The sequence below is a fragment of the Enterococcus raffinosus genome (assembly GCF_018917525.1).
GTDB classification, from domain to species: Bacteria; Bacillota; Bacilli; order Lactobacillales; family Enterococcaceae; genus Enterococcus_A; species Enterococcus_A raffinosus_A.
Genome location: NZ_JAHLOS010000022.1, coordinates 1 through 57,671 on the forward strand (window position 1 = coordinate 1; position 57,671 = coordinate 57,671).

Annotated in this window: 58 protein-coding genes and 1 pseudogene (1 of these 59 running past the window's edge); 8 read left to right on the forward strand and 51 right to left on the reverse strand. The window is 36.5% G+C overall.

The window, feature by feature from the left end; all coding sequences use genetic code 11:
• Nucleotides 1-92 precede the first annotated feature (92 nt).
• The 13 genes from KQI58_RS13755 to KQI58_RS13815 all read right to left on the reverse strand — a co-directional run bounded on the left by KQI58_RS13755 (nt 93) and on the right by KQI58_RS13815 (nt 12,150).
• The gene (locus KQI58_RS13755) at nt 93-428 is read right to left on the reverse strand and encodes a JAB domain-containing protein (protein WP_216409652.1); all 336 of its coding nucleotides are present in this window, start codon (nt 426-428) and stop codon (nt 93-95) included.
• A 61-nt stretch (nt 429-489) separates the two neighbouring features.
• On the reverse strand, nt 490-810 hold the full coding sequence (locus KQI58_RS13760; protein WP_216409653.1) for a DUF960 family protein: 321 nt from the start codon (nt 808-810) through the stop codon (nt 490-492).
• Nucleotides 811-1,007: 197 nt separating this feature from the next.
• A complete protein-coding gene (locus tag KQI58_RS13765) occupies nt 1,008-1,181 on the reverse strand; it encodes a hypothetical protein (RefSeq protein WP_216409654.1) in 174 nt (57 codons plus the stop codon).
• 118 nt (nt 1,182-1,299) lie between these two features.
• A complete protein-coding gene (scrK, locus tag KQI58_RS13770) occupies nt 1,300-2,160 on the reverse strand; it encodes a fructokinase ScrK (RefSeq protein WP_216409655.1) in 861 nt (286 codons plus the stop codon).
• A gap of 4 nt (nt 2,161-2,164) precedes the next feature.
• Nucleotides 2,165-3,640: a glycoside hydrolase family 32 protein gene (locus KQI58_RS13775; protein WP_216409656.1), complete on the reverse strand. Its 1,476-nt coding sequence runs from the start codon at nt 3,638-3,640 to the stop codon at nt 2,165-2,167.
• Nucleotides 3,641-3,713: 73 nt separating this feature from the next.
• Nucleotides 3,714-5,060: a glycoside hydrolase family 172 protein gene (locus KQI58_RS13780; RefSeq protein WP_253295956.1), complete on the reverse strand. Its 1,347-nt coding sequence runs from the start codon at nt 5,058-5,060 to the stop codon at nt 3,714-3,716.
• Nucleotides 5,061-5,084: 24 nt separating this feature from the next.
• Nucleotides 5,085-5,921 carry a carbohydrate ABC transporter permease gene (locus KQI58_RS13785; protein WP_216409657.1) on the reverse strand — a complete coding sequence of 279 codons (837 nt, stop codon included), beginning with the start codon at nt 5,919-5,921 and terminating at the stop codon, nt 5,085-5,087.
• Nucleotides 5,921-6,820, reverse strand: a complete 900-nt coding sequence (locus tag KQI58_RS13790) for a carbohydrate ABC transporter permease (RefSeq protein ID WP_216409658.1) — start codon at nt 6,818-6,820, stop codon at nt 5,921-5,923. The genes KQI58_RS13785 and KQI58_RS13790 overlap by 1 nt, the downstream gene beginning before the upstream one ends.
• Nucleotides 6,821-6,839: 19 nt before the next feature.
• Nucleotides 6,840-8,144 (reverse strand): ABC transporter substrate-binding protein, encoded by a 1,305-nt coding sequence (locus tag KQI58_RS13795; RefSeq protein WP_216409659.1) that lies wholly within the window; start codon nt 8,142-8,144, stop codon nt 6,840-6,842.
• Nucleotides 8,145-8,154: 10 nt separating this feature from the next.
• The gene (locus KQI58_RS13800) at nt 8,155-9,177 is read right to left on the reverse strand and encodes a LacI family DNA-binding transcriptional regulator (protein WP_216409660.1); all 1,023 of its coding nucleotides are present in this window, start codon (nt 9,175-9,177) and stop codon (nt 8,155-8,157) included.
• Nucleotides 9,178-9,383: 206 nt separating this feature from the next.
• Complete coding sequence (locus tag KQI58_RS13805) at nt 9,384-9,950, reverse strand: DUF624 domain-containing protein (RefSeq protein WP_216409661.1); 567 nt, start codon at nt 9,948-9,950, stop codon at nt 9,384-9,386.
• Nucleotides 9,951-10,056: 106 nt separating this feature from the next.
• Nucleotides 10,057-11,166, reverse strand: a complete 1,110-nt coding sequence (locus KQI58_RS13810; RefSeq protein ID WP_216409662.1) for an ABC transporter ATP-binding protein — start codon at nt 11,164-11,166, stop codon at nt 10,057-10,059.
• 120 nt (nt 11,167-11,286) lie between these two features.
• A complete protein-coding gene (locus KQI58_RS13815; protein ID WP_010740681.1) occupies nt 11,287-12,150 on the reverse strand; it encodes a helix-turn-helix domain-containing protein in 864 nt (287 codons plus the stop codon).
• A gap of 266 nt (nt 12,151-12,416) precedes the next feature.
• On the opposite strand from KQI58_RS13815, the gene KQI58_RS13820 reads away from it, so the two are divergent.
• Together KQI58_RS13820 and KQI58_RS13825 are read left to right on the forward strand one after the other, a co-directional pair.
• Nucleotides 12,417-13,100 carry a helix-turn-helix domain-containing protein gene (locus KQI58_RS13820; protein WP_216409663.1) on the forward strand — a complete coding sequence of 228 codons (684 nt, stop codon included), beginning with the start codon at nt 12,417-12,419 and terminating at the stop codon, nt 13,098-13,100.
• A gap of 32 nt (nt 13,101-13,132) precedes the next feature.
• Nucleotides 13,133-13,999 carry an IS3 family transposase gene (locus KQI58_RS13825; RefSeq protein ID WP_367397941.1) on the forward strand — a complete coding sequence of 289 codons (867 nt, stop codon included), beginning with the start codon at nt 13,133-13,135 and terminating at the stop codon, nt 13,997-13,999.
• Nucleotides 14,000-14,368: 369 nt separating this feature from the next.
• Here the strand turns inward: KQI58_RS13825 and KQI58_RS13830 are convergent, their stop codons facing one another.
• From KQI58_RS13830 to KQI58_RS13895, 14 genes are all read right to left on the reverse strand, one after another.
• Nucleotides 14,369-15,214: a mannose/fructose/sorbose PTS transporter subunit IID gene (locus KQI58_RS13830; RefSeq protein ID WP_164872413.1), complete on the reverse strand. Its 846-nt coding sequence runs from the start codon at nt 15,212-15,214 to the stop codon at nt 14,369-14,371.
• Nucleotides 15,211-16,005 carry a PTS mannose/fructose/sorbose transporter subunit IIC gene (locus KQI58_RS13835; RefSeq protein WP_016180374.1) on the reverse strand — a complete coding sequence of 265 codons (795 nt, stop codon included), beginning with the start codon at nt 16,003-16,005 and terminating at the stop codon, nt 15,211-15,213. The genes KQI58_RS13830 and KQI58_RS13835 overlap by 4 nt, the downstream gene beginning before the upstream one ends.
• Nucleotides 16,006-16,022: 17 nt before the next feature.
• Nucleotides 16,023-16,514 carry a PTS system mannose/fructose/N-acetylgalactosamine-transporter subunit IIB gene (locus KQI58_RS13840; protein WP_090409149.1) on the reverse strand — a complete coding sequence of 164 codons (492 nt, stop codon included), beginning with the start codon at nt 16,512-16,514 and terminating at the stop codon, nt 16,023-16,025.
• A complete protein-coding gene (locus tag KQI58_RS13845) occupies nt 16,511-16,948 on the reverse strand; it encodes a mannose/fructose/sorbose PTS transporter subunit IIA (RefSeq protein ID WP_016180372.1) in 438 nt (145 codons plus the stop codon). The genes KQI58_RS13840 and KQI58_RS13845 overlap by 4 nt, the downstream gene beginning before the upstream one ends.
• Nucleotides 16,949-17,131: 183 nt before the next feature.
• Nucleotides 17,132-19,936 (reverse strand): sigma 54-interacting transcriptional regulator, encoded by a 2,805-nt coding sequence (locus KQI58_RS13850; RefSeq protein ID WP_253295957.1) that lies wholly within the window; start codon nt 19,934-19,936, stop codon nt 17,132-17,134.
• A 39-nt stretch (nt 19,937-19,975) separates the two neighbouring features.
• The gene (locus KQI58_RS13855) at nt 19,976-20,791 is read right to left on the reverse strand and encodes a Cof-type HAD-IIB family hydrolase (protein ID WP_137440115.1); all 816 of its coding nucleotides are present in this window, start codon (nt 20,789-20,791) and stop codon (nt 19,976-19,978) included.
• Between the two features lie 70 nt (nt 20,792-20,861).
• The gene (locus tag KQI58_RS13860; RefSeq protein ID WP_034876364.1) at nt 20,862-21,608 is read right to left on the reverse strand and encodes a DeoR/GlpR family DNA-binding transcription regulator; all 747 of its coding nucleotides are present in this window, start codon (nt 21,606-21,608) and stop codon (nt 20,862-20,864) included.
• A 130-nt stretch (nt 21,609-21,738) separates the two neighbouring features.
• Nucleotides 21,739-22,704, reverse strand: coding sequence for a carbohydrate kinase family protein (locus KQI58_RS13865; protein WP_216409664.1), 966 nt, complete (start codon nt 22,702-22,704; stop codon nt 21,739-21,741).
• Nucleotides 22,705-22,758: 54 nt separating this feature from the next.
• The gene (locus KQI58_RS13870) at nt 22,759-24,258 is read right to left on the reverse strand and encodes a glycoside hydrolase family 32 protein (protein WP_216409665.1); all 1,500 of its coding nucleotides are present in this window, start codon (nt 24,256-24,258) and stop codon (nt 22,759-22,761) included.
• A gap of 43 nt (nt 24,259-24,301) precedes the next feature.
• Nucleotides 24,302-25,414, reverse strand: a complete 1,113-nt coding sequence (locus tag KQI58_RS13875; protein WP_216409666.1) for an ABC transporter ATP-binding protein — start codon at nt 25,412-25,414, stop codon at nt 24,302-24,304.
• A gap of 64 nt (nt 25,415-25,478) precedes the next feature.
• Nucleotides 25,479-26,843 carry a NosD domain-containing protein gene (locus tag KQI58_RS13880; RefSeq protein WP_216409667.1) on the reverse strand — a complete coding sequence of 455 codons (1,365 nt, stop codon included), beginning with the start codon at nt 26,841-26,843 and terminating at the stop codon, nt 25,479-25,481.
• A gap of 69 nt (nt 26,844-26,912) precedes the next feature.
• The gene (locus KQI58_RS13885; RefSeq protein WP_216409668.1) at nt 26,913-27,743 is read right to left on the reverse strand and encodes a carbohydrate ABC transporter permease; all 831 of its coding nucleotides are present in this window, start codon (nt 27,741-27,743) and stop codon (nt 26,913-26,915) included.
• A gap of 13 nt (nt 27,744-27,756) precedes the next feature.
• Entirely contained in the window at nt 27,757-28,644 is an 888-nt protein-coding gene (locus KQI58_RS13890) for a carbohydrate ABC transporter permease (RefSeq protein WP_010740694.1), read from the reverse strand.
• Between the two features lie 23 nt (nt 28,645-28,667).
• Complete coding sequence (locus tag KQI58_RS13895; RefSeq protein ID WP_216409669.1) at nt 28,668-29,969, reverse strand: sugar ABC transporter substrate-binding protein; 1,302 nt, start codon at nt 29,967-29,969, stop codon at nt 28,668-28,670.
• Between the two features lie 553 nt (nt 29,970-30,522).
• On the opposite strand from KQI58_RS13895, the gene KQI58_RS13900 reads away from it, so the two are divergent.
• Complete coding sequence (locus tag KQI58_RS13900) at nt 30,523-31,503, forward strand: LacI family DNA-binding transcriptional regulator (RefSeq protein WP_216409670.1); 981 nt, start codon at nt 30,523-30,525, stop codon at nt 31,501-31,503.
• 117 nt (nt 31,504-31,620) lie between these two features.
• Here the strand turns inward: KQI58_RS13900 and KQI58_RS13905 are convergent.
• The 4 genes and pseudogenes from KQI58_RS13905 to KQI58_RS13920 all read right to left on the reverse strand — a co-directional run bounded on the left by KQI58_RS13905 (nt 31,621) and on the right by KQI58_RS13920 (nt 35,019).
• A pseudogene (locus KQI58_RS13905) lies at nt 31,621-31,938 on the reverse strand (DUF960 family protein).
• A 274-nt stretch (nt 31,939-32,212) separates the two neighbouring features.
• Nucleotides 32,213-33,025 carry an AAA family ATPase gene (locus tag KQI58_RS13910; protein ID WP_216409671.1) on the reverse strand — a complete coding sequence of 271 codons (813 nt, stop codon included), beginning with the start codon at nt 33,023-33,025 and terminating at the stop codon, nt 32,213-32,215.
• On the reverse strand, nt 33,018-34,454 hold the full coding sequence (locus tag KQI58_RS13915) for a Mu transposase C-terminal domain-containing protein (protein WP_216409701.1): 1,437 nt from the start codon (nt 34,452-34,454) through the stop codon (nt 33,018-33,020). Before KQI58_RS13915 ends, KQI58_RS13910 begins: the two co-directional genes overlap by 8 nt.
• A complete protein-coding gene (locus KQI58_RS13920) occupies nt 34,426-35,019 on the reverse strand; it encodes a recombinase family protein (RefSeq protein WP_216409672.1) in 594 nt (197 codons plus the stop codon). Before KQI58_RS13920 ends, KQI58_RS13915 begins: the two co-directional genes overlap by 29 nt.
• Before the next feature lie 240 nt (nt 35,020-35,259).
• Between KQI58_RS13920 and KQI58_RS13925 the strand changes: the two genes are divergently transcribed.
• Complete coding sequence (locus tag KQI58_RS13925; protein ID WP_216409673.1) at nt 35,260-35,619, forward strand: ArsR/SmtB family transcription factor; 360 nt, start codon at nt 35,260-35,262, stop codon at nt 35,617-35,619.
• On the forward strand, nt 35,616-37,733 hold the full coding sequence (locus tag KQI58_RS13930) for a heavy metal translocating P-type ATPase (RefSeq protein WP_216409674.1): 2,118 nt from the start codon (nt 35,616-35,618) through the stop codon (nt 37,731-37,733). Before KQI58_RS13925 ends, KQI58_RS13930 begins: the two co-directional genes overlap by 4 nt.
• A gap of 124 nt (nt 37,734-37,857) precedes the next feature.
• On the opposite strand, the gene KQI58_RS13935 is transcribed toward KQI58_RS13930, so the two are convergent.
• From KQI58_RS13935 to KQI58_RS14005, 15 genes are all read right to left on the reverse strand, one after another.
• Nucleotides 37,858-38,085, reverse strand: a complete 228-nt coding sequence (locus tag KQI58_RS13935; RefSeq protein ID WP_216409675.1) for a thioredoxin family protein — start codon at nt 38,083-38,085, stop codon at nt 37,858-37,860.
• 19 nt (nt 38,086-38,104) lie between these two features.
• Complete coding sequence (locus KQI58_RS13940) at nt 38,105-39,094, reverse strand: permease (protein WP_216409676.1); 990 nt, start codon at nt 39,092-39,094, stop codon at nt 38,105-38,107.
• The gene (locus KQI58_RS13945) at nt 39,078-39,425 is read right to left on the reverse strand and encodes an ArsR/SmtB family transcription factor (protein WP_216409677.1); all 348 of its coding nucleotides are present in this window, start codon (nt 39,423-39,425) and stop codon (nt 39,078-39,080) included. The genes KQI58_RS13940 and KQI58_RS13945 overlap by 17 nt, the downstream gene beginning before the upstream one ends.
• Nucleotides 39,426-39,643: 218 nt before the next feature.
• Nucleotides 39,644-40,414 (reverse strand): ABC transporter permease, encoded by a 771-nt coding sequence (locus tag KQI58_RS13950; protein ID WP_216409678.1) that lies wholly within the window; start codon nt 40,412-40,414, stop codon nt 39,644-39,646.
• Nucleotides 40,407-41,342: an ABC transporter ATP-binding protein gene (locus KQI58_RS13955; RefSeq protein WP_216409679.1), complete on the reverse strand. Its 936-nt coding sequence runs from the start codon at nt 41,340-41,342 to the stop codon at nt 40,407-40,409. Before KQI58_RS13955 ends, KQI58_RS13950 begins: the two co-directional genes overlap by 8 nt.
• A 294-nt stretch (nt 41,343-41,636) precedes the next feature.
• Complete coding sequence (locus tag KQI58_RS13960; RefSeq protein ID WP_216409680.1) at nt 41,637-43,298, reverse strand: FAD-dependent oxidoreductase; 1,662 nt, start codon at nt 43,296-43,298, stop codon at nt 41,637-41,639.
• Nucleotides 43,299-43,312: 14 nt separating this feature from the next.
• Nucleotides 43,313-44,398 (reverse strand): ACR3 family arsenite efflux transporter, encoded by a 1,086-nt coding sequence (gene arsB, locus KQI58_RS13965; RefSeq protein ID WP_216409681.1) that lies wholly within the window; start codon nt 44,396-44,398, stop codon nt 43,313-43,315.
• Between the two features lie 10 nt (nt 44,399-44,408).
• Entirely contained in the window at nt 44,409-45,467 is a 1,059-nt protein-coding gene (gene arsB / locus KQI58_RS13970) for an ACR3 family arsenite efflux transporter (protein WP_376716704.1), read from the reverse strand.
• Nucleotides 45,468-45,672: 205 nt separating this feature from the next.
• Entirely contained in the window at nt 45,673-47,400 is a 1,728-nt protein-coding gene (gene arsA / locus KQI58_RS13975; RefSeq protein ID WP_216409683.1) for an arsenical pump-driving ATPase, read from the reverse strand.
• A 35-nt stretch (nt 47,401-47,435) separates the two neighbouring features.
• Complete coding sequence (gene arsD / locus KQI58_RS13980; RefSeq protein WP_216409684.1) at nt 47,436-47,810, reverse strand: arsenite efflux transporter metallochaperone ArsD; 375 nt, start codon at nt 47,808-47,810, stop codon at nt 47,436-47,438.
• The gene (locus KQI58_RS13985) at nt 47,788-48,135 is read right to left on the reverse strand and encodes an ArsR/SmtB family transcription factor (protein WP_216409685.1); all 348 of its coding nucleotides are present in this window, start codon (nt 48,133-48,135) and stop codon (nt 47,788-47,790) included. Before KQI58_RS13985 ends, arsD begins: the two co-directional genes overlap by 23 nt.
• A 526-nt stretch (nt 48,136-48,661) precedes the next feature.
• The gene (locus tag KQI58_RS13990) at nt 48,662-48,970 is read right to left on the reverse strand and encodes a PTS lactose/cellobiose transporter subunit IIA (protein WP_216409686.1); all 309 of its coding nucleotides are present in this window, start codon (nt 48,968-48,970) and stop codon (nt 48,662-48,664) included.
• A 4-nt stretch (nt 48,971-48,974) separates the two neighbouring features.
• Nucleotides 48,975-49,277 carry a PTS sugar transporter subunit IIB gene (locus KQI58_RS13995; protein ID WP_216409687.1) on the reverse strand — a complete coding sequence of 101 codons (303 nt, stop codon included), beginning with the start codon at nt 49,275-49,277 and terminating at the stop codon, nt 48,975-48,977.
• 13 nt (nt 49,278-49,290) lie between these two features.
• Nucleotides 49,291-50,583 carry a PTS sugar transporter subunit IIC gene (locus KQI58_RS14000; protein WP_216409688.1) on the reverse strand — a complete coding sequence of 431 codons (1,293 nt, stop codon included), beginning with the start codon at nt 50,581-50,583 and terminating at the stop codon, nt 49,291-49,293.
• 14 nt (nt 50,584-50,597) lie between these two features.
• Entirely contained in the window at nt 50,598-52,070 is a 1,473-nt protein-coding gene (locus KQI58_RS14005) for a glycoside hydrolase family 1 protein (protein ID WP_301282203.1), read from the reverse strand.
• 149 nt (nt 52,071-52,219) lie between these two features.
• Between KQI58_RS14005 and KQI58_RS14010 the strand changes: the two genes are divergently transcribed.
• Nucleotides 52,220-52,972, forward strand: a complete 753-nt coding sequence (locus tag KQI58_RS14010) for a MurR/RpiR family transcriptional regulator (RefSeq protein ID WP_216409690.1) — start codon at nt 52,220-52,222, stop codon at nt 52,970-52,972.
• Between the two features lie 225 nt (nt 52,973-53,197).
• Here KQI58_RS14010 and rlmH read toward each other — a convergent pair whose 3' ends face one another.
• Nucleotides 53,198-53,677, reverse strand: a complete 480-nt coding sequence (gene rlmH, locus KQI58_RS14015) for a 23S rRNA (pseudouridine(1915)-N(3))-methyltransferase RlmH (protein ID WP_216409691.1) — start codon at nt 53,675-53,677, stop codon at nt 53,198-53,200.
• A 414-nt stretch (nt 53,678-54,091) separates the two neighbouring features.
• Here rlmH and KQI58_RS14020 point away from each other — a divergent pair, with 414 nt between their 5' ends.
• Complete coding sequence (locus KQI58_RS14020) at nt 54,092-55,387, forward strand: S1C family serine protease (RefSeq protein ID WP_216409692.1); 1,296 nt, start codon at nt 54,092-54,094, stop codon at nt 55,385-55,387.
• A 38-nt stretch (nt 55,388-55,425) separates the two neighbouring features.
• Here KQI58_RS14020 and ytpR read toward each other — a convergent pair whose 3' ends face one another.
• The 3 genes from ytpR to KQI58_RS14035 form a co-directional block, all read right to left on the reverse strand.
• Nucleotides 55,426-56,037, reverse strand: coding sequence for a YtpR family tRNA-binding protein (ytpR, locus tag KQI58_RS14025; protein WP_216409693.1), 612 nt, complete (start codon nt 56,035-56,037; stop codon nt 55,426-55,428).
• 193 nt (nt 56,038-56,230) lie between these two features.
• Nucleotides 56,231-56,686 (reverse strand): universal stress protein, encoded by a 456-nt coding sequence (locus KQI58_RS14030; protein ID WP_016179619.1) that lies wholly within the window; start codon nt 56,684-56,686, stop codon nt 56,231-56,233.
• A gap of 9 nt (nt 56,687-56,695) precedes the next feature.
• A complete protein-coding gene (locus KQI58_RS14035; RefSeq protein ID WP_016179618.1) occupies nt 56,696-57,013 on the reverse strand; it encodes a thioredoxin family protein in 318 nt (105 codons plus the stop codon).
• A gap of 215 nt (nt 57,014-57,228) precedes the next feature.
• Here KQI58_RS14035 and KQI58_RS14040 point away from each other — a divergent pair, with 215 nt between their 5' ends.
• Nucleotides 57,229-57,564: a membrane protein gene (locus KQI58_RS14040; RefSeq protein WP_048718218.1), complete on the forward strand. Its 336-nt coding sequence runs from the start codon at nt 57,229-57,231 to the stop codon at nt 57,562-57,564.
• 61 nt (nt 57,565-57,625) lie between these two features.
• On the opposite strand, the gene KQI58_RS14045 is transcribed toward KQI58_RS14040, so the two are convergent.
• Nucleotides 57,626-57,671 carry the final stretch of a nucleoside hydrolase gene (locus KQI58_RS14045; RefSeq protein ID WP_216409694.1) on the reverse strand. 875 nt of this gene lie beyond the right edge of the window, so 46 of the gene's 921 nt are visible here — the last part of the coding sequence; the start codon falls outside the window, past its right edge — the gene reads right to left on this strand; its stop codon occupies nt 57,626-57,628.

A 57,671-nucleotide genomic window follows, 5' to 3' on the forward strand; every position in this document is an offset into this window, starting at 1 on the left:
AGGCGCTTCAGGGCGTTACTCCTTCATTTCACCTATCAAGCAAAGAGTTCACGACTCTCTTATATTTGAGAGGACGTGCGCAATCTTTTCAATTACGAACGTGTCTCACGATGATTATGTGCGATGCAAATTGACACGCTATTAGATAACAATGCAGCTTTCAAGATATCTCTTGGGGAAGCTAACGATTGATTAATCGTACCAATGTGAATCGTCTGGATAATGGTTGGTTCTAACTTTTGAGAAAGCCCCGCCATCACTAAAAATTCTCTATCTTTATGCTCTATAAAGGGAGAAAATAACTGGTACAACGCTTGAGGACTATTGCATTTTCTTCCTGCATACAATACTGATGACTCCTTTACTAACTGCAAAGAGACGATATTTACACATTTTTTTGTTTCAGATTTCACTTGTTGGTTTGTCATTGTCAAGACCTTCTTTCGATTAATTTTTGGAATTTCTTACTCTTGTACTTACTATGTGCAATCAATACTCTTCCGGTAACAACATCGTCTGATGGGTATGATCATCAATCACCCACAGCTTTTTTGCTTGGAAATGTGCTAAATCATTCGTTATTCGGCATTCGTGATAATCAATAAAGAATGGTTCTTCTTGCCGATGGATAATCGTGATCGTTCCTAGTTGGTCATCTCGATTGAATTCAAAGATTTGCAAATAGTCCAACTGAATCTCGGCTTGTTTCACCTTTTCATCAATCAATCGCCAACAACGTAGCTGTATTTCCTTTGGTACTTGTTCATTCACGCCTCTCGTGACATAGCGTCTTTCTTGTGTATCGAACATTGCTTGATCCTCCTTTAGACACAAAAATAGCCCAATCACCGATTAAGGTGATTAGGCTTCATAGTAATAATATATATTTGAAAAATTAGTTGATTCTATCAAAAATGAATAATTGTCTTTTTCATTTTTTTGGCTTTCCAAATATCATTGTGGTGAGGTGGGTATCCTTGTTACATTCAACAATTAAAAACGAATAATTATTTAGTAACTCTGTGATTCCATTTAGTTATATCCTGTTTGTTTATTAAAGCTTTTGTAATGAATAGGTCTTTTTCAATTTCTCCTATACTCTTAAAATAGTTCATTATTCTTTCATCATTAAAGATTTTTCCAATCAATCCAATAGATTTTCTGTTCTCCTTTTTTTTCATTCTTCCCTCTCCGTTTTAAACAAGTGGGCTACCTATATATATCTGTCAAAATTATTATGAAAAAGGATGTATTGTGACAATTAAATTCCACATAGACAGTCTATTTCTCAATCAGTTTTCAAATTTTTTTTGCTAATGCTAGACAGCCAATGACTCCAGCATTGTTTTTCAGAAAAGGGGTTACAATATAATTTTTCATTTCTGGAGTTCTTACATAGTTCTTCATTAATGAATGAAAGGCTACACGAACTCGTTCTACCATATGAGATTGCTGCATCACACCACCACCTAATATGATTACATCAGGAGAGAGTATCAGTGTAGTATTGTAGACGCATTGGGCAATGTAAAAAGCCTCGCTTTCCCAAACAGCATCAGTCTCAGAAATATCCTGCCCTTTTCGACCTGTTCTTGCTTCAATTGCTGGACCCGCCGCCATTCCTTCTAAACAATTTTTGTGAAATGGACAATTTCCTTGGAAAGAATCTTCGTCGTGTGGAACTACAAGCATATGCCCCATTTCAGGGTGACTAAAGCCCTCGATAAATTCTCCTTTTTGAATTGCTCCTCCACCAATACCAGTTCCAATAGTATAATACACAACACTATTTTTTCCTCGCCCTTCTCCGCAAACATACTCCCCATATGCTGCAGCATTTACGTCTGTAGTCCAAGCAATAGGAACATCAAAGTGTTTCTTCAAACTCCCTACAAAATCAAAATCTTGCCAACCTGATTTGGGAGTAGAGGTGATATAGCCATAGGTTGACGAATCTTGTTGAACATCAATTGGCCCAAAAGAGCCAACACCGATACTCTCAAGTTCTGTTTGATAATCATTAAAAAAGGCGATTACCAAATTCATCGTTTCTTCAGGAGTAGTTGTAGGAAAACTAGCTCGTTTTTCAATGTTTAGATTTTCATCTCCAATAGCACAAACAAACTTTGTCCCACCTGCTTCAATTGCACCAAAAACCATATTTTTATCCCTCCATTTTGAGTGAATAATTTTCTAGTTGCTCTATGACTAATAAATCTTCTGATTTGATAACAAATAGTTCATCGCTATTCGTTGGATATATTCGGTTTGTAACGACATATTCCCCTTCATTAATAAATAGTTCTAGCGCATTTGTATCCAGAATCAGACGAACAAGAAGCTTTCCATCATTCACACTTAATGGAGCAACAGAATTATCTTTGTTCCCCACTCCTGAAAACTCTCTATCTACCAAAACCGTCATCTGCTTCAAGTCAAAATGAATCCTTGTTTTTTCTTTCATGTCTTTTGAACATTTTACAAAAATGTCAAAGGTTTCTGCCTTAGATTTTTCCATATCGATGGTAAGTAATACGTCCGAAGCGCTCGTTATTGAAGTATTGAAACTTGATTTAGAATCTATTTGAAGATCTTCAACAAGCTCTGAATCTACACGATAATCGTTCAATTCTACGATTGGGTATTGGTAAAGTTTGTTCTTCTTAATTGTTAACTCCCGTGCAATTGTCATCGCTCCGGCCCAACCATCATTCTTTTCAGGCATTTTAGCAAACCAGATGTTCATCCAAGCAATCATTATCCTTCTGTTTTTTCCATCAGTAAATGTTTGTGGTGCATAAAAATCCTTGCCATAGTCTAAAGTGAAGAAATCTTTTTGTTCAAAATTACATGTATCGTAGTCAAAATTTCCCAATAAGTAATACGGACTACTGTTTTTAGTTCCAAACATCGGAGATACAACCAAAATATCTTGTTCATCAAGTGTAAATAGATCTGGGCATTCCCACATATCTCCTTGCTGTCCGTTACTTTCAGTCGCGATGCCTCGATACTCCCAATCTTCCAAATCTTTGGAGCTATAGATTGCAGCCTTTCCTTTTCCATCCTTCTTTGTCCCTATGATGGCATAATACATCTCATCCTTTTTCCATATCTTAGGATCGCGAAAGTCTTCGGTAGCTTCTTTTGGAAATGTAGGGATCACTGGGTTATTTGAAGATTTTGAAAAACTTCTTCCATCTTTTGAAAAAGCAATATTCTGCGTCTGACGCGGCGTTCTACCATCAACATTTCCTGTATACATTAAGACTAGTTGATCCTCTACCGAAATCGCACTACCTGAAAAACAACCATGCCCTTGTTCAACACTGGAATAGTCGTATTCTTCTGATGGAGCAAGAGCAACCGGAAGATATTCCCATTTAATTCCATCGCTACTTTTAGAATGTCCCCAATGCATCGGTCCCCACTCAACATCATAAGGATAAAATTGGAAAAACAAATGATATTCACCTTGATGGAAAACTAAACCATTCGGATCATTCATCCAACCTAGCGGTGTCATAAAGTGCATTTTCAATCTAGATTTTTTTCCCTGTACACTTGCTCCGTTCTCATTAATATAGTCATTTGCTTTTTTTAACTCATTTTCATGATTTAATGTTTTTTCGTTTTTCATCCTGTCATCCTTTCGTTGCGTTTCTAAAAAAGTTTGATAGCTACAAAAATAGCAACTATCAAACTTTCATTATTTATAGTGTATTTTTTACCCGTTGAATATCCTCTAAGTTCTCCTTCATCGCTTGGTGGGTCTTTTTATATTTTAACTTCATTTGTTTTTCTTTTTCCGACCGATAATAGTCTTCTCGAGCTTTCGCATCGGCAAAGGCTTGTTCTTGTTCCACTGTTAATGCTGGAGTCTCTTTCTGTACTGGTTTTGATAATGTTGCGACAATCGGAAGTCGCTCTTCTACTGGCAAAATATCTAGAGTTGGTGATGGAATAGTTTGATACCAATAGGCTGTAGAAGACCAGTCATCCGACAAATGATTTGCATGACCGTGTTCAATAGTTACTTTTATTTTTTCTGAAAAATGGATTGGATCAGCAATATGGAATCTATAGGCAACAGTATAGCCAGGCATATCTCCTTCATGAATAATCGTTCCATTATATAGAAAGTGATTCTTCTGCATTCCCCAAGCAAAACTAAAATAATCTTCTGTACCTGTTCCATTAATACTTGGCATTTCCTCCCCATCAATAAAAATCATGTCATCACCTTCACCCCACCAGCTACCTTGGAAATGGTTGACTGATAAGTTACACCCTACATAATGACCTTTTCCTTCGGTTTCCAATAAAACATAATTATCTTCACCAGATAAATTACTAATGGCCTGAACATCAGGACTATTGGTTTGCAGTCCATTTCCCCAGCCGTTATTCGGATTATTTCTTTTCCAATTAGCATGAAAATAAACTGTATCTTCTGGAAGCTCTTCTTTATACAACTCATAATCAACATAAAAATACAATGCAAATGGCAATTCATTTTCATTAATAATTTCGATTTTCGCTTTTTTATTAAATGGCATGGGGAAAAAGCAGTTCAAAGCACATGGAGCGCCAAACTTCCCAGCCTCTTCAGGTTTTACCGATACATTAAAAGGCATGGATTCAAAATTACCTGGCAATGAATGGCCTACACAGAAGAAATCACCTAATGGTGCTAAAACACTTGGCGTATCTTGATCATCCCAAGTAATTTTGATCAAGGCTTTTCGATAGTAAAATGGGTCTTGTTCCTCCCATGTAATTCCTAAAGCATTATGGATCTCATTTGCTGGAGCAACATTACTTCCTAAAACAGGATCAACAATACTTGGACCCATAATTTTTCTACAAAAAGAGGTCATCCAGATGTGAGTAATACATCCTGGACCATCGATTTCCCCTAATGTAATAGATTCACCTGGAGGAATCATCCAATAATCTTGATTTTTTCCACTGTGATCGTAACTAGAGACTCTTGCAGATCGTACCTCCGCTGTTTTTGTTAAAGCTTGCATGTTTCCATTTGAATAATTGTTCATCATAAATTCCTCGCTTAGTTTAAATTTTTATCCTTTAACTGCTCCAGCAGTCATTCCTTTAATAATTTTCTTCTGGAAAATTGCGTAGAAAGTCAATTGTGGGATGATTAGTAAAATACTTGCTGCGACAATTCCACCATAATCGATACTGTATCGCCCTTTAAATTCTGAAATTGCTAATGGAATGGTCATTTTTGAGCTATCACTGATTAAAGTTGCTGCAAATGGATATTCATTCCAAATGTATAGAATATTAAAAATAAAGATAGTTACAACTACTGGTTTAACTACTGGAAAAACAACTTTCCAACATAACTCAAATAAATTACAGCCGTCCAGCAACGCAGCTTCTTCCAACTCACTTGGAAACTCCTTCAAAAAACCAGTGAATAGTAACGTATTAAACCCGATTGATGTTGCGATATAAGGTAAAATCAAAGATAGATACGTATTTTCAATCCCAGCAGCTATCGTCAACCGATAAACCGGAAACAATAGAATAAAAGGCGGGATTGCTTGTCCACTTATGAATAACAGATATAAGGCTTGACTGATCTTTTTTTTCTTAAAGACAAATCTGCTTAAAGCAAATGAGCTCATATACGTGATGATCATTTCAAAAAAGATCGCTACAACGGCAATAATAAATGTATTCTTATAGATCAACTTGAAATCTAAGGTTTCAAATGCTCGATTAAAATTCGATAAATCTAATGATTTAGGTAGCGAAAGGGTGTCTGTTAAAATGGCTGAACTGTCCTTAAATGAAAGTAATATCATCCAAAGAAATGGAACCATAATAATTAATGTAATCAAATAAGTAATACCACTTAAAAAAATATTTTTATCTTTCTTGGTATCCATTAGTTACTATTCAACTCCTTTTCTCTAAATCTCTTTACTATTGTAAATATTCCGAAAATCATTCCGGCACACGCAAAGGTTACTAATAACGTCATGACTGCAATAGACATACCATATCCATATTCGCCTGATGTAAACGTCATTCCGTACATATAAGTGACGAGGACCTCAGATAAATGATTGGGTCCACCATTGGTCAGCTGTAGAACTGTCTCGAATATCTTGAAAACCAAGGTAATGACCAAGATCAAATTCATCTTGAATGTCTCATTTAGCATGGGAATTGTAATGTTTACTACTTTCTGAAACCCTGTGGCACCATCAATATCTGCTGCCTCATATAGTTCCTCGGGTATTAAAGTCAGACCAGCTAAAAAGATTGTTGCTATATACCCCAATGACTGCCAACTCTGAACGATTGCGACTGAAAATGGTGTTAGTTTATCTCCTCCAATCCATTCTAATGCAAGACTGGACAAACCAACTTTGTCTAAGAGAACATTGATAAGCCCAATTTTCGGATCTAAAATGAAGACCCAGATCAAACCGACCATGATAGGTGCTATGATCGATGGTGCATAGTTGATTGCCCGGACGAGTGTTAGCCCTTTCATATTTCGATTCATTAGCAGGGATAACAGAAAGGCTCCCGGAATTAAAATCAAAATGGTGACTAGCAAGACAATGATTGTATTTTTTAAGGCAATAATGAAGATTGGATCTTTAAATAATCTCAAATAATTTGAAATACCAACGAATTGAGGCTGACCTATACCTGAAAATTTTGTAAAACTATAATATGCAGCAATAAATATCGGTGCAATAATATAAGCTAAGTAAAGCAACAATGCAGGCAGTATCAGAATGACTTTATTACGGGTTGAACTATACCATTTCATAACAAATCACCTCTATACTTTATTTTGTATCGTCTATTCTATTCTGTACAACCTTTGCAGCTTCTTCAGGAGTATAGTTGCCTACAATAACACCGTAAATACTGTCATACATTGCATTCCCAATTGATTCAGATACAACTAAATCAGGTTGATTTTCTTGGCTTGTCCATTTAGAATCTTCCATATTATTGATAATGTCTGCAAAAACAGGAGATTCCTTTTCATCTACTTCGACAGATATGTTAGTCATTGGAGGAATTTTATTATCAACCATAATTTGAATACCTTCTTGACCATAGTAAAATGCTAAAAATTTCTCGATGGCAGCTTTTTTATCCTTATCTTCAAAAGCAGCCTTGCTCACTACCAATGGAGCGGATGGAACGATAGAACTTAAGTGTTGATTTCCAACGCCATCTTTAAAAGTAGGTCCCCACCAGAATCCAACATCGTTACCGACATCACTAGATTCAATTTTTTGTGCATCCCAAGAGCCGGAATCCAACATTGCTGATTTTCCAGTAGTAAACTGTTCAACCGCTTGAAAATAGGATTGTGTACTCACATTTTTCGGAAATGCTCCCGCATCTCGAAGCTCGGCAATCTTTTCATAATAGTGAATGAAATCTTTATTGTTGTATTTTTCTTTACCAGCTAAAATATCATCCACCTTATCTAAATACCCATAACGTGATAGCATAATGAGAAAAGCCCAAACCGAGTAACTGTCTTTTGCACCTTTAGAGATTGTCACAATATCCTTTTCATCAAGTGTTTTCGCTATTTCCATCAAATCTTCAAAAGTTTCTGGTTTTTCAAATCCATTGTCAGATAAAACTTTCTTATTGTAGTACAAACCTGTTACTAAAGGTTGATAAGGCATTCCGTATTGATTCTTACCATCCTTGAACGGGTCGATCATATTCTCACGCCCATCAAATGAATCCCTAATGTCCTTGTTATCTTTCAAAAAATCAGATAAATCAGCTAATACTCCAGCTTCCTGAAGCTCTTTAGCCGAAGCTGGTAACATCCAAAAAATATCTGGAAGCTTATCAGATTGAGACCGCATTTTCATATTTTTAACATGTTCTGATTGCTCTTTGCCCTCCAAATTGATATCAATCTCCTGATTTTCCTTTTTAAATGCTTCAACAACTGCATTAAAAGCTGGTTCTTGATCTGCTGGATTAGCAACATGGATCGCAAAATCAATGGTCGTTTTACCATCTTCTTTAGCCGAACCACCTCCCTTATTGCCGCATGCTGCTAAAGTTAATAGGACTGTTAATGCAAAACCAATACTAATCAATTTCCGTTTCATTTTTTTCACCTCATAATGATTTTCTTTCGATAATTTTTGATGGTATCTCTACTCTTTTCGTTGTATGTTCTTGATTGTTTATACTATCCAAAATTAATTTTGCTGATTCTCTTCCCATCTCAAATGCTGGTTGTCTGATTGCGGTCAAAGGTGTTTGGACTATTTCCATCCAAGAATAGTCATCGTAAACTGCTATCCCCACGTCATCGGGAATTGAAATTCCATGATCAATTAGATACTTGATAGTACCCATAGCTATCGTATTATTTCCAAATAAGATGGCAGATCTTTTTTCTTCAAATGAATCTATTACCTCCTTTCCTATTCTATATCCCGCTTCAAAAGATGAAATTGTTTCAAACCGTTTTGGTTCTTTATTTCCATTGAGTTTATAGAAAATTTTTTCATATGCCGTATTTCGTTCAATCGTAGATGAAACGTCTGTTGGGCCGGAGATAAAAATGATATCTTCATATCCACGATCCACAATACCTTCTAATAACTCCAGTGTTACTGAATAGTTATTTGTATAAACAACATCATATCGTTCTAAATCGTTTGGTTTCCTATCAACAAAAACAATTGGCAATGTCGTATTAGATGCGATTTGATCAATATTCTTTAATAGTCCTGAAGTGGGGGCAATTATTATCCCATCCACATATTCGATCATACTAGAATTGAACAATTCTAAACGACTCTGCTCCTCGGTTACTCTTTCATGAGAATTGGCAATTATTAGTTGGTAACCAGCTTTTTGTAATTCACTTTCGACTCCTGAAGCTAAAGTAGAAAATAATTCTGAAGAAGAATCCTGTTCTTGTGAAGGGATAATCAGTCCGATTACTTTTGAGCCAACACCTTTCATTGATTTCGCTAGATTGCTTGGTCGGTAATTTAATATTTCCATTGATTTCAATACTTTTTCTCTTGTATCCTGCTGTACAAATCGTGAATTATTCATGACGTTTGAGACAGTTGCAGTAGAAACTTTGGCTAATCGTGCAACGTCTTTGATAGTTGCTTTTTTCAAATTTCTCCACCTCTATTTAATCGTTTAATCAAGTTTTTATATTTTTATTCAACGTGAACAAAAACTGTATTATAGGCATTTATATTTTATTTAATCGATTAAATATAAAAGCAAAAAAATAATTATTTAATCGATTAAATGGAACTCCAAAAAAATACAATCTTTTAGATAGCGCTTTCTTGATTTCGATTCCATTCTACTACCTTTCATACTCTTAGTAAAGTCTTTTTTGCCTTTTCAAAAAAATATTGGAAAGAAGAAAAACTCAGAAATAACCATAAACCTGAAATATGGTCGTTTACATACAGAATAATACAACTCAATAGTAATAAATAGAAATTAAGTTTAGGATTGATTAAGAAAATACCGACTAGTCTTTTAAAATTATTTTTTTTATTATGGACAGGTGTGTTGATTGCATAAGCCACCAAAAGTAGTAACATTGCTCCCGTCATGATGAAGTATACTTTATTGAAAAATTGTCCAAGTAGCACAAACTGAGCAATCCAAAGAATAATCAAGAGCAACAGCATAAAACAGGACGTGTTTATCGGAAAAAAAGATTCTTTAAATCCCTTAAAAAAATCCTTCACCCTGACTTCTTCACCATTATTTATCCTATCTATTCCTTGAACAAGGTTATATCCGCTAGGTAAGATACCAAAAATAATTCCGCCAAAAAGTACCCCAATGATGAAGAGAAGGTTCAACACAATTAATTGATAAACCAATTCAAAAAGTCTATGAAATTTAGTAAACCGCTTAGTATCCATATTTTTCCACCTTACTTATATTGTCGTAACAATAAATTGCTCTTAACCTGAGGCACAATAACCAAATGAGCCTTCCCCTTCAAACAAAACGATCAACGAGTAACATTTAAGGAATCGAAATAACTTCCTCAGTTTCTATATCAAAGAAATGAGCCTTACTACCATTAAACGCTAGTTTTATTTTCTCCTTTGGTTCTAAAAAGTCGCGTGCATCTACTTTAGATACAAACTCAGTTGTTCCTACTTTTGAATACAGCATTGTTTCAGCACCCAATAATTCAGAAACAACAACTTCTGCAATCACTGTTGAGTCTGGAGTAACTTCTATTGCAATCGGTTCTGCGTGGATATCTTCTGGACGAATTCCGAAAATCAACTTCTTACCTTCATACCCTTTGGCCTTTAAAACTTTATATTTCCCTTCTGCAACACGCAAGCGCAAATCATTACCATCTGTAATATATCCATTAGCAAGAGTAACATCAAAGAAATTCATGGCTGGTGATCCGATAAAACTAGCTACAAAAACATTTTTTGGTTTATTGTAGACTTCTTGGGGTGATCCAATCTGCTGAACGATGCCATCTTTCATAATTACAATACGATCAGCCATCGTCATCGCCTCTGTTTGATCATGTGTAACATAAATAGTAGTCGTATTTAAACGTTGGTGAAGCTTAGCAATTTCTGCGCGCATGGCAACTCTCAGTTTTGCATCTAAATTTGATAAAGGTTCATCCATTAGAAAAACCTTTGCATCACGAACGATAGCTCTTCCAAGGGCTACTCGTTGTCTTTGTCCACCAGATAATGAGGCTGGCTTTTTATTCAAGTAATCGGTCAAGCCTAATATTTCTGCCGCATTCTCCACTCTCTTTTTGATCTCGTCTTTATCAAGTTTCCGTAACTTTAAGCCAAAAGCCATATTATCAAAAACTGTCATATGTGGATACAGCGCATAGTTTTGAAATACCATCGCTATATCTCGGTCCTTTGGCGCAACCTCGTTCATTCTTTCTCCATTAATGAGAAATTCGCCTTCAGAAATACTCTCGAGACCTGCAACCATCCTTAAAGTAGTAGATTTACCACATCCAGATGGTCCTACAAAAACAATAAATTCCCTATCTGCTATTTCAAGATTGAAATCAGTTACAGAATAATTGTCATTGTTCTCGTATTTTTTATAAATATGTTTCAATGATAATTCTGTCATCAATAGTCCTCCATTTCTATTTGATATAAATACCATAAATGAAAGCGCTGTATATTTCATCGTCAACTTGCCTAAAATAAAAGTTGATTACTAGGTAAAATATCCAAACGGAAAAGTCCCTCAAGAAAAAAGCGAGACGAGTAAATAGCATAAAAAAAGAGAATTATTATTTTTTAGATTGAGCATCGTTCGTTCTTGGAATTTATCAATTTTATAAAGTAACGAGTTCCGGTGCATAAACAATTCTTTTGCTGCTGAACTAAAATTACCTTGTTGTTCCCATAATACTCTAATTAAACGTCTCATTTCTTCATCATCAAACCAGTCTTGATATAATGATAATAAGAGTCCACTCTCACTAGCAATCTGGTTAGAAAAGACAGAAATGATGCAATCGGATAGTTCCAAACATTTCACGTTAAAATTCTTTTTCAAAGAATCAATGAATGCTTTCTTTTCTTCACGAAATAATTGGCTAAAATCATGTTTCCATACATGAAACGATCCTAAAAAAAGCCTTGTTGAAAAATCAAAATCCATATCTAAAGCAAGAAAAATCCCCTCTAAGTCATTCACAAATAAATTATCTAGACCTCTCTTTTCAACGATTAATAAAAATTGTTGGTAGAAAAAAAGGTCTACAGAATTCGGAAATATCTCTCGTATTTCTTTCAAGATGCTTTCTTTCTGAGAGTCTTCTAAATGTTTCATATAAACTTGGATTATCCGGTATTCACCATCCTCTGTATTTTGTTTGTTCTCAAACAAAATCTCATACCAAGGATGTCTTTTTTTGTTGATTGATTGACTTTGATTTAATCTAGAAAATAAGAGAACTTCTCGTTCAGTTAAATCCTCCCTCAAGAAACATGCATACCCATCTAAGATTGGAACGTTTATGGTTTCACTGGAGAATGGACCTTTTTTTAACAACATTGCTTCTGGATAAATAGCTTGGATTTCTTTAAAGCTCATCCTTTCCATATTCTTCACCTCCTCTTCGGTAATCAAACTCCGCATCTTCTTTTCATAATAAATAAATCTGATAATAATTTCAATATCGCTACGAAAACGAGATTGAAATTATTAATCAATACAAATAATATGAAAATCGTCGCATTTAAAGTATAAATTACTTTTATTCCAACCATTACCGAAACTTTCTGTAAAGAAAAAGCCCAATCATCAACTGATACGCTACCCCTAACTAGGACAAAAAAATAATGAAGTCCTAGTTAGGGGTATTTATTATGGGAAAAAGAAGAATGAAGCTCAGTGCTGAAGAACGAGTAATGGTTGTAGAAAAGGTTCTTAATAGAGAAATTGGATTAAAGCAAGCAGCTAAAGAAGTTGGTGTTGACCCGGTTACTATTTTGGATTGGAACGCTATTTATGAAAATGAAGGACCGACGGGCTTACTCGCTGCAAAAACGAACAAGTGCTATTCCAAAGAATTGAAACTTGAAGCTGTTCTTGATTATTTGAATGGAACAGATAGTTTAAGAACAGTAGCTAAAAGATATAAATTAAGAAGTAGAACACAACTACGAGACTGGATTAAAAGATATAATACTCATGGAGACTTCAAATCAGAAAGCGGTGGAAGTAAAGTGAGTCAAACAAAAAAATTCAGTTTAGAAGATCGTGTAGAAATGGTGCTCTATTGCATTGCCAACAACTATGATTACAGTGAAACTGCCGTCAAATATCAAGTGAAATACACCAATCTCTACAATTGGGTAAAGCGGTATGAAGAAAAAGGCAAAGCTGGTTTAGAAGATCGTCGCGGACAAAGAAAAGCCAAACAAGAAAGTCGGACGCCAGAAGAAGAAGCACAAATCAGAATCGCCCAACTCGAAGAACAAGTAAAATACCAACAGATGGAAATTGATCTATTAAAAAAAGTAAAGGAATTAGAAAGAAGGGATCGCTAGGACAAGTCAGAAAGATCGTTGCTTACGAAGCCATCAAAGAACTTCATGAAGAAAAAGGATACGCAATTCTTCCGATGTGCAAAATCATGACCGTCACTCGTTCTGCGTATCTGAGGTGGATCAAACACCCCTACAGTGAAAGAACGTTAGAAAATATGGCGTTAGCAAAAGTGATCCGGGATATTCATGATGAGCTTCCTGAAAAAGGGTATCGCAGTATCAATGATATCTTGAATCGAGAACACGATATTCATGTCAATGACAAACGCGTGTTGCGTATCTGTCGGCATGAAGGGATTCAATCGACAATCAAACATTCTGCCAACAGTATTACAAAACGAGCAGATCAACCGTACCACACTGCTGAAAACATCTTAGATAGAGAGTTTTCTGCCGAAGCGCCAAATCAAAAATGGCTAACAGATGTAACGGAATTCAAGTATTATGAGGGGGCGGAAATCCACAAAGTGTATTTAAGTGCGATTTTAGACCTCTATGATCGCCGGATTGTTTCTTACGTCATCAGTGATACGAATGACCTGAATATCGCCTTCGATACTTTCGATCAAGCAATCGAAGCAGAACCTGATGCGCACCCGCTCTTTCATAGCGATCGTGGATTCCAATATACGCATCAGAATTTTTATAACAGAATCCTTGAAGCTGAAATGACACAAAGCATGTCTCGTGTTGGAAAATGTATCGATAATGGTCCGATGGAAGGTTTTTGGGGAATGATTAAACGAGAAAAGTATTACGGCAAGAAATTCACGAGTCGTACAGAGCTAGTCACAATGATCGAGAACTATATGGACTATTACAACAATGGCCGCTATCAACGAAAATTGCATGTATTGACGCCTATGGACTATCATCATTTATATTATGAAGCAGCCTAAAGCACGACCTACCAAACGGTAGTACGTCAGTTACTGCTTGGCAAAATAAAAAAACTACTCTCCAAAGATGAAAGAGTAGTTCAAAAAAATCATTCATTATTTCATTGTCCTATTGACGGGTAGCCCACCAAACTTAAATGACTGGGCTTCATGGTAGTATAAACGTATTTAAAGATAAAACAACACTTATCATCGGTAACTGAAAAAGTAATACGCTGCAAAATCTCTTTTTTCTTATGTCATAGCTAACAGATTTTCTATCTAATCTTTGACTATTATTTTATCTCACAAAGTAATTCTTTTTCTATAAATCACGTTTGATACGATCCATAGGTATGAGCATTAAGGTTTTGTCAAAGAAAATACTAACTATCCTAAAAAGCCAAAGCCTTTTCCAAGTATTCCAACAATAAAAATTGCAATAATGATTAACAGTGGACTAACATTTTTCTTTAATAACCATGAAACAAATAAGGTCAAAAGTAATGCCAACAATCCTGGCATAATACTATCTAAAACATCCTGAACAGTTTGTGTAACTACCTTACCACTGTCATTAGTAATCTTCGTTGCAACAATTGGAATGTTAATTGTAGTCCACTTATTGACCAATGCTCCCATTACGAACAACCCAACGATCGAGGCTCCTTCAGTCAATTTCTTGATACGATCGCCAGCCATCTCTTTAATGATTTCATTACCCTTTTCATAGCCTAAGGTTAAACCAAAATATTTGGTTGCTAAACGAATAACATTGATTGCGACAAAGAATAACAACGGACCTCCCATACTACCACTCAATGCCAATGACGCACCTAATGCTGCTAGTACTGGTCGTGCCGTTCCCCAAAAAATTGGATCACCCACACCTGCTAAAGGCCCCATCAATCCAATTTTCATTGCGGCAATTGAACTTCCAGGAAGGTTTTTCTTGTTTGACTTTTCTTCCTCCATCGCGGTAACTACACCAAATATTGGAGCCGTCAGCCAAGGCTGTGTATTAAACCATTCTAAATGACGTTGTAAGGCTTCATTCCGTTCCTTTCCAGGAGCATAAAGTCTTTTTATTGCTGGAATCATCACGAAACAGAATCCCATATTTTGAACCCTCTCAAAGTTAAATGATCCGAGTAAAAGGTTTGAACGCCAAAACATGCTGTGTAAGTCTCTTTTTGTTACTGCTTTATTTCCCATCTTTTTTCCCCTCTCTATCATGCATCTAAATCGTCATCATCGTAGGTCATAGCTGCTTGCTCTGTCGCAACTACTGTTTTATTGCTGTTGTTGTATTTCAACTGAATAAATAATAGAGCGAAGCATAATCCTAGACCACCAAATCCAACAAGATTGAAATTTGTAAAGGCAGCGAATAAGAAACCAATGTAGAAGAATGGTTTTAGATTTGGAACATCCATCATATTGATCACCATAGCATAACCAACCACCACAATGATGCCTCCACCGATTTGTAAACCTCCAGTAATCACCTCTGGAATACTATTTAAGAAGTTGCTTACTGCTTGTGCGCTAATCATAGAAATAATCAACGTCGGAATCATTACTCGAAGGGCCTGCATGGCTAGAGCTAACAAATGCATCGCTTCTATTCCACGAAAATTACCTTCCGCTGCATAGTTATCTGCCTTATGGACAAAGAAAACTGTGATTGTCCGGACAAAAATGGTCAGTGCTTGACCAGCAGCTGCTAATGGTACAGCTATTGCGATTCCTTCTCCAATTCCTTGATTAGCTGTGATAACTAAGATAGTAGAGATAACTGACGCGATCGCTGTATCCGGCGCCATAGCAAGTCCAACATTCATCCAACCTAACGCCATCATTTCCAATGTACCACCAAGTATAATACCAGTAGTTATATCTCCCAAAACAAGTCCTACCAACGTACATGCCACTAATGGACGATGTGTTTGCGCTTCGTCAAGAACGCTTCCCATCCCACAGATTCCCGCTACGATTAAGAGCAGAATTATTTGTAATCCATTCATATTTATCACTCCTTCTGCTATTTTGTTAACTCGGTTTCCAATACTTTGGAAAAATCAGCGCTATTATCACCAGGTAATTGACGCATCTCCAGTTTTACTCCGAGATTTGACAACTGTCTAAATGCCGTGATATTGTTTTCGTCCACACTCACTGCTTTCGTAATGTGTATACGATCTTTTTCAAAGCGCATTCCACCAACATTTACTTCCTTCAAATCCACTCCACCTTCAACCAATCGAACAATATCTTCTGGCTTTTCAAATAATAAAAATGCCGTTGTATTTTCATATCGAGGAGAATGATATGCTCGAATCATCTTGTCCACTGTTACAGCACTGGCCTTCATATTCGCAGGTGCTACTGACAAAACCAATGTTTTACGCATTTCATCATTCGCCACACCATCAGATACAATAATAATTCTTTCAGCAGGTCGTAACTTTACCCACTTGGTTAATACTTGTCCATGAATAAAACGATCATCAATTCTTGCTAATACAATGTTCACAGTAAATCATCCTCCTCAGTTTCTTGTTCTTGAATTACTTTAATCTGTTCCGAAAATACTTTGAAACTTTCTTGATTGATAGTTTTCAATGCACCTATTAAATCTGAAATGGATAGGGCTTCTTTCAAAGCACCAGCTTCCAAAAGTACCGGTAGATTCACACCAGTTACAATATCCATGTTTTTTTTGTCAAAAACCAATTGTGTCGCTGAATTATACGGGGTTCCTCCGAAGACATCTACCATGAATAAGACTTCTTCTTCCGGGGGAAACTGTTCCAACTGTTGTTGAAATTTTTCTTGTAACTGCGGAATTCCTTCTCCCTTTAAAAAGGGAATTGCAACTATCTTTTCATCTTTACCAAAAATCATTTGAAAAGCATCTAATAATCCGGTAGATAAGTGGCCATGTCCACTTACAATAATTGCTGTCATCTACTTCTCTCCTCTCTACAATTAATAAAGCAATTTGTGTGCCAAACAGTGTTTCAAAATTCATATATCCTTCTAAATATTGTTCTACCAATCCATTTTTATTGAAAAAAAAGCAAGTATATCAGAAAATAAAACACTTTCTGAAACGCTTGCTTTTTACCCTTACTAGTTTTAAAACACTTTTTACAGTTCTGAAACACTTTTATCATCTATTAACATTTCTGCTATAAAAATTTTTTCATCTTTTGAAACTTTCAATTGTAATCCTTCCTCAATCCGTCGTAAGCTCTCTTCCACATGATCTAGTATCTCTGATACTTCTTTGGAAACAGTCTCCTCAAAACTCAATGGCGTCTGTTTAATCACGCGCTCAAAGACAAAGGCCGTGTGAACAACTAGCTTAATAATTTGTGAATTAGGAAATGAAACACCTAATACTGATCCCAAATCCGAAACCCACTCTAAAAGCATATCAGTTACATGGTATGGATTCAGATATACCAGGTATGTTTTCAGTGTGTCTTCACACAGATCCTTGACTACGATATTCTTCTGACCAGTTTTATCCAAGGGTAGATTTGTTACACCAATCATCTGTTTTAATATCTCTTCTCCAGTACCTTCAATTAAGTACTCCAAAGAAATGTGAGGTGCGTCTATCTTCGGATCTTTCGTACCTACGCTAGCAATTATTTGAAATTTTTCTAAAAGTTCTGGAATTTTTTCTTTCAATTTTAACGCAGAAACCGTTAACACTTGAATAGCATCGTCTGTTGAATCATAGATGATATTTGTAATTAAACCCTCTATTTTTTTTGCTGTTCCACTACCAGTTGTACAAATTGACAAAATCGCTTTAGGTTTACCTCGACTATCATCATGCAAATGGATTGAAGCAAAAAAATCCTTTTTTACTGAATCATAAACTGCATTCAAATCAAGATCCATATAGTTAATTTTTCGAACAACATCAAGCACAATCGAAGTAGTTACGTTAGGAATCGTTTTAATTTTAACACCGCTTGTCTGTTCCAATCGTTCTCCCATCATCGCCGGTGATCCCATGTCCACCAACATCAAGACCCCTTTTCCGCAGTCAAGCGCTTTGACTTTTTCAACCATCGCTTCAAATAATTCTTGCGGTGAAAGCGTCAGAGGCATATTTAACGCTTCGATTGGTGCTGCTCCTAAAAGATCAGTAGCCACTTCTACCATTGAAGTAGCAGTAGTATTCCCATGAGCTACGACTAAAACACTCACCTTTTGGGTTTCATCAAGTGTTTCAATGGATGCAATCAACATCGTTAAATAAATGACTTCAATTTCAGGAATCAAAAGATTGAACTCATTCTTGATTTCTTGTTTAAATAATAAAGCGACTTGATACTCCTTATCGTGCTCACGCTTGACTTCTTCAATCTCACTATCAATTAAGATGTTGGATTGTTTTCCCCGCCTTAGATACGCATCAATATGCATACCAATGTAGTAAATAAAACGACGATCAAAATGGCAATCCAACTCTCTCTCAGCAATTTTTTTCAAACCTTCAGCAAACATGGGTATCTTTTTATCGACAAATTTTAACAAATTATAATTCGCACTGTTTTCTTTTACAAAATTGCGTATATATAGATGCAAGTCTGTTAAAATATATTGGTGAATTTTCTCTTCATCAATTCCTTGGTCCATTAATACCTTGACTTTCTCTTCAATTGATTCATAGATATTAAACTCATTGAACTCTTCATTCGACAAACTGGCTTGTTCTTCTGGATAGATCACGGTCATCACACTGATCAAGCCTGACAATTCCTTGGCTTTTTCGAGATTGGTACGACTTGATGCCCAATCAGATTGGATTTCAGCGGGCAAATCGCGTAAACGAATCTCGATCTCCTCAGTTTGATGTAAATTGTTAAGAAAAGCCTGTGCACAAATTAGTTGTACATGTGATTTCAATTGACCAACATTACCAAAATTCGCAGCTTGAATCAAAGCGCTAAATACATCAATATTAATTCGCATCGTCTTTTGTATGCGCTTGGACTCATTTCCAAATAAGAACTTGATTAATTCCACTCGCTCCTTTATTGAGCGCTCCCGTAAGGAAGGAATCATAATCGTCATTGGAATTCTTCTTAGAAAAGTCCCTAATAAAGCTGAAGAAGGATTTTCTGTTGTTGCACAGATTATCAATACCTTAGCATGCCGTTTTACGTTATTCTCACCTAATCGATTAAAGGTTCCGTTATCGATGAAATAAAAAAGCATTTCCTGTCCTTCTGGTGGTAAACGATGCACTTCATCTAGTAACAAAATTCCACCATCCACTTGTTCAACTAAACCTGCATGATCTTCTTCAGCACCGGTAAATGCTCCTTTGCAATAGCCGAAAAGATGTGACAACAGTAATTGTGGATTATGATAGTAATCAGCACAATTAAAACTTTCAAAGGGGGCTTCTTCTGGGAATATATTTTCATACTTCGCGTATTCAAAGATTCGATTCGCAAAAAAAGTTTTCCCTGACCCGGTAGGACCTAATAACAACATATGTAAGCCAAAAGGAGGGTAATATACCGCCGCCTTGGCTTGCGAAATCGGTTTTTTCAAACTTCCATCATGACCAATTACACGATCAAAAGGATTTTTCTTTATTCTTTGAACTTTTACAGATTTATTATTGTGATCAAAAGCTAGTAACTCTTGTAGGCTTTTCACTTCTGTTTCTTGCGAAATGGTCGTTTCAAATAGTTCTTCAATGAGTATAGTTGGAAAATATTTCACTGGATAAGTCTTTACCTTGATCAGTTTCTGGGCCCGAACTAGCTTATTAAGTTCTAAACTTGCATTAGAGCGAGTCAATTGCAAAGCAGAAGCGATTTCTTGTGCAGAACTCCCCTCACCAGAAAGAATCTGATCCTTTGAGGCGTTCTGCCAAATTTCTAACAATTTTTGATACACTTTATCGATCCGTTTCACCATCTACACCTCAATTATTGATACACTTTTTCTCATTATATCCTAATGCAAAAAAGTTGCCAATGCGTGGTAGAAGCCATTCTCATTATTTCCTCTAGTTACTATATCTGATGAATGTTTCACTATTTCAGGCGCATTCCCCATTGCAACACCAACACCAGCTTTCACAAGCATCGGTAAATCATTATAGTTATCACCGATCGCTAAAATTTCTTTTAAATCAACGTGAAGCGCCTGTGCAATCAAAATCATAGCTGTCAATTTAGATACTTGCTGATGAGTTACTTCTAGATAGGTTTCTTTCGACCGATAAAAAGAAACATCCAAGAGTTCAGATTGTCTTAGCTTATCTTCTGCTATCTCTAGCGTTTCTGGGTTTCCCATTAATAAAAATTTATGGACAGGATGATAGTCTTTCAAGAATTCTTTTAAGTTCACTATTTTTGGCCGCATTTCAGTGATGGTGGCTTCTTGGCAGTGCCACCTATCGAGAGCTTCAACATACCAATGTTCATCAGAATAAACACTAATACTAACATCCACACAATGCTGTTTTACTAGTTTATAAATAAGCAATGCGTCTAAGCGTTCTACTGGTAAACTATACAGTGATACAAATTGTTTGTTCTTCTCTTCTCGAACAATTAGTGCACCGTTATAGCAAACTAATGGCGTTTTCAGCCCTAACTCCTTCGTTACTTTCGTCATCGCTAGTGGTGGTCTTGCTGATGCTAAAACTGTTGGAATACCAACATTGTTCATTCTTTGAATGATTTCTTTTGTCTCACCTGTCAATTGATGTCGTTCATCCAGCAAGGTCCCATCAATGTCACTAAAAACTAACTTAATCGTACTCATACTATCCCTCCTAATGCTTTTGATCAGTTAAAAAGACTTCCCGAAGCTACACGATTCGTTATTTTCACATCTAATACAAGATATTGGTACTCTTTTCAAACAACGCTAATTGATTTGGTTTTAGCTCTTGGTCGGTAATAAATACGTCAATATCTTCATATTCGCCACCCCTGAACGTTGACTGTTTTTGAAATTTTTGCTGCTCTGAAATCAAAACAACCTTGCGCGTTCGTTGAATTACTTTGCGTTTAATTCTAGCGTTCTGCTTTTCCTTAAAATAGAAACCATCTTCTTCAAGACTCGCAGCCCCAATTAGACTTAGATCAAACTTCACTTGACCTATTTGTTCCAATGCTTCCTCACCATAGAAAAAACGGTTCTTATCATCAAATTTTCCACCTAAAACGGTCAAGTTAATTAAGGGCTGATTTGCAAGTACAAATGCATTATCAAGTGCGTGGGTGTAAATTTGACAAGGTACTTTTATATTTTGCGCTACCTGTAAAAGTGTTGTTGACACATCGATGAAACAGACACTGTTCGGTTGAATCTGTTTTACAGCAAGCTGAGCCATCCTTTGTTTTTCCTGCGAAAGCTGATTTAATCGCTCAAAGTAATTTAAAACCTGTAATTTTTCTTCAGGCATTATGATGCCACCATGCGTACGGATTACTTTTCCGTTTTCAACCAATTGGATAATATCTCTTCTAGCGGTATCTCTGGAAATGCCAAACTGCTCTACGATTTCTTGGGTGCTAACCTCCCCTTTGTCCTCCAGCATCAACATAATTTTTTTGAGACGTTTCTCTTGATACAATTTCAACCCCTCGCTTTCATCCATATAGTAACATTTCCCATAAGCGTTTAAAAGTTTTTTTAAGTGTTTTTATGTATTTCGATAAATAAAAAAGCATAAATGCGCACATTTATGCTTTCAAATTGTATTCTTATTTACTAATTGCCAGAAATCTATTTATAGTCTCAATCTCTGGCATCGAGCAAAGTGCACCTTTCTTTGTGGTTATCAATGAAGCTGCTGCATTAGCGAACGTCAACATCTCAGCTAGTTGTTCTTTCGTTAATTCTTTTAGTCCATGGTTAAGAATATATTGAAGTACGCACCCACAAAAAGTATCCCCTGCACCAGTAGTTTCGATGGTCTGTTCATTCTTAAAAGCACGAACTTCAATCATATCTTCTTCATAATATGCTCGGCTTCCCTTATCCCCCATCGAAACAAGGATCAATTTAATCGGATATTTATCTCTAATTTTTTTAACTCCTTTTGAATAATCCTCTTCTCCTGTAAGCCATTGAATTTCGTTGTCTGATATTTTAAGAATATCACAATAGCTAAGCCCAACTTCTACTTGTTTTCGAGCCTCTTCTAAATTCTCCCATAATGGTTCACGAATATTGGGATCAAATGAAATCAAGCAATCACTGTTTTTAGCGATAGTCAGTGCCTTTTTCGTTGCATTGCGTACTCCTTCATGGGTCATGGAAAGTGTTCCAAAATGAAAAATCCTTGATTGCTTGATTACCTCTTCATTTACTTCCTGTTCTGTTAATTGCATATCTGCTCCTGGATTACGACAAAAAGTAAAATCTCTGTCCCCGTCTTCTCCATTGTGCACAAAGGCTAAGGTGGTGTGTACGTCTTTATCAAAGGACAAATTGCTTATATCAATTCCTAATTTTTCGGCCTTTTCTTTCAAAAACCAACCAAAATTATCATCACCGACTTTTCCAATGAACGCTACATTGCGATCGAATTTTCTTAACATCGCTAATACATTACATGGTGCGCCACCAGGATTCATTTCCAATAATGGATTGCCTTGATCACTTAGACCGTTTTGAGTAAAATCAATTATAATTTCGCCCAGAGCGGTTACATCAATCGTTTTCATTTTCATCCTCCATATTCAAATGCTCAAAGATATGTACTTTCTTCGAGCATTTGGCTACATTGTTTTCGTTAGTTCCCACGTTTCAAGCTGATTGATCACAAGTGTACCCTCAGCAACAGAAACATAGTTCTTATTTTGATCCTCTTTAGCAAAAACATTTAGACTGTGATTCGTTTTATAGTCATCTGTGAAAATTTCTATAGAGGATTGATCTACAAACAAATGTATCTTTAGTGTTGCTTTATCCTTTAGCAACAAATTACTTTTTGTAGTTCCTTGACTCCAATCATCTGAGTTGTCGCGGGAAACTGTCAGAATCTGCTTTCTTAAATCAAATGTCGCAATCGTAGCTAGATGATCGTTGCTCCTCAAGCGAAGCTCAAAGGAATCAGTGGTACTATTAGCAAGATCAATGGTCATTTTCAGTTCAAAACAATTGCCGTTACCTGTGGGAATCAAGAATTCGCCTTTTTCAATAATGGACTTTTCATGGATCGCTTCAGCTGATTTTCGAATGGATTGTAGCTCTTCTATAGGTACAAACTTCACTGTATTATCCGTATCAAGGATTGCTTCTCGCGGAAGGTTGAAAGAACCACACCAGCCTTCTTTGAAGGTTGGCCCCCAATCCTTCCACCACGGCATCCAATCCCAACCATTCGCCCACGCAACAAGAATGCGTCTGCCGGATTGATCAACAAATGATTGCGGCGCATAATAATCAAATCCCCAATCAATATTTCCTACAGTTGTGTAATTGAACTTTCCAGTTTCATAATTCATATCTCCGACTAAATAAATACTCGTTCGTTCTTTCACTCCCATTGGAGAAAACGTTAGAACATACTTTTCTCCGTTGGCATTTTTCAATGAGAAAAAATCGGGACATTCCCACATATAGCCAAATTCTCCTCGACTTTCTGCAAGAACATTAAAGAAGTTCCAATCTTCTAAATTTTTTGAACGATACAATAGTGCTTGCCCAAGCCCATCCTTTTTCCCACTACATACCAAATAGAAATAATCTTCATGCTTCCAAACTTTTGGATCTCGAAACTCACCCACATCGTAACCAGTTGGTGGAGCAGCAATAACCGGATTATTTTCACTTTTGACAAAATGGATACCATCATCGCTGTATGCCATACACTGATTTTGAACAAATTCGTCTCCGTAGTTTGTCGAGGCGGTGTATAAAAGGTAGAGGCGCCCCTCATATTCGATTGCACTTCCAGAAAAACAGCCACCTTTGGGATGATTGTCATAGGTTTCGCTTGGCGCCAACGCAAGAGGTAAGTATTCCCAGTGCAGCATGTCATCACTGATTGCATGTCCCCAGTGCATCGAGCCCCAATAGGAGTCATAAGGATTATATTGATAGAAGAAATGATACTTACCTTTAAAATAAATGAGTCCATTCGGATCATTTAGCCAGCCGGCTTCAGTCATAAAGTGATACTTTTGACGCATTGCCCCCTTAGCCACTTCTGATCTTTTCTTATCTATTTCAGCTTGAGCACGAACAATATTTTTTTTCATTAATTCAATGGACAAGAGAATCCCTCCTAACTTAAACGATCACTTTTCAACGATAAAATTACTTCGTACATTTGATTCTCAATTCTGTCTTTGGATCAAAGAAATGTCCCTTTGAGATTTCTAACGCTAAGCGAACGATCTCACCTGGACGATGGAAGTCTCTAGCATTAACTTTGGAGACAAATTCTGTTTCATCAATTTTGCTGTATAACAACGTTTCTGATCCTAAAAGCTCTGACACGACAATCGTTGCATCTATTGCTGACTCAATAACTGAATCCAAGACGATCTGTTCGCTTCTAATATCTTCTGGCCGAATACCGAAAATCAAGTCTTTTCCTTCATAGCCCTTAGCCACGAGCACTTTATTCTCACCTTCTGGCACTTTTAACTTGAAATTTCGTCCACTAGTGATGTAGCCATTTTTTAAAGTCACATGAAAGAAGTTCATTGCAGGTGAACCAATGAAACTTGCAACAAAGACATTTTCAGGCAAATCATATACTTCTTTAGGACTACCAATCTGTTGAATCAAACCATCCTTCATAATGACGATCCGGTCCGCCATTGTCATCGCTTCTGTCTGATCATGAGTGACATAAATAGTTGTCGTTCCTAAACGTTGATGCAACTTTGCGATTTCAGCACGCATGGATACACGTAGTTTTGCGTCCAAATTAGATAAAGGTTCATCCATCAAAAAGACTTGAGCATCACGGACGATTGCACGACCTAAAGCAACACGTTGACGTTGTCCGCCAGATAAAGCCGCGGGTTTTCTCTTTAGATACTCAGTTAAGCCTAAAATTTCCGCTGCTTCTTCTACCTTCTTTTTAATCTCATCTGTTGGATATTTTCTGAGCTTTAAACCAAAGGCCATATTGTCAAAGACGGTCATATGTGGATAGAGCGCATAATTTTGAAAGACCATTGCGATATCCCGATCCTTTGGTGCTACATTGTTGATGACTCTATCACCGATTTTCAATTCTCCTTCAGTGATATCCTCAAGACCTGCTACCATTCGAAGGGTTGTAGATTTTCCACAACCAGAAGGACCTACAAAGACGATAAATTCCTTTTCATCAATTTCTAAATTGAAATCAGTTACGGTATAATTCTCCGCATTTGAATATTTTTTATAAATATGTTGCATGGAAAGTGTTCCCATCGTTTTTTACCCTCACTTTTTTACTATTAAGCAATGCTAAACTCTAAAGATAGTTTAATAGTGCTTACCTGAATTCGTTCAATATAGAATGCTTAGCTGGAATTGGCGTTGCTCTAAAGGCATTGTCTTTTTTATCCAGTTCAACTTGTGCTTCAGAACCAGAGTCGAGCACCGTATTTCCAAAAGACTGTTTTTCAATTAATACCGTCTTGACCTCAAGAGCCTCAGTTGCATCATTGGTCAATAAGGCTTCTACTTGTGATGCAAAACAGGAATCACTGGATGTTAATTCTGATTTTGTAGCGACTATATGATTATTAGAAATATAATTTCCATTACCAGTAACAACATGGATAATTACAGGAGTTGCTCCTTTTGGTGAAATTTGATCCTTGTCAATAATTTCAGAAAAATGGTTGCCAATCACCGTGTTGCTGTTACCATTGATTGATAAAAGTCCGAAGGTATCATCTAAACCGTTATTCCTTCCTTGCAACGGTGCCCAAGGTTCATGATCATGCAAAAGATGGTTGGATGAAATAGAATTTTCGGAGCTATTTTTATCTAAAATAACCATTCCTGGGTAAAAGGCATGAAGTCTGTTATTGCTAATAAGTGAGCGAGTAACTCCTTCAAGATGAATACAGCTAGCTCCTCTAGGGAAAACATTATTTGCAGTCACTAGCAGGCCACCAAAATTCTCTGCATAAATGGAATAGCCCTTGAAACCTGCACCAATCAAATTATCTGTCACCTTCGACGCCTGTCCCCAACCACGTAATTCTATACAGCTTCCACATTCCGCGATAAAATTATCATGAATTGTAAGTGCATCCGCATGATAGGAAATAATTCCATGCTCCAAATAGACAAATCCCATGCCTGTAATTCGAAACGAATCATTCGCACTGGCAACGTGTATTCCCGTTTTCCCATTTGTATAAGTGTTTTCTGGATTCGTTTCATCCGAACCATCATCGACAAAGTGTAAGCCGTCGATACAAAAATTTGAAAATTCAACAGAACTAATTCGCGGATCACCGCTACGCTGAATGTAGAATGCCGCGCCAGCAGCCTCTTCTATCGGTGAACCCGACAGATCAACAAGAATGCGACTGCCGCCAGGCCAAAGCTCATGTAGATCACTCCATTCATCCTCCGGCACATTATAGCGGATACTAGAAGAAGTAAAGCCATGTCCAGAACCCATGATCTTTAAGAAGCTAATATCAATAACAACCTGTGTTTTCAAGTGATAATCACCTGGTGGAATATAGATGACTGCCCCTGGTTTCCCTCCATCATTTTCATCAATCTCTTTTTGTCTTTTTTTAATGTTTAAAAGAATACTGTTAATGACTTCGCCAATATCGTTAAATGGATCTCCTATTGCCCATTGGGTTACATCATAATAATTTTTACTCACCATTACTCCTCCTGATGAGCGATTCTTTAATTAGAATCGCTCTTTTGTTCCTTCAAATACGTTTTGTTTTGATTAGCTTTTAACTGAACCAGCGGTTATTCCTTGAACAATGAATCGCTGTGCTACGATTGATAAAACCATTACAGGTAAACTAAAAATTAGAGCTCCCGCACACATCGGACCCAAGTCCATACTGTAAGCTGATAAAAATTCAGATAATCCAACCGTAAATGTTTTTGCCTCTGTACTAGTCAATAACAACGACAATAAAAATTCATTCCAAGATAGAAATAGCGTAAATACAAAGGCTGTAGCCAAACCTGGTGTACAGATTGGCAAGATGATTCGAATAAATGTCTGGAGACTTGAAGCCCCATCCATACAAGCTGCTTCATCAATACTTGTTGGAATCCCTTCATAGAAACCGAGCATGACCCACATAACAAAAGGCATATTTATCGCTGCATAAACAATAATTAAGGCAACTCTCGTATCATACAAACCAAGATTTGTAATCAACTCATAGATCGGTACAGCAATACTCGATGTCGGAATCATTTTTAAACACAACACGACAATAATCAAAAAGGTGGCAATCTTAGCTCCTGAACGTTGAATAGCATAAGAAGATAACGCCCCTAAAATTACTGCAATCAAAGTACTGCAAACAGCAACTAAAAAACTATTAAAAATGTAATGAAAAGCCGGCATCCGTTCGAACAAACCAGTGAAATTTTCCACAGATAGAACAGTTGGAAAAAATTTAGCAGGAATTGAAACAACCTCAGCACCTGGCTTGAAGGATGAACTAATCAAGTACAGATAGGGAAACAACCAGACTACAGCACAGACAATCGCTAAAATTATCAGTAATTTACTTTGAATACTTCTTTTTTTCTCCACTTGCTATCCCCTCCTACACCGATTGTTTTTTCTTCGGATTCCATAGTCCTTGCATGAACACAAGAGTGAACACAACGAGTACTACCACAAGTATTAATGCCATGGCACTTGCATACCCGACTTTGTTATATCTGGTCAGCGTTTTATAGATGACAACACTGATAAGTTCTGATGAATTGTTCGGCCCACCCTGCGTCATCGCCCAAACAATATCAAACGTTCTTGCAGCATCAATAATTCGAATGGATAATGCGGTTAATAATACTGGTTTAATATTTGGTAGTTTGATTTTAATAATTTTTTGCCACCAATTTGCCCCATCAATCGTAGCCGCTTCAATCATACTTCCATCAAGTCCTTGAAGACCGGCAAGAATCATCAGCATCATGAACGGGGTCGTTAACCAAATATCCGCAAAACAACAAGCCAATAACGACCATTTCTCATCTGCAAGCCAAAGGATCTGGTTCGAATTTTCAAGAAGACCAACATTTACTAATAGTTGATTGATAATGCCAAACTGCGCGCTCAGCATTAACTTCCAAATCAAACCAGCCACTAGAGGTGCAATCATTAGCGGGGTCAAAATGAGTGACCGGATGACCTTGTTTCCTTTAAAGTTTTCTTCAAAAACTAACGCTAAGATCGTTCCTAATATTAGTTCGACAACAACAGCAATAAAGATGTAGACAAGCGTATTTTTTAACGGCTGTAAAAAGCTTTCATTTCCAAAAGCTTTAATATAATTGTCAAAACCAACAAACTCCTTCATACCATTTGGATCAAAGCTATATAGACTGTCAAAAGCCATTTTGAAAATCGGATAAATCATAAATATTCCCATAAATAATGCGCCTGGTAAAAAGAAGGCAAGCACGGTTTTTCTGGATATCAACTGCATGGTTTTTCCTCCTTGTTCTTGTCTTACTCTATGATGGTCTCAATTTCAGATTTCGCATCTTTAAGAGCATCTTTAGGAGTCGCTTTTCCAGATAACGCCGACTGAACAGCTTTCGCTAGCACTTCTTCAATTTCTGTCCAATAAGGAGTAGCAGGTCTATTTTGAGAGTATTCATTATCTAACGTTTCTAATACAGCCCCTAGATGCTCATCACCTGCTTGTGTTTCATATTTTTCATATACAGACGTTCTCCCTGCGATCTTCAATGAACCTTCAGTCATGTATTTCTCGTTATTGTCATACATGAATTTCAGATATTCGATTGCTGCCTCTTGATTCTCAGAATTTTTCATCACACATTGATACCATGGTCCTGTTGTAGCGGCTACACCAGCAGAGCCGCCAATCATTGGTGCTACACCAACTTTTTCCTTATTCAGTTCATAAGCGGCCGGATATTGATGGCTCCAGTTTAATTGCATCGCAAGTTTTCCATTATTAAACATTTCCTGAGCCTCAGTAGATGCGACAGATAGCGTTTCTTCAGGTGCGTAGCCTTTTTCATAGAGATCACATAGATATTGCAACGCATCAACATAAGGTTTTTCATCAACCAATACTTCATTGTCCTTACCTAAAACTAACGGTTTTGCTCCAGCCTGTGATGCTTGATCAAGGAAACTACAAACCGTATCTCCAGATGCCATCCCGAAAACGGCGGTTCCATACATATCATCTTTAGTAAAGAATTCCGCACATTCTTTGTATTCTTCCCAAGTAGTAGGGACTTTTAAATCGTGACCATATTTCTTGTTGAATTCTGTTTTATTTTTCTCATCTTCAAAGAGATCTTTTCTATAAATGAGTACTTTACTATTAATCCACATCGGTAGTCCTAGCAGCTTATCATTCAACGTCCCACCATCTTCAAGTGTCGGAAGAAAATCAGAAGTGATCTTGTCATCCACTGATTTATTAAGTGGTGTTAATGCGTTCTCAAAAGCGGATAACCAGAGAACGTCCAGACAAACAACATCATGAGCCGCCGATTTTGATTTCACTTCTGTCGAAACTTTGTCATACATTCCAGAATAAGGAACTGAATCAACCACTACCTTATAGCCTGTTTCCTTTTTGAAAGCATCAGCAGTACTATTAGCGATCTTCTCAGCAGGACTTCCACTTTCTACAAGGACTGTAATTGTCTTGTCCTTTCCTGCTTCCTTACTTTCCGAACCATTTCCACAAGCAGAAAGTACTAATGTGCTTACCAGTGTCAAAGCTGCTAAAGCAAACACGCCAAATCTCTTTTTATTCTTTTTCATTTTTCCACTACCTTTCTTTTCGACCATTTAAGAATTAAATGCAAATGACAATCAATTATTCCAGCAATACATTCAAACCTAATCTTGGCGGCTTTTTTATGAACCGCTTTCATTACAAATCTATACACAGTGCTAAAAAGGAACCGAGTTAATCTTAGTTGATTCACTACCTCCTTTTCATTTTTGTAAGCTCTTTCTAACACCCTACGCCGTAAGTATAAAATATGAAATTATTAATGTCAAACGTTTTCAAAAATATTTTCTCTAATTCGTCAAAATGGGATTAGAAATAAAAAAGGAACGAACGAATTTTAGTTTAGAAATAGGCAGTTCCCGAAGGCATACTCTTTCTTAGCCCCAAAAAAGTGTTTTAATATTGAAATTCAAATGACGCATTTTAATGAAAATATTTTCATGAATTGCTTGAAATAATCTATTCCACATTGTATGATAACCGTATGATAACTAGACAGTAATTTACAAACGCTTCCACTCGAAGCAATACAGTCATTTGAGTTACGTAAACCATCAGGCAAAGAGAGGCTGCACAAATATGGACAAAGTGGGAATAAAGGCGATCGCAGAAAAAAGTGGTGTTTCCCTAACTACTGTTTCAAGATATTTTAATAAACCAGAACTGCTATCACAAAAAACAAAAAATAAAATACAAGCAGTGATTCAAGAATTAAATTATAGTCAGGATAATGTTGCCAGAATATTAGTAACCGGCAAATCTAATCTTGTAGGCGTCATCTTCCCTCAGTTACACCTTAGCTTCTATACAGAATTGCTAAATCAGCTCATTCAGTTTGGAGAAGAAAAAGACTACAGTTTTATTGTTTATACCTCAAGAGATACGAAAGAGGAAGAACTAAATGTCATCGACATGTTAAAGTCCTATCGTGTAAAAGGGATTATTTTATTAAGTCATATTCTGGATTCAGAGGACATTGAAAAATTGGATGTTCCCATCATCTCAATTGAGCGTGCTGGCGGGGATTTTTGCCAAATCAATAACGATAATTATACTGGTGGCAAGCTTGCTGGAGAAAAATTGATGGCTGACGGATGTGAAGTATTGATCCATATTAATAATGGATATTATGATGATTGGCCTTCCTTCAAACGAATTGTAGGCTTTGAATTTTCAGTGAAGGATACGCTTCATGAAACAATCATTCGTGAAGAACTGACCGACCCATATTCTGAAGAAGCATCCACTACTATGTCTGCGGTTTTAGATAATTTACTTGAAAAATATCCAAATAAAAAAATGGGGGTTTTCTGCTCAAACGATGATATTGCAAATATGCTTCAAAGAGACTGCATACGAAAAGGGATAAAAATACCAGAAGAGTTAGAAATAATCGGGTATGATAATTCCCCAGTATCTGACAACGCTATTTACCCCATCACATCAATAGACCAAAATATTCCATTGATGGCAGAAATAGCTGTGAATTCATTAGATACGTACATCCCTCACGAAAATGTAGTAGCTGCGAAACTAATAGAAAAGGGAACCACCCTTTAGAAAATTTAACAGAATACATTGTATAAATCGTATGAGTAACGACTAATCTTAGGTAGTTGCTTTGCGGTTTTTCTTTTTTCCAATAGAATCAAACGACTGTCCCTCTAAGGTCCACTATCAATGTTCTTCTAGCAACATCTTTCGATGCGTATGATCGTCGATAATCCATAGCTTTTTTATTTGGAAATTTGCTAAATCATTCGTTATTCGACATTCATGATAATCAATAAAGAATGGTTCTTCTTGCCGATGGATAATCGTAATGGTTCCTCTCTGATCATCTCGATTGAACTCAAATATCTGTATGTAATCTAACTGAACATCCTATTGTTTCACCTTTCCATCAATCAATTGAAAACAACGTAACTGTATTTCCTTTGGTACTTGTTCATTCACTTCCCTCGTAATATAGCGATTTTCTTGTGTATCGAACATTGCTTAATCCTCCTTTTAAGGCACAAAAATAGCCCAATCACCGATTAAGATGATTAGGCTTCATAGTAATAATATATCCTTGTAAATTGGACTGTCTCTAATCCAAGTAATACTTAGTAGCTTATCTTCATAATACTAAGTAATTCGGGACTCACTTAATGTAACTCAGTCACTAAATAAGGACTATTCTGTTACATTCAAAATATACTAAATGGAAAACAGCGTGTCACTTTTATTTTTAAATGACGCGTTTTTACTATAATAAATGGCGTGATCATAACCCAATAACTAAACTATCTCTTGCTGCTTCTACAACATCGACAGTAATAGTATTTAACTGATTAATTTCCAGTATTCGATGGATTTGTGCAAATAGTCTGTGCAGTAATCTAAAATTTCCTTTCGTGATCTTTATAATGCTAGTAATTGCTTCATAGTCAGAAAAATCTTCCAATTTCAGATCAAGTCCTAGATCCGACCATTTGTATTCAATAATATGATGGGTCTCATCTTTGCTTAAGTTATCAAACTCATGTGCAAATCCGATTCTTGAATAGAGTTGAGGGTACCTGCTTAGTCTTTTTTCTATACCAGGCATGCCGATCAAGACCATGGCAATATCATTTTGATCATAAATATCTCTTAACTGCTCAAAATGTTGAAGCTTTAATCGATCAATTTCATCAACAATAATTAAATCAATTCCCTTATATGCGTCAGTCGATAATCCGCCATCTTCTTTTCCTTCTTTTTCGGTTAGATAAATATTTCTAGTCAATCCAATCCGCATGCCATATGTATGAATATCACCACTGATCCTAGTTTGTCTTTCTGCTGGTGCTGTGCAAAATATCGTATTGGCGTAAAGAATTTCTTTAGTTGCATCTATTCCGATCTCCTTGTTAACTTTAAAATCAATTTGCTTATAAATACTATCCCAGTTAGCATAATGGCGTGCTGATACAGTTTTTCCAACTCCAGGAATTCCATAACAGACTCCAATGTATTTGTATTTAATGCATGCGTCACAGAATTCCGCAAATCGTTTATATTCTTTCGTCTCAATAAATGTTTTCGACTTATTCATTGAAATACCTCTTTAAAGTAGTTTTTTTTTTCTTATTAGAATGTCCAGCTTTTTCCTCTTGTTCTGTGATCAATAGATCGACTGAACTCGGAGAGTTGATTTTCTCTTTTAGGATCTTTCTACGTTTTGTTCTTGCAGCAACCAAATCATTGATATCGATCGAATAATTTGAAATTTCAGGAGAGACTGCATTACACAAAAATTGATTGCGATAAAACACTCGAATTTCTGCTATGTCTGAAGGGTTGTATCGAATTAGGACTGATTCTCCTACAAAAGCCGAGAGGTTAGGATTGGTATATCGTAGTCCTTGGAAATGAATACCATCTGAATGTACCTTTCTCGACTTAGAAATTTCCAGCAACAATAAATCTAATTTTTCAAGATTTTCTGGAAGATTCGGTAAAAATAATTTTGAATTCCATTTATCAATTGGACACATCTTAATTGAAGAATGTTCTTTAAAGTTATAGTCATAGATCAAAAAATGATGAAGTTTGTTCCGAAATTCTTGAAAATTAAGTCTGTCAGCTTTATCAGAATTTCCAATATATCCTGGTAAAGACTCTAAGAAAAGCTGATTAACTGTGAGAAAGAAACGTTCAATTTTTCCTCTACCGCGTGGAACTCCTACTTTAGAAAATAATAAGTTAATTCTCAGATCAATCGCAACTTGTTCCAAGTGATCAGAAGTGAAGTCACTCCCATGGTCTGTATAAAAGTGTTCTGGTATACCACAAATAGGCCATTTGGAATCTCGTTTGGTCCAAATAGCCTGGTGTAATGTTAATGCAGTTTGAATAGCAGAAGGGGAGTCAAAAGATACAGAATAGCCGGCAATTGCACGACTGTAATCATCCATAATAATCGTTAACCATGGACGTTTTGGGACTCCTTTAGTATCGATGATCTCGATATCTAATAAAGTATGGTCCGCTTGCCACACTTCATTTGGTCGTTTGGGCTCTCGAATCTTGATAAGGTCGAACTTTTCTGAATAAACCTTCTCACCCTCATGAGCCAGTACACCAACAGAAGAGGGAAGAGATTTAATAGCCTTATAGACCTGACTATAGCTAGGGGAAATGAACTTTTTTTCGGTACAAAATTTACATAGCTTTCTTTGGATGGTTGCAATACTCATTTTTCTATAGGTAAAGAACAAGCTTTCAATTTCACTAATGACTTCTGGATCTAAACGAGTTTTACCGCTATCAGATCTCGTTTTACGAACCAATCCAATTAATCCATTTTCTTGATAGTGTTTCTTCCAACGCTGCAAGGTTCGAAGTGGGATTCCTTCATCTTCAGATATATCAACTAAGGATTTCTGATAAGCTAAATTTGGTTGGATTACTTTGTACTTGCTCATTGCTGCTTGTCTTTGATTGTCGGAATAACTAACTAACTGATCCTTTCGACTTTTCATTATCTCTGGCCTCCATTTTATCGAGATACCGGTAAATTGTTGTTCTAGAGACATTCCATTTTTCCGCAATAGTTTTAATTGGCGTACCATTATCGATCAACATTTTCATTAGATCCAAATCGTTAGCGTTCAACTTTTCTGGTCTTCCCCCAAATCGACCGCGAGCTCTTGCAGCAGCTCTACCAGCTGCCGAACGTTCCAATATCAAATTCCGCTCAAATTCTGCGAATGCTGCAAACAAGTGAAACATCAATTGACCAGTAGAACTAGATTTATCCATAGTGATATTTTCCTGAAGGCTATGAAAACCAACTCCTCGTTCATTCAATCTATTTACAATAGAAATAAGATCTTCCATATTTCTTCCTAAGCGATCCAAACGCCAAACAACTAATGTGTCTCCAGATCGAACAAAATCAATGGCCGTTTCCAAACCAGGTCGATTACTTTTTGCACCACTCATATGATCAGTGAAAATTTTCTCACATCCAAATTTATTTAAGCTATCTTCTTGTAAATCCAAATTTTGTAATCCGGTAGAGACCCGGGCGTATCCTATTTTCAAAATTATCACTCCATTCTCGAAAATATTGTACCATAACTTTAGAAACAGGGGAGTATTTGAACATAGATTATGATACGGGTTTATGAACACGATATAATTCTATTTAGGTAAAATTTTAATCAAAAACAAAAGTGTACAGAAAGGGACCATTTTATGAACAATCAAACAACCATTTGAATATAGATTGGTGTTCTGATATAATACATTCAAATATAAATTTGAATGTAGAGGTATGAGCTTATGAGTAATGAAATTTGTGAAATAACTTGTATTCATGAAGACAAGGTTAATCGTGCCAAAGCTAAGCTAGCCAACTTTGACACTCTGACAGTGAGTGGTTTCTTTAAAATATTGTCAGATGAAAATAGACTAAAAATTGTACATGCCTTAGTTCATGAAGATGAGCTATGTGTTTGCGATATTGCAAATATCATTGATGCTTCAGTCGCAACTACTTCACACCACCTGAACTCCTTAAAAAAATTGGGCGTAGTTGATAATCACAAGGATGGAAAGTTAGTCTACTATTTTATTAAAAATATCAAAATCTTAAATCTTATGGAGCTTGGCGTAAATTTTAAAGAAGAGGTGCTAGCATGAGTGAGAAAATGACCGAAAAAACCTATCGAATAGAAGGGTTAAGCTGTACAAATTGTGCAGGTAAATTTGAAAAAAATGTAAAACAGTTACCAGGAGTTACGAATGCAACAGTAAACTTTGGTGCAAGTAAGATTTCAGTAGAAGGTCAGACAAGTATTGAAGAACTTGAAGAAGCGGGAGCCTTTGAAAATCTTATCATTCGTAACGATCAAGAAAATGCTGAACAAGGCAGATCAAAAGAGTCTTTTATTAAACGGAATATCGCTTTAATCATCTCTCTTGGTTTTATACTTGTTGCTGTAATTTCCCAACTCTCATTGGGCGAAGGTCATTTATTAACGAAAGCCCTTTATATATTGGCAATAATAATTGGTGGATATGATTTATTTAAAGAAGGGTTCTCTGATTTGATCAAATTGGACTTCTCCATGGAATCTTTAATGACTATTGCGATTATTGGGGCCGCGTTTATTGGAGAATGGGCCGAAGGTTCTATTGTAGTAATACTATTTGCTATTAGTGAAGCTTTAGAACGCTTTTCAATGGATAAAGCAAGACAATCCATTCGGTCTCTTATGGATATAGCTCCAAAAGAAGCCCTTATCAGGAGAAACAATGTAGAGCAATTAATAAGTGTCGATAAGATTGATATCGACGATATTATGATCATTAAACCCGGGCAAAAAATAGCCATGGATGGACTTGTTATCAACGGTCATTCATCAGTAAATCAAGCAGCAATTACAGGCGAATCAGTTCCTGTTGAAAAACAATTAGATGATGAAGTATTCGCAGGAACACTGAATGAAGAAGGTGTTCTTGAAGTCAAAGTAACGAAAAAAGTAACTGATACAACGATTGCAAAAATCATTCATTTAGTCGAAGAAGCGCAGGGAGAACGTGCTCCCGCACAGGCTTTTGTAGACAAATTCGCAAAATACTATACGCCATTCATAATTATAATGGCTCTATTGATAGTTGTTGTCCCTCCACTATTCTTTGGTGGTGACTGGAATAAATGGCTTTACCAAGGGTTATCCATTTTAGTGGTCGGGTGTCCCTGTTCATTAGTGATCTCTACACCTGTTTCAATTGTTTCCGCCATTGGTAATGCAGCTAAAAATGGTGTTTTAGTAAAAGGCGGTGTTTATCTAGAAGAAATCGGTCATTTGAGAGCAATTGCTTTTGATAAAACTGGGACTTTAACTAAAGGAAAACCTGTTGTGACAGATTTCATTACAACTAACTCTGACACTGATATAAATTATCTATCAATTATTTCATCATTAGAATCTCTTTCTCAACACCCATTAGCTTCAGCTATTTTGAACGAAGCTGATAAAACCAATGTTGATTACAAATCAATAAAGATTGAGGAATTCCAATCTATAACAGGTAAGGGGCTTACAGGGATATATCAAGACATACGTTACTATATTGGAAGTCCTAAACTGTTTTCTGAATCAGTAATTGAAGAAACCGTACTTAAAATGCAATACAGTCAATTTCAAGAACAAGGAAAAACCGCCATGTATTTTGGAACTGCTGAACAAGTCTTAGGAGTAATTGCCGTTGCGGATGAAGTAAGATATTCAAGTGCTGCTGTTATTTCTGAACTCCACAAATTATCTATTGAACATACAATTATGCTTACTGGTGATAATGTTAAGACTGCTGAATCTATTGGTAAGCAATTAGGTGTAACTGAAATAAAAGGAGATCTAATGCCTCAAGAAAAATTAGATTCGATTAAAGCTTTGCGAACAACTTATAATAAAGTAGCAATGGTGGGCGACGGCATTAATGATGCACCAGCATTAGCTGCATCAACGGTTGGTATTGCAATGGGTGGCGCAGGAACAGATACGGCTCTCGAAACTGCTGATGTTGCTCTAATGGGTGACGATTTACAAAAATTACCCTTTATTGTTAGACTTAGCCGCCAAACCCTAAAAGTAATTAAGCAAAATATCACCTTCTCATTAGGTATAAAACTATTAGCTCTACTACTAGTCATACCAGGTTGGTTAACGCTATGGATCGCTATTGTGGCAGATATGGGAGCAACACTTTTAGTAACATTAAACGGATTACGTTTGATGAAAGTTAAATAGCTCAACAAAAAAAAGAAGGCATCTTTATAAGCATGTCTTCTTTTTTATTATACATTTTCATTTTTTTGAACGCTAGTTATTAAGCAAACTATGCGCTATTTAAATATTAAAAATGACAGTCTCTTTATAACCATTTACCAATTTCTTTAGCTTTTGGTACTCTTCCAGAAACTACTACTTTTTCATCAACTACTAATGCAGGGGTACGCATAACACCATATTTTTGAATCTCAATCATATCAGTAACTTTCTCTATATCTGCAGTTTTTCCAGATTGCGTTAAAGCCTCTCTTGCATTTGCCTCCAGGTTTTGACAGTTCTTACATCCGGGTCCTAAGACTTTAATAATCATTTCTATCATCCTCTCATTTTTATATTGGCAACATATTGAATAAGAATCCAATAATAAGAATACCCACTAAACAAATACTAATAAAAGTCGCTAATAATTTTGGCTTTACTACTTTGCTCAACATGATCAACGAAGGTAATGATAAAGTAGTAACTGACATCATGAATGCCATCAAAGTACCAATTGGAACCCCTTTTGCATGAAGAGCTTCAGCAATTGGTAATACTCCAAAAATATCTGCATATATTGGAGCACCAACTAGTGTTGCAATAACTACGGCAAAGGGATTATCTTTACCAAGTATCGTTTGAATAAATGATTCAGGTATCCAATTATGAATAGCAGCCCCGATTCCAACTCCTATCAAGACGTAAGGCCATACTTTTCCTGCTACCTCTTTTACCTGACTTACACCAAAATGGACTCGATCTTTCCATGATAGTTCTTCAACAAAACTAGCCGTATCTTCCATGTTTCTGATATAATCTTGAATTTGGTCTTCCATTGATAGTTTATCAATAGAGCTTCCCCCAAAAATTGCTAACAGTAAACCAACTAATACATATAACATAGCTACTTTTGTACCAAAAAATGACATCAAAAGTATGATTGACGCTATATCTACCATTGGTGAAGAGATTAGAAATGAAAATGTTACACCCAGGGGCAATCCTGCTGATGTAAAACCGATAAAAATAGGAATACTCGAACAACTACAAAAGGGAGTTACTGTTCCTAATAAAGCACCTAAAGTGTTTCCTTTCCAACCTTTAATTCCACCTAATACTTTTTTTGTCTTTTCTGGTGGAAAGAAGGTCTGAATGATACCCATCATGAAAATTAAGACAGACAGTAGAATAAATATTTTGATAGTATCAAAAATGAAAAACTGGATACTGCTTCCTAGTTTGCTGTCTAATGATAATCTAAAAATTTTCTCAACTAAAACTCCAGCCAGATCGTTAAGCCAAGTCATTTTAAACAAAGTATCACTAACTGTTTGCCACATTTTTTTGCACCTCTAGTAAATGATCAAAGTCATTTATCCTCTCTGCATCTTTAAAAAAAATGGAATTTTCTTCCAGGTTCTCAACAATCTTCTCTAATATCCCAATTAAAAAATTATCTTTGCCCAATTCATACTTAACAAATTTTCCATCTTGATAAGAAGTCACAATTTTTTGATCGCGCAGCTTACTTAAATGCTTTGATACTTTACTTTGTGGGGTTTCCATGATTTCTTGTATTTGGCAAACACACAAGGGTCTTTTTAATAGAAGTAATAATATCCTGATTCTAGTTTCATCGGACAATATTTTAAAGTAGTTTACAAAATCCATATTCTCACATCCTCATATGCGTCTGTGAGGATATGATATGTGATTATTAGCACATTGTCAATACTAGAATTCATATTTGTATATCGATTTTCCGTAATGTAGCGCTATTTGTACGAAAAAATCTGATATACTGAACTTCAACTTTGCTTATCCTGAGTAAATTACAGAAGCGAGTGGACTCCCCTGTTAATGAGTCCACTCGCTTTTTTGAATTCATTTTAACTTCTTAATCCTCTACCGGTATTAATCAAATAGTAACAAACAGTATAAAGAACTGAAATGAATAGAACAAGGATTGTGATTGAAACGGCTATGGGTACATCGGTCGTCCCTAAAAACCCGTATCTAAACGCTGATATCATATAAACAATCGGGTTGATTTTTGAAACACCTTGCCAAAATGGCGGCAGCATCGAAATCGCATAAAATACGCCACCTAGATACGTTAGCGGTTGTAAAATGAATGTTGGAACGATTGAAACATCGTCGTAAGATTGAGCAAAAACACCGTTTATTAAGCCTGCTAATGAAAACAAGATCGCCGTCATTAACAATGTGAGAATAACAATAATCCATGAATGTACGTTAAGTGGTACAAAAAATAAAGAAACAATCGTTACAAGGGTTCCTACTAGTAAGCTTCTTCCTAGTCCCCCAATAACAAATCCCCAAATGATAATGTGAGTTGGTACTGGCGCAACTAATAGTTCTTCAATATTTTTTTGCAGCTTCTGAGAGAAAAACGACGAAGAAACATTTGCGTAAGAACTAGTGATTGCTGACATCATAATTAATCCTGGTACGATAAACTCCATATAGGTGAACCCGCCCATGTCTCCAATTCGACCACCGATCATTTTCCCAAAAATGATAAAATACAACGATGTCGTTATAACAGGCGGTACTAATGTTTGTACCCAGATTCGTAAATAACGATTGGTTTCCTTAACGGCAAGACTTTTTAACGCGGTAAAATAAAGATTAAGCATTGGTTCCCTCCGAAAGACTTTTTTCTTCTGTGATTTTCAAAAACAGCTCTTCTAAACGATTAGATTTATTACGCATCGATAAAACTTTCATCCCTTGATCGCTGAGCTGATTGAAAATATCATTTACTCCTTGATTTCGTTCAACTTCCACCGATAAAGTCAGATCATCTTCTAAAGAATATGTATATCCTTCTATCTTAGGTGCTTTATTATGAGGTGCAAGGTCTAAAATAAATGTTTCAAACTGTAATTTAGATAGAAGTTCTTTCATACTGGTATTTTCGATCAATTCTCCTGATTGAATGATCCCTATGTTTCGACAAAGCATTTCAGCTTCTTCCAAATAATGAGTAGTCAAGATAATGGTGGTGCCATTTTCGTTTAGTTCTTTTAAGAAGGACCACATTTCACGTCTCAGTTCAATATCCACTCCGGCGGTTGGTTCATCCAAAATTAATAACTTTGGTTCGTGCATTAGTGCTCGAGCGATCATAAGCCGGCGCTTCATCCCGCCAGAAAGCATTCGAGCACGTTCGTTACGTTTTTCCCATAAATTTGATTGCTTCAAATACTTCTCACTGCGCTTCAATGCTTCTTTTCTCGGAACTCCGTAATACCCTGCCTGATTCACTACAATTTGTTGAACAGTCTCAAAAGGATTGAAGTTGAATTCTTGCGGAACAAGACCTATCTGCTGCTTGGCCTTTTCTAAATCAGTATCAAGATCGTAGTCAAAAACTTTTACCTTCCCAGATGTTTTATTGACAAGAGAGGTGATAATTCCAATCGTTGTCGACTTCCCAGCACCATTGGGCCCTAAAAGGGCATAAAAATCCCCCTTTTCAACCTGGAGATCAATTCCACGTAATGCCTCAACACCTGTTCCATAGATTTTTTTCAAATTTGTTATTTCAAGTGCATATTCCATATACTTTTTCCTTTCGTAAAACAATTCCTCAATTAGAAGTCGCTCTAACTTTTCTACTGTAAAAGGTCATGTGGTCACTTGACCACATGACCTTATTTTTTCTTACTAATTCTTTCTTTCCTTTTGGCCAATAAATAAAATACCAAAATTAGAGTAATAAAGTTGATAAATATTCCAATACTAATTGGATAATTTAGTAATTTAGCTAGAATAAATGCCAGTGACATCCCAAATAATCTAGCAACGGCTCTCTTTTCTTCAGACATAAATTATATTACCTCAGCAATTTACTATTTAATCAATATTCTCATAAATTTCTTGATAATTTTTGTTTCCTCCAGAAAGATTGTACACGTGTTTGAATCCTTCGTTTAACAGTATATTTTGTGCAGCATTCCCGGTAACACCTTTATTACAGTACGTAATGGTCAAAACATTCTTGTCTAACTCATTGTAGCGTGTCCTTAAATCAGATAATGGAATATGAATAGCTCCTTTAACTCTTGATTTTTCGAATTGCTTTTTGGACCTTGTATCAACTATCTGTAATTTTTCTTTTCTGTGTTGTCGATCGATTAACTCAATCGGAGACATCAAAGGCGCTCTTCTCTTCACCGCATTATCTAAGGCCATTCCAGTATAATGAACGGGATCCTTGGTTGTTGAAAATGGTGGTGCATAAGCTAAATCTAAATCAAATAGATCTTCCGCCAATGCTCCAAAGGAAATAGCCGTAGCAAGCACGTCGATTCTTTTATCTACTCCGTCATAACCGATAATTTGGGCACCCAGAACTCTACCGCTGCTTTTATCTGCTATTGCTTTAATGACCATTTCTTTGCCATTCATGTAATCAGGTTTATTTGGTTTTATGTTGTATAAAACGGCAACTTCCAATCCTTCTTTAAGAGCTTCCTTTTCAGTAAGACCCGTTTGTGCAATGGCTAAATCAAAAAAGCGCAAAATACCAGTTCCTAATATCCCTTTAAATCGTAAAGAGCCACCAGTAATTGTATCACCAGCAATTCTACCCATCTTGTTCGCAGTCGAAGCCAAGGGACGATAGATTGGTTGTTGAGTAATGCGATTGTAGCTTTCTGCTACATCCCCTACTGCATAGACATTTTTCAAATTGGTTTCCATTCTATTGTCTACTTTAATTGCTCCCGTTTTTCCTAACTCTATTCCTATGGTTTGAGCCAATTCTGTATTTGGTCTTACTCCTGTTGCCAATACAAATAAATCGGCTGATAATTCATTTCCTTTTGAAGTCTTAACAGCAGTTAGTTGTTCTTCACCTACTAAATCAACAACCGTTTCTTTTGGCCTAAAATCAATCTGTTGTTTTGCTACTTCGTTCTCTATTCTGACAGCCATATCCCAATCCAAATGAGACATTGGATGGTTGCCTCGTTGTAGTACCGAAACTGCTATTCCTTGTCTCTGTAATTGTTCAGCCATCTCTAACCCAATATATCCAGCACCTACAATAACAGCTTTTTCCACTTTATTAGTCTTGATAAAATTGTGAATATTTTTACCACTGGAAACATTTTTGATTTGAAATACATTTTCAAATTGTCTATTAGAGAATATAGCCGGTGTATTGTAAATTGAACCTGTTGCAAATACTAATGCATCATAATCATCTGAAAACGGCTTTCTAGTGATCAAATTTAATCCGTAAATACGTTTCTTTTCATGGTCTATTCGTTGTACTTCATGAGAAGTATGAATATCTACGTTGTATCTCTTTTTGAACCACTCAGCATTCCGTGGAGTCAGTTCATCGAAATTTTCAACTTCTCCTCCGACAGCATATGGAATTCCACACACAGAATAAGAGATATCGATATCTTTATCATATAGAACGATTTCCGCTTCTTCCGTGTTTCTTCTCGCTTTTGCAGCAACACTAGTTCCAGCTGCAACAGATCCAATAATTACAATTTTCATAGGTTTCACTCCAATTAATTATACAGATTTTCCATTTTCGTAGTCTCGTCAGACTTCACAAACCAAGACTTTGTGTTATTGGAAATTTTTACTAATAGCAACATGATCGGTACTTCAACCAATACTCCTACAACTGTTGCTAAGGTCGCTCCAGACTGTAGGCCAAAAAGTGAAATCGCAACGGCAACCGCCAATTCAAAGAAATTGCTGGCACCGATCATTCCCGCTGGTGAAGCAATTTCATGAGGTAACTTCCAAAATCTTGACCATCCATAAGCTATAGTGAAAATTAGTAGCGTTTGAATGGTTAGTGGAATCGCAATTAATAAAATATGCGTTGGATTTGCCAGTATTTTTTCTCCTTGAAAAGAAAAAATGATAATCAAGGTTAGCAATAAACCAATGATTGTAACAGAGTCAAATTTCTTTAAAAAGACATCTTCGAAATAGTGCTTACCTTTATTTTTTATTATCATTACTCTAGTAACGAAACCTAGAAGTAGTGGCACTACTACAAAAAGAACGGTTGATAAAAGTAATGTTCCCATTGGAACGACAACATTGTCTACACCAAGAAGAAAAGCGACTATAGGTGCAAATAATATCAAAATAATCAAATCATTGATCGCTACTTGTACCAAAGTGTATGCTGCGTCCCCTTTTGTTAAATAGCTCCATACAAATACCATAGCTGTACATGGTGCAGCCCCTAATATAACTGCTCCAGCAACATACTCTTTCGCTAACTCAACCGGAATAAGATTTTTAAAAACTACATAGAAGAAAAATGCTGATATAGCATACATTGTAAATGGTTTGATCAACCAATTCGTCACACAGGTAACAACTAATCCTTTGGGCTTTTTAGCGGCACTTACAATGCTGGTAAAATCAATCTTCAACATCATTGGATAAATCATTAACCATATTAAAATTGCTGTAGGTATTGATACCTGATAATACTCAAACTTACTTAAGGTATCAGGAACGCTCGGTAAAAATTTTCCAATTAGCACCCCAACAACCATACACACAATTACCCATAACGTCAGATACTTTTCAAAAATACCTAATCCTTGTTTATCATTCTCTGAACTCATTTATTTCCTCCTAATGGCTTGCGCCTTCTTTCGAAAAATATTTTTGTTTAAATTTTAAAGCAACATTCACTAAAGCAATCAAAACTGGAACTTCTACCAAGGGTCCGATAACAGCTGCAAATGCTTCCCCTGAGTTGATTCCAAACACACCCACTGCTACAGCTATTGCCAATTCAAAATTGTTGCTTGCGGCAGTGAAGGATAATGATGCTGCAATCGGATAACTTGTACCCATTTTTTTGGAAAGTAAAAACGAAACAAAAAACATGATTACAAAATAGAATAGTAACGGGATAGCGATACGAACAACATCTAAAGGCAACTCAATCACTTTTTCACCCTTCACTGAAAACATGACGATAATTGTAAATAGCAAGGCAATCAAGGTTATTGGACTGATTTTAGGAATAAACCGCGTTTCAAACCATTCTTTCCCTTTTAATCTGATCAAAACAAACCGTGAACTAAATCCCGCGATAAATGGAATTCCTAGATAAATAAAGACACTTTTCGCAATTTCACCCATCGTAATAGTAATTTTATGCGTTTCTAAACCAAGCCAATTTGGTAATACCGTAACAAAGATATATGCAAACACTGAATAGAAAATGATTTGGAAAATCGAATTAAATGCTACTAATCCAGCAGTATACTCGTTGTCTCCCTGAGCAAGCTCACTCCAAACGATCACCATAGCAATACATCGAGCAAGCCCGATCATAATTAATCCAACCATATAGCTTGGATAGTTGTGCAAAAAAACTACTGCTAAAACAAACATAATAATTGGGCCAACAATCCAATTTTGAACTAGTGAAAGCAAAAGTACTTTCCAATCCTTAAAGACACGCCACATTTCTTCATATTTTACTTTTGTGAGCGGTGGGTACATCATCAAAATCAACCCTATTGCAATTGGAATAGATGTAGTCCCAATTTCTAAATGATTTATTACTTGAGGTATGTTGGGAAAAAAATACCCTAAACCTATACCTGTTGCCATTGCTATAAATATCCATAATGTTAAATATCGATCTAATATAGATAGTTTTTTTGTTACTTGATTCAATTTTTCCATCTCCAGCATCAACAAAATTTTCTATTTCCTCTAACAACAAGTCATAATCTCAAAATTATTCGTTAGTAGGTTGTTTTCATAGTCAAGCAATGGCTTACCCATTGTTATGATAAGCTTTTTTTACTTTACTAAAGCTACCTGCAAATTAATAGATGAACCCCTATATAGAGATTCATCTATATTAAATTCAAAAAAATTAATGAACCAATTCTGCATCAAAATTCGGTACCCATTCAGCTACCGCAAAATGTCCATCTGAAAGATCTTTCACTTTGTTAATCCATTCAATCTCATTCGTAGCACGTGCTTTCAAGACCTCGTTGGACGTATCGGTAGCATACATACTTTGATTGACTAACCACCAAGTATGAGCAATTTTCGCACGATCCAAATCCTCATCCAAACGCATCGACTCGTAAACCGGTGTTGTTTCAGGAAGTGTGACCATTAATACTTCCGTTTCATTTCCGTTCTGCAATCTTGGTAATAGCTTTTGAATCGACATTGGTACCTCACCTGAGCTTCTCTCAACTTCTTTTGCATAGCTTTGAGTAGAGTCTAAAAGAAGTAACGTATGTCCCGTAGGTGCTGTGTCAATAACCACAATCTCATTTTCTGATTTATCTACGATCTCCGCAAAAGCTCTAAATACGGCGATTTCCTGTGTACAAGGTGAACGCAGATCCTCTTCTACATAAGCAACATCATCCGCGTCCATCGTCTCGCGAGCTTTTGAAAGAACCTCTTCTTTATAAGCTTCTAGTTCTTTTTCTTCGTCGATATGGCTGATTGAAATTGGTAGGTCATTTGAAATAAATAGGTTCAGATGATCCGCGGGATCAGTTGTCGCCAAATGAACTTTTTTACCTGATTGTGCCAGCTTCTCAGCGATTTGAATTGCAACTGTTGTTTTACCAACACCGCCCTTACCCATCGTAAAGATAATCTTTTTATTCGTACGGATAAAATCACTTACGATTGAATCTAAGTTTGGAAAATCGATTGATTCCTGTTCTTGTTCGTAAACAATCGGTTGTTGATCACTTAATAGAATTTGAAGCTTATCTATACCCGCTACATTATATGGTCGAAGTGGAATATAGTATATTTCAAATTTACTCAATGGTTCAGGCATTTCCTTTAGATCATTTTGTTGCTCAGAATGGATTACTTGAGAAATTGCATCATCAGGATTATATAATAGACCATTTACAACTAATTTTTGGTTCTTAATCCCTAATTTTAGTAATTCCTCAGAAGCACGTTCTGCCTCAAACAAGGGTGCTTTTTGTGGTCTAGTAACTAAGATTAAAGTCGTTTGGGTTGCATCAGTCAGTGTCTCTACTGCTTTTTCATACATATCTTTTTTATCACCTAAGCCAGATAATTGACCCAAACAAGAAACTCCTGTTGTGTTTTCATCTAGGTAATTATTCCATGCAGAAGGTAATTGCAACATTCTTAATGTATGACCAGTCGGAGCTGTGTCAAAGATGACATAGTCATATTGTTCTGCGACTTCCTTATCGGTCAAAAAGTTAGCAAACTCATTAAACGCGGCGATTTCCACTGTACATGATCCAGATAATTGTTCTTCCATATTGATCAGAGCACTATCTGGAAGTACACCACGATATGGACCGACAATACTTTCTTTATACTCTTCCGCAGCCGTAATTGGATCAAAGTTCGCTACTTTTAAGTTATCAATGCCATCAATCGAAGTTGGTTTGTTGGTCAAAGTGGTTTGAAAAACGTCTTGTAAATTTGAAGCTGGATCAGTACTAACCAACATGACTTTATTACCCTCTTGCGCCAAAGATGTTGCCGTCGCACAAGCAGTTGTTGTTTTACCAACGCCACCTTTACCTGTGAAAAATAGATATTTAGTTAATCCCATCTTTTGGGGAATATATTGAAGCATCATATCTCCTCCTTGAGTTTTTTGGAAGAAGGCCGTTAACAACAGCCTTCGTTTCCACTATTTCCGCCGCAGCAGCCACCAGAACTAGCTGATTGCACCACAAAGCGAACCTCACCGTAATTTCCGAATTCTTCTAAAGTTGGATAAGAAGCCACTTTTACGATCTCTCCATCTAATAAAGTGATCGGCAAAATGTCATTGCCCTTTTCTTGAAGCATTTTCAAAATCGTTGGATTGTTGATAAATGCGTCTGGATCACTGGTCAAATTGTGACGAGAAGCGTCAATTGAATCCATTCCTTCGAAATTTTCAAAGACTGAGGTCACCATTAATAATTCTTCATCAACGGATGGACCGCAGACTCCTGTTGAACAGCACATTGCTGGTTCAAATAGTTCTAATTTTTTCATCATGTTCTTCCCCTTTGCAATTACAGTTTGGTTTATTACAAATGCAATCATCTTTAGCAGAAAATAATTGCATCATTGAACCCATAAATTGATCGACAAAACTTTCAGTTAGTTGATAATGATGCCATGTTCTATCCTTAGTCACAGCAACAATTCCAGCCTTTTCTAATACCTTCATGTGATGTGAAAGAGTTGGCTGAGTGAAATCGAAATGGTCTAAAATATCGCAGGCACACAAGCTCCCACAAGATAGTATATCAATGATTTTTAAACGTTTTGAATCAGCGAGAGCCTTAAGCATTATCGACATTTCATCATAATTCATAGCATCTTCTCCTATATATAGATGTTTATCTATGAACAATATAGATGAATGTCTATTTATTGTCAATCACTTCTGTCCATTTGTTTTTTTTATTTTATTCTCAAAACCTTACATCAAAAATTCTCATGTATACAAATTTCATTTATAATTATTTATTCCGTTTCAATATTAACAGCTATTTTTTCAATTGTTTATAGGTCATTTAACAGGCTAAATTAGCGCCATTTAAATACCAAAATGACAAACAGCGTTAGAGATTTGATAATTTTCTTAGAGCCACAAAGGATTGAGCTATTCCAATAAATGTAACACAATCAGTTTGTGTTACATTCGCCAATGGGACATAATATCTCTTCAGAGTAGAGTACGTCTCTTCCAAAACGAAGTAGACTCAATCAGTTTGTATTTCGTTGAGATTTTATACTATTAGTCGATCTTCACGGTCAAAAAAGACAACATTTTTTTAATAATATTAAAAGCACCCATTCGTCCCAACATAAAGGGCATTGAATAGGTGCAGTATTTCTTAATTCAGTGATTTATAAAGCTCAACAAATTCTTCTGAGATTATTCTAAATCCTTCTGCACTCATCAGTTGATCCTCAGCGTGCATTAGAATAATTGAAAATTCTGTTTTTTCACCAGCTGCTTCTTTTTGTATCAATGAACCGTGTGCATGGTGACCTTCATTAAAAAGCTGATCGCCTTCTTTGATTTTTCCAGTCGCAAGATCAAACTCCTTATTCTTAGCTAGTTGAATAGCTTCAATATAGCAAGACCTAGCTGCACCAACAGCAGAGATAATTTGAAAACTAATTAATTCAATGCCTTCCATACCTTTATTCTCCTATCATTTTCAATGTCGCTTCTAAAACAGCTTTTCCGTTCATTGTTCCATAATCTCGCATATCAATAGTAGATACATTTTTGTTGGGAAACATTTCTTTTACCTTTGCTTCTTGAAATCTAACTTGTGGCCCTAATAAAATTGCATCTGCATCAGAGGCATGATCAGTAGCTTCTGAAATAGGGTAAGCATCAATTGATGCCTCCAAATCAATTTCTTCCGCATAATCTTTCATTTTATTTACCAACATACTTGTAGACATTCCAGCTGCGCATAATAAAACAATTTTTTTCATTCCTATACCTCCATTATTCAGTGACAGTATCTTTTTCTTTATTTGAAATCAGTACAAAAGGTATCCAAGTCAGGATAGTAACAACTAAGCAAATTGCTTGAATCACTACTCCTTGCCATCCATAACTGACAAAAGCATTGAAGAGGATCGGAATACCAAATGGAACATCCACTGCATTCGGTGTTAGAAAACCAATATTCATTGCAAACATGGCAATTAAGGATGAAATCGCTGAGTTCAATACAAAAGGAATGATAAAGATTACATTCATTACCAAAGGCAAACCAAACACTACAGGTTCACTGATTCCTAGTATAGCTGGTAATAATCCTAATTTAGCAATTGCTTTGTGGTCCTCCCGTTTTGAAGCAATGAAGATGGCCACAATAAGCGATAGGACATAACCCGCACCGCCAACAGCGACAAAGCATCTCCAAAAACCGAATGTAAGTGGTTGATCAGGTGTCATTCCATTAGCGACTGCATCAATATTCGCAGCTAAACCAGCGACAAAAATTGGATTTCTAATAGCGCTGATTGCCTGCCCACCGTGCATACCAACAAACCAAAGCAATTGAGAGATAATAACTAAAATGACAATACCGAAATTTGTTTGCATGACATTTTGCAAAGGCGTTTGTACAACAGAATAAATGAATTGATTAATATATTGACCAGTTAAAATGTGGAAGATTTCTCCACCAACAGAAAATACTAACGTAACAATGAATGAAGGGATCAATGTATTAAATGACGTGGCGATCATCGGTGGAACACTATCCGGCATTTTAATTTTTAGTTTTTCAATCTTCATCAATGCTGAAAATAGCTCGATCGATAAAATACCAATGATCAGCCCAATGATTAGTCCTTCTGCTCCTAGGACTGATGTTGACAGTCCTCCTGTAGATAATGCTTCGCCATTCTCAGGAATAATTTCAACAATATTTGGAACAACCATAATATATGAAACTAATGCTAAGATTGCTGAGGGATATTTAGGTACCCCGTTTGCTTCACCCATATACAAACCAATCAGGAATACGAGTGGAATTGTCATGAATGAAATTGTAGCGAAAGATAGTGCGGCAAATGCTGGAGTTAATTTTTCTAGAACTGGTAGCCATTTAGCCAAACCTGTCTCTGGGTTTGAAATAAGTGTATTGAACAATGTTCCGAATGATCCGATTAGAATGATCGGTAACAAACGTGCGAATGAAGAACGTAATACTGAAAAATACTTATTGTTGTTCATAATTGCAGCGAATTTAGTCAATCCGTTAACAAATTTTTCTTGTGCTTTCATTTTTTCTCCTCCTACTACTTAATGACACTCCCGTTTGTTTCAATGACTGATTTATACCAATAAAAGGATTTCTTTTTAATTCGTTTCATTGATCCTTTGCCTTGACTGTCCAAATCAACATAAACAAAACCATAGCGTTTATCCATTTCTCCGGTTCCTGAAGAAATTAAGTCAATCGGGCCCCATGTCGTATAACCAAGCAACTCTACACCGTCAAGGGTTACAGCCTTCATAAATTCTCTAATATGATTATTTAGATAATCGATTCTATAATCATCTTCAATAGTACCTCTGCTCGTCACGTCGTCATTCATTCCCAACCCATTTTCTACAATGAACAAAGGTTTTTGATAGCGATCATACAATTCGTTTAGTACATAACGCAAACCTAATGAATCAATCGGCCATCCCCAAGGTGATTTTTCAAGATAAGGGTTTTCTGCTCCTAATTGCCCGCCGGTATCGACTCTTTGAGGTAAATCGGTATTATAGACAGTTGTTCTGTAGTAACTAAAAGCTAGAAATTCAGAGGGAAAATCCCTAATGAGATCTAATTCTTCCTGGGTAGTTTCAATAGTTGCCCCCAATTCGCTTAACATATTGGCAGCATAGCTGGGATAGTAGCCACGCATCATAACATCCGAGAAAAACAAGGCCCTTCTTCTGAAATCCAAAGCACCAAATACATTTTCCGGCTTACAATCTTGCGGATAAATGCCACTTAAGGCCAACATACATCCAATCTTAAACTCAGAATTGATTTCCTTTCCCAGTTTGTTTACTCGTGCATTTGCGATAAATAAATGATGTAATGCTTGATATCTTACAGAAGCGGAAGTATCACGCACACCGAGTCTAGCATAACCGCGTAGTACGTTGATTTCATTAATTGGAATCCAATATTTCACTAAGTCTTTATACTCTTCCATAACCGTTTGAGCATATCGTATATAGCATTCGATTGTTTCTTTTCCTGCCCAGCCGTTGTAATGATCAGCTAAATATACAGGATTCTCGAAATGATAGAGCGTTACGACTGGTTCGATATTAAAACGTTGACATTCCATAAAAATTTTTTTGTAGAAATCTAATCCTTCTTGATTGGGTTTCTCTCCAACAAGCCCACCATTAGGAAAAATTCTCGCCCAGCTAATAGACATGCGATAGGCTTTAAATCCCATTTGTCCTAATAAACCAATATCTTCTTTATAGTGATGATAAAAGTCAGTAGCAGCATGACTTGGGTAATAGGTCGAATCATCAATTACTCCAACCGCTCCATCTGGAATCGAGCTCTCTACATCAATAAATTGAGTACTTCCATCTTCCAGTCGAATGGAAATTTTTCTTCCTGACTCTTTGGAACCAGCTGTCACAAAATCATTTGTAGATAAACCTCTCCCACCTTCGGAAAACCCACCTTCAAATTGATTAGCGGCTGACGCTCCTCCCCAAAGAAATTCTTTAGGGAATACTTTTTTCTCCATAACTTCCAACCCTTCAATGTGTATTGTAAGCACTTACTGGCTATAATATACCACTTATGAATATTTTATTCAACAACATTTTAAAAATTAGTATATTTTATTCTTTAGTAATTTAATGTATAATATCAGTTGAATGGGAGGAGGATTATATGAACCCGTTAATTAAAATGGAAGCTGTAAAGGATTCATTTTCAGATGTAGAGCAAAAAATATTTATAAAAATCAAAAGTGATCCTTATTATGTCGTTCAAAGCGGTATTGTTGGTTTAGCCGATTGGTGCAAGGTTTCGCAACCCAGTATCACTCGATTCTGTAAAAAAATCGGTTATACAAAATTTAGTGATTTCAAACAAGAAATGTATCTTTATGTACTCGGAGAAGGAAATCAGGAGGGAGAAAAAACTAATAAAGATGATGCGGTGAATAATTTTATTCAACTAGTCACTCTTATTGAAGAAAAGCTGACAAAAGATTCGCTAGACGACTTTGCCAGTTCCTTATTCGAATACGACAATATATTCTTTACTGGGATTGTTGAAAGCGGGGTCGTTGGTCGCCTTCTCACTTATAAACTTAGAAGACTGGGATTGAAATGTTTCTTCATTGAACCTACAGAACTAAACGATACAATCTTTTTTAGTTCTAAAAATGAATTAATCGTCATTTTTTCTGCTAGAGGTCCGGTTGTTGGAAATGATCTAGGTGAATTCATGAAACGATCTGATAAGTTCAATGGAGACATCTTCCTTGTGACTATGAATCCTGAGTATAAAAATAGTTCAATTTCAAAAAAGATTACTTTACCTAGACCACACACTTTTAATACTTCTCCAAATTTTGTCTTTCAATACTTCGCAGAAAGGCTAATTAGCAGTATCGCTAAATTACTAAATACAGATTAAATAAAAAGTACCAACGATCATCTTTGAACTTATAGATGCTCATTGGTACTTTCTTTAAATTTGTAGAAAATTACTGCTGAATTAGCTATCTAATTCCCTCTATACGATTTGTTACTGGTCTATTTAATGTCTTAGTGAAATCATTAGTTTCAACATCAGCGAAGGAGACACAATCGGATTGTGTTACATTGGTAATTAAGACAGTCATTCACACAAAAAATATCCCTATTTATGATACGGCTCCCCCGCATTAATCCTAAACGCCCGATAAATCTGCTCCACCAGAATCAACCGCATCAATTGATGTGGATAAGTCATCTTACCAAATGAAATCTGTGCATTGCTGCGTTTCAGGACTTGGTCACTTAATCCTAGTGAGCCGCCGATGACGAAGACGAATTGGCTTTTGCCGCTGGTTTGTAGTTTATCCAGTGTGGCAGCGAAGTCTTCGCTACTAGGATTTTTGCCGTTGATGGCTAGGGCGAAGACGTATTCTTGTTCTTTGATCTTCGCGAGGATGCGCTCGCCTTCTTTTTCTTTGACTTGGATCATTTCGGCCTCGCTGAGTTTTTCTGGAGCCTTTTCATCTGGGACTTCAACTAACGTGATTTTGCAATACTTCGATAAACGCTTCGTGTATTCTGAAATTCCTTGAACGAGATATTTTTCTTTTAATTTTCCTACAGAAATAATTTTGATGTTCATAACATTTCACCTTTTTCATTATAGTTTCTTTTGCTGATTAAACTTTTCCACTGGTTAAAACAGTCAAAAGCAGAAGTCTTTGTCTTTTTCCACGTAGTTATGCACACTAATCACAGGTTTATCCACAGGTTTTTGGATATTGATTCCCTTTTTGTAAGGAATCCTCTATACAAACATACGTTTTCCACCGAGTTATCCACTTTATCCACATTTGTGTGGATAAAGTCTTTCAATCAATTAACAAACTTTTTCCTTAGTTTTCCACTAATCTTGTGGAAAACAAGTTTTTTCATCATTTATCTATATTTTCCTACGAAACTTTTTCATAAAAAAGTCAAATCGCTGTAGTAGACTTAACTTACAAAATAATACTATACTTAATATAACGTATAACACAGTAGAGGTGGAGTAAATATGATTAGAAAAGATATTACACCAAAAAAGTCTCCAAGTTTTTTTAGACGCTTTGGGACTAGCCTATTAGGCGGTGTTCTTGGTGCTGTCCTAACAATTGGAATTTTTTATGTAGCGAATGGTTCGCTGCTTGCACCAAATAACCAAAATGCTAGCGGCTCACCAAGTGCTGGTAATACAAAGGTCAGCAACATGAAGGTGGATGTAAATTCAGATATTACTGATGCGGCTAGTAAAGTACAAGATGCGGTTGTATCTGTCATCAACTTGCAAAAACAACAGTCACAAAGTGGTTTAGGCGGGTTCTCTGACTTTTTCGGAGGAAATGACAATCAGCAATCGCAGGATGATGATAGCGGCCAACTTGAAGAAACTTCAGAAGGTTCAGGTGTCATTTACAAGCTGGAAGGTAAAACAGCCTACATCGTAACCAACAATCACGTGGTGGAAAAACAGGATGGTTTAGAAGTCTTGTTGAAAGACGGTTCAAGAGTTAAAGCAACCTTGGTGGGAACCGATTCTTATACTGACTTGGCTGTCTTAAAAGTCGAATCAGACAAAGTGGCAGATATCAAACCAGCAACCTTTGGTGATTCTGACAATCTAAAAGTTGGTGAACCAGCCATCGCCTTAGGTTCTCCTTTAGGCTCTCAATATGCAAATTCCGTGACATCGGGAATTATTTCTTCCTTGAATCGTCAAGTCGTCAACCAAAATGATGAAGGTCAAACGGTGAATATCAACGCGATCCAAACAGATGCGGCGATCAATCCTGGGAACTCCGGTGGTCCATTAGTCAATATGGCTGGACAAGTAATCGGAATCAATTCAAGTAAAATTGTTCAAACGGAATCAAATGTTAGTGTGGAAGGAATCGGCTTCGCCATCCCAAGTAACGATGTCGTGAATGTTATCAACCAATTAGAAAAAGACGGCAAAGTGGTTCGCCCAGCTTTAGGTATCACAATGGTCAACCTGTCTGATCTATCAACGGAACAAGTCAGCGAAATTGTCAAAGTTCCTAGCTCTGTTACCCAAGGGGTCGTAATTAACAATGTTCAATCTTCTACACCAGCGGATCAAGCGGGCCTGAAGAAATACGACGTGATTACCAAAATCGATGACACAGACGTTTCAACTGGCGTCGAATTGCAATCTGAATTGTACAAACACAAAGTTGGCGATACCGTGAAAATCACTTATTATCGCAAGGATAAAAAAGAAACGGTTTCTGTTAAATTAAGTATTGATGCCAATTCTTTGAAATCGAACTCACAGCAACAAGGAAATAACTAAATAAAAAATCCGTTGAGAAATATTTCTCAACGGATTTTTTATTTCCCTACTTCAAACTTCTCACCAGTTTTAGCATCTTCAGCCAATACTAAAATGCCCTTCTTCTCAGGCGCATTTGGTAAATGCAATTCTCTGGCTGAACAGATCATGCCAAAGCTTTCTACGCCGCGTAAGCTGCCGGGCCAAATCATTTGTCCATCAGGCATCATCGCGCCAGGCTTTGCGACAACGACTTTTTGTCCAGCTTCGATATTAGGAGCACCGCAAACGATTTGCAACGTTTCTCCACCGTCAATTTCTGTTTCGGTAATATGCAAATGATCTGAATCTGGGTGATCGATACACGATTTTACATAGCCCACGACAAATTTTGGTGAAAAATCTGCCACCAAGCGTTCTTCAAAACCGGATTGCTTTAATTGTTCATTCAAGACTTCAATATCTTTTTCTGATAGCTCAACTTGTCCATTGCCATGAATGGTTAAGTAGTCTGAAACATTGAAAAAGTTCCAAGCGACAGTTTTCCCATCGGTTGTCTGAACACGGGCAACCGTGCCCTTTCGTTCGACAGAATTTTCCTTGTTTTCATCATTTTTGACGATGACCATTAAGGTATCGCCGACATTTTGTTTATTATACGCAAAAATCACGTTTTTACCTCCAGTCGTATTCCTCTCGTATCTTAACAAATCTGACAGGACTTTTGCATGAGATTTTTTTCATTTCTAGCTCAGCAAACGAACTTCATCAGCAAGAAGCAAACTTTAAAAAGCAATTTTAACGAGTTTGCCAATCCAACCCGATCCTCTTTTTTTCAAAATAAAAAGCTGGTCAAGCCAGCTTTTATTCGGCACTTGGATGAACGATCAACACGTCACATAAGGCTTCTTTAATCACATAGCTGGCAACACTGCCGGTCATGAAGCGTTCTACCGCATTCAAACCCGATTGTCCAACCATCACTAAATCAATGTCGTATTTCTCTGGCAAGGTTCTCGCCATCGCTTCTTTGGCTGATCCATAGGCGATAATGCCTTCGATCTTATTGTAGCCATATTCTTTGCCAAAGGCTTTGCATTCATTGATCAGATTTTTCGCATCGGCGGTTAATTGATCCATGATATTTTCATTTAAAGGCGAATAACTCATGAACGTATAGACTTGATGATCGATCACATTGGCCACATAAACGGTTCCGTGATTGCGTTTTGCTACAGCCAGCGCTTTTTTGAAGGCTTCCATGGCTTGATCGCTGCCGTCAATTCCGACTAAGATGTTTTGATATGATTGTGTAAACATAACAATCTCCTACCCTTCTACTCGTTGCAAAAAGCCAGCGATTTCGTCTTTTGTTTTGCGATTTTTATTAACTAATCGACCTAATTCTTCTCCGTCATTGATTACGACAAAACTAGGAATCCCAAAGATATTCCACTCGGCTGCCACATCAATATATTCGTCCCGATCGACTTGGATAAATTGAAACTGCGGAAATGCTGCTTCGATCTCTGGCATCTGCGGTTTGATGAAGTTGCAATCGCCGCACCAATCAGCAGTAAAGAAAAACACATTCTTGCCTTTTTCCGCATAACCAGCTAACTCTTCAATACTTTTAGGGATAATCATAGCGTCACGACCTTTTCATTTACTACCTCTGATTATACACTTTTCATTCTTTTTGAGAAAGAAGCGAACTCTCCCATTCCTATAATCATTCCCTTTTATCTAAAATAATGACGTATAATTTTCAAATTCGTTTGTAACAATGGTAAAATAAGGCGTACACACAAAACTATATTTGACTAGAAAATAGATGAACGACAAACAAGGAGGTCTATGCTATGGAGAAAACAAAAAGATTCGCGCAAGGCTTGGCTATCGGTTCAACGATCGGTTTAGCTGCAGGCATCGCAGCAAATCACTATTATCGAAAAAAACAAAAAATGTCCCCAGACAAGGTCCTGGATCAAATCAAAGCTGCTTTTCTGAAAGAAGGACCAATCGAAGGCTCTTGGATTTCCTTCGACACTGAGCACATGCAAAAATTCGCTATCACAATGGATATTCTTTCTGGCGGAATCACTCGGACAGAAGATGATCACTTGGTCGCTTATGAATTTAAAGCTGATGCTAAAACCGGTGCGGTATTAAGTATCGATCGTATCATTAATGACTAAAGCGTAGGTCGAAAAAATCGGCCTACGCTTTTACTGTCTGTATAAATAGTTTATTCCTTTTTTAGCTCATTGTCTTTGCCAAAGTCTCAACAAACCATTGTTCAAAC

Excerpts from the sequence above, each read along its gene's own strand:
- KQI58_RS13930 (WP_216409674.1), top strand. The coding sequence starts at position 35,616 with ATGAGTGAGAAAATGACCGAAAAAACCTATCGAATAGAAGGGTTAAGC.
- arsA (WP_216409683.1), bottom strand. The coding sequence starts at position 47,400 with ATGCTTCAATATATTCCCCAAAAGATGGGATTAACTAAATATCTATTT.
- KQI58_RS13790 (WP_216409658.1), bottom strand. The coding sequence starts at position 6,820 with ATGAAATGGTATAGTTCAACCCGTAATAAAGTCATTCTGATACTGCCT.
- KQI58_RS13865 (WP_216409664.1), bottom strand. The coding sequence starts at position 22,704 with ATGAAAACGATTGATGTAACCGCTCTGGGCGAAATTATAATTGATTTT.
- KQI58_RS13985 (WP_216409685.1), bottom strand. The coding sequence starts at position 48,135 with ATGAATTATGATGAAATGTCGATAATGCTTAAGGCTCTCGCTGATTCA.
- KQI58_RS13845 (WP_016180372.1), bottom strand. The coding sequence starts at position 16,948 with ATGACAGCAATTATTGTAAGTGGACATGGCCACTTATCTACCGGATTA.
- KQI58_RS14010 (WP_216409690.1), top strand. The coding sequence starts at position 52,220 with ATGAACCCGTTAATTAAAATGGAAGCTGTAAAGGATTCATTTTCAGAT.
- KQI58_RS14005 (WP_301282203.1), bottom strand. The coding sequence starts at position 52,070 with ATGGAGAAAAAAGTATTCCCTAAAGAATTTCTTTGGGGAGGAGCGTCA.
- KQI58_RS13780 (WP_253295956.1), bottom strand. The coding sequence starts at position 5,060 with ATGATGAACAATTATTCAAATGGAAACATGCAAGCTTTAACAAAAACA.
- KQI58_RS13835 (WP_016180374.1), bottom strand. The coding sequence starts at position 16,005 with ATGAATGGATTACAAATAATTCTGCTCTTAATCGTAGCGGGAATCTGT.
- KQI58_RS14030 (WP_016179619.1), bottom strand. The coding sequence starts at position 56,686 with ATGTTTACACAATCATATCAAAACATCTTAGTCGGAATTGACGGCAGC.
- KQI58_RS13820 (WP_216409663.1), top strand. The coding sequence starts at position 12,417 with ATGGGAAAAAGAAGAATGAAGCTCAGTGCTGAAGAACGAGTAATGGTT.
- KQI58_RS13995 (WP_216409687.1), bottom strand. The coding sequence starts at position 49,277 with ATGAAAAAAATTGTTTTATTATGCGCAGCTGGAATGTCTACAAGTATG.
- KQI58_RS13990 (WP_216409686.1), bottom strand. The coding sequence starts at position 48,970 with ATGGAAGGCATTGAATTAATTAGTTTTCAAATTATCTCTGCTGTTGGT.
- scrK (WP_216409655.1), bottom strand. The coding sequence starts at position 2,160 with ATGGTTTTTGGTGCAATTGAAGCAGGTGGGACAAAGTTTGTTTGTGCT.
- KQI58_RS13765 (WP_216409654.1), bottom strand. The coding sequence starts at position 1,181 with ATGAAAAAAAAGGAGAACAGAAAATCTATTGGATTGATTGGAAAAATC.
- KQI58_RS14020 (WP_216409692.1), top strand. The coding sequence starts at position 54,092 with ATGATTAGAAAAGATATTACACCAAAAAAGTCTCCAAGTTTTTTTAGA.
- KQI58_RS13900 (WP_216409670.1), top strand. The coding sequence starts at position 30,523 with ATGGACAAAGTGGGAATAAAGGCGATCGCAGAAAAAAGTGGTGTTTCC.
- KQI58_RS14000 (WP_216409688.1), bottom strand. The coding sequence starts at position 50,583 with ATGAAAGCACAAGAAAAATTTGTTAACGGATTGACTAAATTCGCTGCA.
- KQI58_RS13910 (WP_216409671.1), bottom strand. The coding sequence starts at position 33,025 with ATGAATAAGTCGAAAACATTTATTGAGACGAAAGAATATAAACGATTT.
- KQI58_RS13925 (WP_216409673.1), top strand. The coding sequence starts at position 35,260 with ATGAGTAATGAAATTTGTGAAATAACTTGTATTCATGAAGACAAGGTT.
- KQI58_RS14035 (WP_016179618.1), bottom strand. The coding sequence starts at position 57,013 with ATGATTATCCCTAAAAGTATTGAAGAGTTAGCTGGTTATGCGGAAAAA.
- KQI58_RS13880 (WP_216409667.1), bottom strand. The coding sequence starts at position 26,843 with ATGGTGAGTAAAAATTATTATGATGTAACCCAATGGGCAATAGGAGAT.
- KQI58_RS13775 (WP_216409656.1), bottom strand. The coding sequence starts at position 3,640 with ATGAAAAACGAAAAAACATTAAATCATGAAAATGAGTTAAAAAAAGCA.
- KQI58_RS13875 (WP_216409666.1), bottom strand. The coding sequence starts at position 25,414 with ATGGGAACACTTTCCATGCAACATATTTATAAAAAATATTCAAATGCG.
- KQI58_RS13815 (WP_010740681.1), bottom strand. The coding sequence starts at position 12,150 with ATGGAAAGGATGAGCTTTAAAGAAATCCAAGCTATTTATCCAGAAGCA.
- KQI58_RS13760 (WP_216409653.1), bottom strand. The coding sequence starts at position 810 with ATGTTCGATACACAAGAAAGACGCTATGTCACGAGAGGCGTGAATGAA.
- rlmH (WP_216409691.1), bottom strand. The coding sequence starts at position 53,677 with ATGAACATCAAAATTATTTCTGTAGGAAAATTAAAAGAAAAATATCTC.
- KQI58_RS13785 (WP_216409657.1), bottom strand. The coding sequence starts at position 5,921 with ATGGATACCAAGAAAGATAAAAATATTTTTTTAAGTGGTATTACTTAT.
- KQI58_RS13940 (WP_216409676.1), bottom strand. The coding sequence starts at position 39,094 with ATGTGGCAAACAGTTAGTGATACTTTGTTTAAAATGACTTGGCTTAAC.
- arsB (WP_216409681.1), bottom strand. The coding sequence starts at position 44,398 with ATGAGTTCAGAGAATGATAAACAAGGATTAGGTATTTTTGAAAAGTAT.
- KQI58_RS13830 (WP_164872413.1), bottom strand. The coding sequence starts at position 15,214 with ATGATAGAGAGGGGAAAAAAGATGGGAAATAAAGCAGTAACAAAAAGA.
- KQI58_RS13945 (WP_216409677.1), bottom strand. The coding sequence starts at position 39,425 with ATGGATTTTGTAAACTACTTTAAAATATTGTCCGATGAAACTAGAATC.
- KQI58_RS13955 (WP_216409679.1), bottom strand. The coding sequence starts at position 41,342 with ATGGAATATGCACTTGAAATAACAAATTTGAAAAAAATCTATGGAACA.
- KQI58_RS13915 (WP_216409701.1), bottom strand. The coding sequence starts at position 34,454 with ATGAAAAGTCGAAAGGATCAGTTAGTTAGTTATTCCGACAATCAAAGA.
- KQI58_RS13810 (WP_216409662.1), bottom strand. The coding sequence starts at position 11,166 with ATGACAGAATTATCATTGAAACATATTTATAAAAAATACGAGAACAAT.
- KQI58_RS13805 (WP_216409661.1), bottom strand. The coding sequence starts at position 9,950 with ATGGATACTAAGCGGTTTACTAAATTTCATAGACTTTTTGAATTGGTT.
- arsD (WP_216409684.1), bottom strand. The coding sequence starts at position 47,810 with ATGAAAAAATTAGAACTATTTGAACCAGCAATGTGCTGTTCAACAGGA.
- KQI58_RS13960 (WP_216409680.1), bottom strand. The coding sequence starts at position 43,298 with ATGAAAATTGTAATTATTGGATCTGTTGCAGCTGGAACTAGTGTTGCT.
- KQI58_RS13935 (WP_216409675.1), bottom strand. The coding sequence starts at position 38,085 with ATGATTATTAAAGTCTTAGGACCCGGATGTAAGAACTGTCAAAACCTG.
- KQI58_RS13890 (WP_010740694.1), bottom strand. The coding sequence starts at position 28,644 with ATGCAGTTGATATCCAGAAAAACCGTGCTTGCCTTCTTTTTACCAGGC.
- KQI58_RS13855 (WP_137440115.1), bottom strand. The coding sequence starts at position 20,791 with ATGAGTACGATTAAGTTAGTTTTTAGTGACATTGATGGGACCTTGCTG.
- KQI58_RS14040 (WP_048718218.1), top strand. The coding sequence starts at position 57,229 with ATGGAGAAAACAAAAAGATTCGCGCAAGGCTTGGCTATCGGTTCAACG.
- KQI58_RS13755 (WP_216409652.1), bottom strand. The coding sequence starts at position 428 with ATGACAAACCAACAAGTGAAATCTGAAACAAAAAAATGTGTAAATATC.
- KQI58_RS13950 (WP_216409678.1), bottom strand. The coding sequence starts at position 40,414 with ATGCTTAATCTTTATTTTACCGCGTTAAAAAGTCTTGCCGTTAAGGAA.
- KQI58_RS13795 (WP_216409659.1), bottom strand. The coding sequence starts at position 8,144 with ATGAAACGGAAATTGATTAGTATTGGTTTTGCATTAACAGTCCTATTA.
- KQI58_RS13850 (WP_253295957.1), bottom strand. The coding sequence starts at position 19,936 with ATGGTGAAACGGATCGATAAAGTGTATCAAAAATTGTTAGAAATTTGG.
- KQI58_RS13895 (WP_216409669.1), bottom strand. The coding sequence starts at position 29,969 with ATGAAAAAGAATAAAAAGAGATTTGGCGTGTTTGCTTTAGCAGCTTTG.